Origin of the sequence: Solitalea longa, from assembly GCF_002920915.1 — a bacterium.
GTDB lineage: Bacteria > Bacteroidota > Bacteroidia > Sphingobacteriales > Sphingobacteriaceae > Solitalea > Solitalea longa.
The window spans coordinates 1-57,671 of the sequence record NZ_PQVF01000019.1; the positions used below are offsets into that span (position 1 = coordinate 1).

At 37.5% G+C, this 57,671-nt stretch carries 54 protein-coding genes and 1 rRNA gene (1 of these 55 running past the window's edge); 21 read left to right on the forward strand and 34 right to left on the reverse strand.

What is annotated here, in order from left to right; all coding sequences use genetic code 11:
- Window positions 1-685 precede the first annotated feature (685 nt).
- A complete protein-coding gene (locus C3K47_RS18505) occupies window positions 686-2,776 on the reverse strand; it encodes a M48 family metalloprotease (protein ID WP_103790655.1) in 2,091 nt (696 codons plus the stop codon).
- Window positions 2,777-3,272: 496 nt separating this feature from the next.
- A 5S ribosomal RNA gene (gene rrf, locus C3K47_RS18510) occupies window positions 3,273-3,384 on the reverse strand.
- A 356-nt stretch (window positions 3,385-3,740) separates the two neighbouring features.
- On the opposite strand from rrf, the gene C3K47_RS18515 reads away from it, so the two are divergent.
- From C3K47_RS18515 to fabV, 6 genes are all read left to right on the forward strand, one after another.
- Entirely contained in the window at window positions 3,741-4,634 is an 894-nt protein-coding gene (locus tag C3K47_RS18515) for an outer membrane protein assembly factor BamD (protein WP_103790709.1), read from the forward strand.
- A 16-nt stretch (window positions 4,635-4,650) separates the two neighbouring features.
- A complete protein-coding gene (locus tag C3K47_RS18520) occupies window positions 4,651-4,971 on the forward strand; it encodes a DNA-directed RNA polymerase subunit omega (RefSeq protein WP_103790656.1) in 321 nt (106 codons plus the stop codon).
- Window positions 4,972-5,087: 116 nt separating this feature from the next.
- Window positions 5,088-6,290, forward strand: coding sequence for a bifunctional phosphopantothenoylcysteine decarboxylase/phosphopantothenate--cysteine ligase CoaBC (gene coaBC / locus C3K47_RS18525; protein WP_103790657.1), 1,203 nt, complete (start codon window positions 5,088-5,090; stop codon window positions 6,288-6,290).
- Window positions 6,283-7,188: a type IX secretion system protein PorD gene (gene porD, locus C3K47_RS18530; RefSeq protein ID WP_103790658.1), complete on the forward strand. Its 906-nt coding sequence runs from the start codon at window positions 6,283-6,285 to the stop codon at window positions 7,186-7,188. The genes coaBC and porD overlap by 8 nt, the downstream gene beginning before the upstream one ends.
- A 50-nt stretch (window positions 7,189-7,238) precedes the next feature.
- Window positions 7,239-8,906 (forward strand): DNA repair protein RecN, encoded by a 1,668-nt coding sequence (recN, locus tag C3K47_RS18535; RefSeq protein ID WP_103790659.1) that lies wholly within the window; start codon window positions 7,239-7,241, stop codon window positions 8,904-8,906.
- 56 nt (window positions 8,907-8,962) lie between these two features.
- Window positions 8,963-10,153, forward strand: a complete 1,191-nt coding sequence (fabV, locus tag C3K47_RS18540) for an enoyl-ACP reductase FabV (protein WP_103790660.1) — start codon at window positions 8,963-8,965, stop codon at window positions 10,151-10,153.
- Window positions 10,154-10,228: 75 nt separating this feature from the next.
- On the opposite strand, the gene C3K47_RS18545 is transcribed toward fabV, so the two are convergent.
- The gene (locus C3K47_RS18545) at window positions 10,229-11,641 is read right to left on the reverse strand and encodes a DUF4403 family protein (RefSeq protein ID WP_103790661.1); all 1,413 of its coding nucleotides are present in this window, start codon (window positions 11,639-11,641) and stop codon (window positions 10,229-10,231) included.
- A 200-nt stretch (window positions 11,642-11,841) separates the two neighbouring features.
- Between C3K47_RS18545 and C3K47_RS18550 the strand changes: the two genes are divergently transcribed.
- Window positions 11,842-12,657, forward strand: a complete 816-nt coding sequence (locus C3K47_RS18550; RefSeq protein WP_103790662.1) for an enoyl-ACP reductase FabI — start codon at window positions 11,842-11,844, stop codon at window positions 12,655-12,657.
- Window positions 12,658-12,679: 22 nt separating this feature from the next.
- Here C3K47_RS18550 and C3K47_RS18555 read toward each other — a convergent pair whose 3' ends face one another.
- Window positions 12,680-13,360 carry a hypothetical protein gene (locus C3K47_RS18555; protein WP_165784739.1) on the reverse strand — a complete coding sequence of 227 codons (681 nt, stop codon included), beginning with the start codon at window positions 13,358-13,360 and terminating at the stop codon, window positions 12,680-12,682.
- A 49-nt stretch (window positions 13,361-13,409) separates the two neighbouring features.
- On the opposite strand from C3K47_RS18555, the gene C3K47_RS18560 reads away from it, so the two are divergent.
- Both C3K47_RS18560 and dtd read left to right on the forward strand, forming a co-directional pair.
- Complete coding sequence (locus C3K47_RS18560) at window positions 13,410-13,997, forward strand: TlpA family protein disulfide reductase (RefSeq protein ID WP_165784740.1); 588 nt, start codon at window positions 13,410-13,412, stop codon at window positions 13,995-13,997.
- A 36-nt stretch (window positions 13,998-14,033) separates the two neighbouring features.
- Window positions 14,034-14,486: a D-aminoacyl-tRNA deacylase gene (gene dtd, locus C3K47_RS18565; RefSeq protein ID WP_103790665.1), complete on the forward strand. Its 453-nt coding sequence runs from the start codon at window positions 14,034-14,036 to the stop codon at window positions 14,484-14,486.
- 74 nt (window positions 14,487-14,560) lie between these two features.
- Here the strand turns inward: dtd and C3K47_RS18570 are convergent, their stop codons facing one another.
- Window positions 14,561-14,935: a GxxExxY protein gene (locus C3K47_RS18570; RefSeq protein WP_103790710.1), complete on the reverse strand. Its 375-nt coding sequence runs from the start codon at window positions 14,933-14,935 to the stop codon at window positions 14,561-14,563.
- A 153-nt stretch (window positions 14,936-15,088) separates the two neighbouring features.
- On the opposite strand from C3K47_RS18570, the gene C3K47_RS18575 reads away from it, so the two are divergent.
- On the forward strand, window positions 15,089-15,415 hold the full coding sequence (locus tag C3K47_RS18575) for a nucleotide pyrophosphohydrolase (RefSeq protein WP_103790666.1): 327 nt from the start codon (window positions 15,089-15,091) through the stop codon (window positions 15,413-15,415).
- A gap of 64 nt (window positions 15,416-15,479) precedes the next feature.
- Here the strand turns inward: C3K47_RS18575 and C3K47_RS18580 are convergent, their stop codons facing one another.
- From C3K47_RS18580 to C3K47_RS18615, 8 genes are all read right to left on the reverse strand, one after another.
- Window positions 15,480-16,187: a 2-phosphosulfolactate phosphatase gene (locus C3K47_RS18580; RefSeq protein ID WP_103790667.1), complete on the reverse strand. Its 708-nt coding sequence runs from the start codon at window positions 16,185-16,187 to the stop codon at window positions 15,480-15,482.
- A gap of 110 nt (window positions 16,188-16,297) precedes the next feature.
- Entirely contained in the window at window positions 16,298-17,374 is a 1,077-nt protein-coding gene (gene gcvT / locus C3K47_RS18585; RefSeq protein WP_103790668.1) for a glycine cleavage system aminomethyltransferase GcvT, read from the reverse strand.
- A 91-nt stretch (window positions 17,375-17,465) separates the two neighbouring features.
- Window positions 17,466-17,681 (reverse strand): hypothetical protein, encoded by a 216-nt coding sequence (locus C3K47_RS18590; protein WP_103790669.1) that lies wholly within the window; start codon window positions 17,679-17,681, stop codon window positions 17,466-17,468.
- Window positions 17,682-17,826: 145 nt separating this feature from the next.
- Entirely contained in the window at window positions 17,827-18,426 is a 600-nt protein-coding gene (locus C3K47_RS18595) for a ribonuclease HII (RefSeq protein ID WP_103790670.1), read from the reverse strand.
- Between the two features lie 4 nt (window positions 18,427-18,430).
- Window positions 18,431-19,666 (reverse strand): PP2C family protein-serine/threonine phosphatase, encoded by a 1,236-nt coding sequence (locus tag C3K47_RS18600; RefSeq protein WP_103790671.1) that lies wholly within the window; start codon window positions 19,664-19,666, stop codon window positions 18,431-18,433.
- Window positions 19,667-19,738: 72 nt separating this feature from the next.
- A complete protein-coding gene (locus C3K47_RS18605; protein WP_103790672.1) occupies window positions 19,739-20,959 on the reverse strand; it encodes an ABC transporter permease in 1,221 nt (406 codons plus the stop codon).
- Window positions 20,960-21,053: 94 nt separating this feature from the next.
- On the reverse strand, window positions 21,054-22,184 hold the full coding sequence (locus C3K47_RS18610) for a glycosyltransferase family 2 protein (protein ID WP_103790673.1): 1,131 nt from the start codon (window positions 22,182-22,184) through the stop codon (window positions 21,054-21,056).
- Window positions 22,168-23,145, reverse strand: a complete 978-nt coding sequence (locus C3K47_RS18615; protein WP_103790674.1) for a lysylphosphatidylglycerol synthase domain-containing protein — start codon at window positions 23,143-23,145, stop codon at window positions 22,168-22,170. Before C3K47_RS18615 ends, C3K47_RS18610 begins: the two co-directional genes overlap by 17 nt.
- Window positions 23,146-23,297: 152 nt before the next feature.
- Between C3K47_RS18615 and ruvC the strand changes: the two genes are divergently transcribed.
- Complete coding sequence (gene ruvC / locus C3K47_RS18620; protein ID WP_103790675.1) at window positions 23,298-23,861, forward strand: crossover junction endodeoxyribonuclease RuvC; 564 nt, start codon at window positions 23,298-23,300, stop codon at window positions 23,859-23,861.
- Between the two features lie 11 nt (window positions 23,862-23,872).
- On the opposite strand, the gene C3K47_RS18625 is transcribed toward ruvC, so the two are convergent.
- The 4 genes from C3K47_RS18625 to rsmA form a co-directional block, all read right to left on the reverse strand.
- A complete protein-coding gene (locus tag C3K47_RS18625; protein ID WP_103790676.1) occupies window positions 23,873-24,262 on the reverse strand; it encodes an HIT family protein in 390 nt (129 codons plus the stop codon).
- An 80-nt stretch (window positions 24,263-24,342) separates the two neighbouring features.
- Window positions 24,343-24,816 carry a transcription elongation factor GreA gene (gene greA, locus C3K47_RS18630; RefSeq protein WP_103790677.1) on the reverse strand — a complete coding sequence of 158 codons (474 nt, stop codon included), beginning with the start codon at window positions 24,814-24,816 and terminating at the stop codon, window positions 24,343-24,345.
- A gap of 203 nt (window positions 24,817-25,019) precedes the next feature.
- A complete protein-coding gene (locus C3K47_RS18635; RefSeq protein ID WP_103790678.1) occupies window positions 25,020-25,955 on the reverse strand; it encodes an NAD(P)-dependent oxidoreductase in 936 nt (311 codons plus the stop codon).
- 59 nt (window positions 25,956-26,014) lie between these two features.
- Complete coding sequence (gene rsmA, locus C3K47_RS18640; protein WP_103790679.1) at window positions 26,015-26,785, reverse strand: 16S rRNA (adenine(1518)-N(6)/adenine(1519)-N(6))-dimethyltransferase RsmA; 771 nt, start codon at window positions 26,783-26,785, stop codon at window positions 26,015-26,017.
- A 149-nt stretch (window positions 26,786-26,934) separates the two neighbouring features.
- On the opposite strand from rsmA, the gene pdxA reads away from it, so the two are divergent.
- Together pdxA and C3K47_RS18650 are read left to right on the forward strand one after the other, a co-directional pair.
- Window positions 26,935-28,020: a 4-hydroxythreonine-4-phosphate dehydrogenase PdxA gene (pdxA, locus tag C3K47_RS18645; RefSeq protein WP_103790680.1), complete on the forward strand. Its 1,086-nt coding sequence runs from the start codon at window positions 26,935-26,937 to the stop codon at window positions 28,018-28,020.
- A 73-nt stretch (window positions 28,021-28,093) separates the two neighbouring features.
- A complete protein-coding gene (locus C3K47_RS18650) occupies window positions 28,094-28,570 on the forward strand; it encodes a nucleoside deaminase (RefSeq protein WP_103790681.1) in 477 nt (158 codons plus the stop codon).
- Window positions 28,571-28,718: 148 nt separating this feature from the next.
- On the opposite strand, the gene C3K47_RS18655 is transcribed toward C3K47_RS18650, so the two are convergent.
- The 3 genes from C3K47_RS18655 to C3K47_RS18665 form a co-directional block, all read right to left on the reverse strand.
- Entirely contained in the window at window positions 28,719-29,549 is an 831-nt protein-coding gene (locus C3K47_RS18655; RefSeq protein WP_243392581.1) for a glycerophosphodiester phosphodiesterase, read from the reverse strand.
- A gap of 147 nt (window positions 29,550-29,696) precedes the next feature.
- Window positions 29,697-30,203, reverse strand: a complete 507-nt coding sequence (locus C3K47_RS18660; RefSeq protein WP_103790683.1) for a hypothetical protein — start codon at window positions 30,201-30,203, stop codon at window positions 29,697-29,699.
- Window positions 30,204-30,380: 177 nt separating this feature from the next.
- Window positions 30,381-32,918: an ATP-dependent Clp protease ATP-binding subunit gene (locus C3K47_RS18665; RefSeq protein ID WP_103790684.1), complete on the reverse strand. Its 2,538-nt coding sequence runs from the start codon at window positions 32,916-32,918 to the stop codon at window positions 30,381-30,383.
- A gap of 300 nt (window positions 32,919-33,218) precedes the next feature.
- Here C3K47_RS18665 and ettA point away from each other — a divergent pair, with 300 nt between their 5' ends.
- Window positions 33,219-34,898 (forward strand): energy-dependent translational throttle protein EttA, encoded by a 1,680-nt coding sequence (gene ettA / locus C3K47_RS18670; RefSeq protein ID WP_103790685.1) that lies wholly within the window; start codon window positions 33,219-33,221, stop codon window positions 34,896-34,898.
- A 62-nt stretch (window positions 34,899-34,960) separates the two neighbouring features.
- On the opposite strand, the gene C3K47_RS18675 is transcribed toward ettA, so the two are convergent.
- Complete coding sequence (locus tag C3K47_RS18675) at window positions 34,961-36,730, reverse strand: sensor histidine kinase (RefSeq protein ID WP_103790686.1); 1,770 nt, start codon at window positions 36,728-36,730, stop codon at window positions 34,961-34,963.
- 377 nt (window positions 36,731-37,107) lie between these two features.
- Between C3K47_RS18675 and C3K47_RS18680 the strand changes: the two genes are divergently transcribed.
- Together C3K47_RS18680 and C3K47_RS18685 are read left to right on the forward strand one after the other, a co-directional pair.
- Window positions 37,108-37,581, forward strand: a complete 474-nt coding sequence (locus tag C3K47_RS18680; RefSeq protein ID WP_103790687.1) for a ribonuclease H-like YkuK family protein — start codon at window positions 37,108-37,110, stop codon at window positions 37,579-37,581.
- A 219-nt stretch (window positions 37,582-37,800) separates the two neighbouring features.
- The gene (locus tag C3K47_RS18685; protein WP_103790688.1) at window positions 37,801-38,505 is read left to right on the forward strand and encodes a hypothetical protein; all 705 of its coding nucleotides are present in this window, start codon (window positions 37,801-37,803) and stop codon (window positions 38,503-38,505) included.
- Between the two features lie 40 nt (window positions 38,506-38,545).
- On the opposite strand, the gene htpG is transcribed toward C3K47_RS18685, so the two are convergent.
- Window positions 38,546-40,411, reverse strand: a complete 1,866-nt coding sequence (gene htpG, locus C3K47_RS18690) for a molecular chaperone HtpG (protein ID WP_103790689.1) — start codon at window positions 40,409-40,411, stop codon at window positions 38,546-38,548.
- A 187-nt stretch (window positions 40,412-40,598) separates the two neighbouring features.
- Here htpG and C3K47_RS18695 point away from each other — a divergent pair, with 187 nt between their 5' ends.
- Entirely contained in the window at window positions 40,599-42,407 is a 1,809-nt protein-coding gene (locus C3K47_RS18695; RefSeq protein WP_103790690.1) for a hypothetical protein, read from the forward strand.
- Between the two features lie 107 nt (window positions 42,408-42,514).
- Here the strand turns inward: C3K47_RS18695 and C3K47_RS18700 are convergent, their stop codons facing one another.
- The 3 genes from C3K47_RS18700 to C3K47_RS18710 all read right to left on the reverse strand — a co-directional run bounded on the left by C3K47_RS18700 (window position 42,515) and on the right by C3K47_RS18710 (window position 45,006).
- A complete protein-coding gene (locus tag C3K47_RS18700) occupies window positions 42,515-43,471 on the reverse strand; it encodes a TIGR01212 family radical SAM protein (protein WP_103790691.1) in 957 nt (318 codons plus the stop codon).
- Between the two features lie 108 nt (window positions 43,472-43,579).
- Window positions 43,580-44,368 (reverse strand): SDR family NAD(P)-dependent oxidoreductase, encoded by a 789-nt coding sequence (locus tag C3K47_RS18705; RefSeq protein WP_103790692.1) that lies wholly within the window; start codon window positions 44,366-44,368, stop codon window positions 43,580-43,582.
- 134 nt (window positions 44,369-44,502) lie between these two features.
- Window positions 44,503-45,006 carry a DUF6992 family protein gene (locus C3K47_RS18710; RefSeq protein WP_103790693.1) on the reverse strand — a complete coding sequence of 168 codons (504 nt, stop codon included), beginning with the start codon at window positions 45,004-45,006 and terminating at the stop codon, window positions 44,503-44,505.
- 97 nt (window positions 45,007-45,103) lie between these two features.
- On the opposite strand from C3K47_RS18710, the gene C3K47_RS18715 reads away from it, so the two are divergent.
- Window positions 45,104-48,478, forward strand: coding sequence for a methylmalonyl-CoA mutase family protein (locus C3K47_RS18715; protein ID WP_103790694.1), 3,375 nt, complete (start codon window positions 45,104-45,106; stop codon window positions 48,476-48,478).
- 139 nt (window positions 48,479-48,617) lie between these two features.
- Here the strand turns inward: C3K47_RS18715 and C3K47_RS18720 are convergent, their stop codons facing one another.
- The 5 genes from C3K47_RS18720 to C3K47_RS18740 all read right to left on the reverse strand — a co-directional run bounded on the left by C3K47_RS18720 (window position 48,618) and on the right by C3K47_RS18740 (window position 52,601).
- A complete protein-coding gene (locus C3K47_RS18720) occupies window positions 48,618-50,135 on the reverse strand; it encodes a CotH kinase family protein (protein WP_103790695.1) in 1,518 nt (505 codons plus the stop codon).
- Window positions 50,136-50,316: 181 nt separating this feature from the next.
- Entirely contained in the window at window positions 50,317-50,862 is a 546-nt protein-coding gene (locus tag C3K47_RS18725; protein WP_103790696.1) for a cupin domain-containing protein, read from the reverse strand.
- 1 nt (window position 50,863) lies between these two features.
- On the reverse strand, window positions 50,864-51,724 hold the full coding sequence (locus tag C3K47_RS18730; RefSeq protein WP_103790697.1) for a c-type cytochrome: 861 nt from the start codon (window positions 51,722-51,724) through the stop codon (window positions 50,864-50,866).
- A gap of 135 nt (window positions 51,725-51,859) precedes the next feature.
- The gene (locus C3K47_RS18735; protein WP_103790698.1) at window positions 51,860-52,306 is read right to left on the reverse strand and encodes a GNAT family N-acetyltransferase; all 447 of its coding nucleotides are present in this window, start codon (window positions 52,304-52,306) and stop codon (window positions 51,860-51,862) included.
- 22 nt (window positions 52,307-52,328) lie between these two features.
- Window positions 52,329-52,601 carry a hypothetical protein gene (locus tag C3K47_RS18740; protein ID WP_103790699.1) on the reverse strand — a complete coding sequence of 91 codons (273 nt, stop codon included), beginning with the start codon at window positions 52,599-52,601 and terminating at the stop codon, window positions 52,329-52,331.
- A 197-nt stretch (window positions 52,602-52,798) separates the two neighbouring features.
- Here C3K47_RS18740 and C3K47_RS18745 point away from each other — a divergent pair, with 197 nt between their 5' ends.
- The 3 genes from C3K47_RS18745 to C3K47_RS18755 all read left to right on the forward strand — a co-directional run bounded on the left by C3K47_RS18745 (window position 52,799) and on the right by C3K47_RS18755 (window position 54,983).
- Window positions 52,799-53,098, forward strand: coding sequence for a hypothetical protein (locus tag C3K47_RS18745; RefSeq protein WP_103790700.1), 300 nt, complete (start codon window positions 52,799-52,801; stop codon window positions 53,096-53,098).
- A 282-nt stretch (window positions 53,099-53,380) separates the two neighbouring features.
- Window positions 53,381-54,019: a hypothetical protein gene (locus C3K47_RS18750; protein ID WP_103790701.1), complete on the forward strand. Its 639-nt coding sequence runs from the start codon at window positions 53,381-53,383 to the stop codon at window positions 54,017-54,019.
- A 268-nt stretch (window positions 54,020-54,287) separates the two neighbouring features.
- Window positions 54,288-54,983: a hypothetical protein gene (locus C3K47_RS18755; protein WP_103790702.1), complete on the forward strand. Its 696-nt coding sequence runs from the start codon at window positions 54,288-54,290 to the stop codon at window positions 54,981-54,983.
- 70 nt (window positions 54,984-55,053) lie between these two features.
- On the opposite strand, the gene C3K47_RS18760 is transcribed toward C3K47_RS18755, so the two are convergent.
- From C3K47_RS18760 to C3K47_RS18775, 4 genes are all read right to left on the reverse strand, one after another.
- Complete coding sequence (locus C3K47_RS18760) at window positions 55,054-55,470, reverse strand: VOC family protein (RefSeq protein WP_103790703.1); 417 nt, start codon at window positions 55,468-55,470, stop codon at window positions 55,054-55,056.
- A gap of 27 nt (window positions 55,471-55,497) precedes the next feature.
- Window positions 55,498-55,959 carry an SRPBCC domain-containing protein gene (locus tag C3K47_RS18765; protein WP_103790704.1) on the reverse strand — a complete coding sequence of 154 codons (462 nt, stop codon included), beginning with the start codon at window positions 55,957-55,959 and terminating at the stop codon, window positions 55,498-55,500.
- A gap of 262 nt (window positions 55,960-56,221) precedes the next feature.
- Window positions 56,222-57,307 (reverse strand): outer membrane beta-barrel protein, encoded by a 1,086-nt coding sequence (locus C3K47_RS18770; RefSeq protein ID WP_103790705.1) that lies wholly within the window; start codon window positions 57,305-57,307, stop codon window positions 56,222-56,224.
- 114 nt (window positions 57,308-57,421) lie between these two features.
- A protein-coding gene (locus tag C3K47_RS18775; RefSeq protein WP_103790706.1) for an ammonium transporter crosses the window boundary here: on the reverse strand, window positions 57,422-57,671 show its 3' end. It continues 1,136 nt past the right edge of the window; 250 of the gene's 1,386 nt are visible here — the last part of the coding sequence; the start codon falls outside the window, past its right edge — the gene reads right to left on this strand; it ends in the stop codon at window positions 57,422-57,424.

Here is a 57,671-nt window from a genome sequence, read left to right on the forward strand (position 1 = left end):
ACCGAAGTTTCTTCCCCGTTTCGGGAGTGCAAAGGTGAAACTTTTTATCGTCTCTGCCAAATTTATTTTAAAATAATTTTGAACCCTTTTTTCTGACCTGCTTCCCTTATCGCTTTCCCCTCTTCTACCGGTCAACCACCCTTTCAATCCTTTCCGCCCTCCTTCCGATTGCGGAGTGCAAATGTAGAAACTTTATCCCTCCGGCCAAACTCTTTTTCCCTTTTTAGCCAATACATTCCCTAAAGAGCTGATCGTGTGAGAGAAAAAGTTATAGTACGCCCCTGGTGAGGGCTCCAAATGGCTCCGTTTGCCCCAAAACTAAACCTGATTGCAGTGAAAAGCCCTTGTGCGAAAGCCCCCTGCAAGGGTAAAAGGCTTGCAACGCAAAGCAGGACCGTAAAATGTTGACTGAAATAGAACTGGCGTTTACTTACCTATTTATAGAATGAAACAATTTAACAATACAATATGCCGTGCAACTTGGTGCCCCCTGTGATTATCAAAACCTTTATCTATACAACAATTTAGCAATCTAGCCAGGTCCTAAACAAACGAACTTCTTGGCGTGAACCAATACAAGAGAGGGATATCTAAAATTGCGCCTTTCACTTTCCTTCAGATCAATAAACAACAAACCCCGCATTACTGCAGGATTCGTATAAAATTTGCAGACTCCGGCTTTATGCTATCTGTTAGCAGATTCCAACTCCGTTTCCTTAAGAACTACGAGCGCTGCCATAAAGTTTAAATAATCCTTTTTTACTTTTAACATTGTTTTTGATAACAATATCTGATAGCAATTAATTCCCTTCATCATTATATCCAACGCCTCTTCATCATATTTAGGCCTTTTAAAATAAACTAAGTCATTAGACAGATATTTGTGAATATCCTCGCCAATTGTACCATTCAACTCTAATTGAACAATAGTTGAATTACTCATTTTCTCTAGTTCTAGTTTAAAGATGGTCTCTAGCTTCTTTAAATCCAGAATTTTTTGTTCAATCTCAACAAATGAAGTTGTTTCATAAATGAAACGAGAGGCATTAACCATGTCTATATACATCTTCTCTCTTATACCGTATTCTAAATCTGTTTCATTATATAAAAGTGCATGTTTCTCAAATTCGTCAAGTCTACCAAGTTGCGCTGACCTTTGTTTAAAATAAAGATAGATGCACTTATCATTTTTAGTGATCTCAGCTTTCAAACGCTGTGCTTCCTTTTCTAGATTAGCAATAAGCTCAGAACATTCTTCGGGAGTATAACGGTTTCCGTCATAATCGAACGATTTAACTTCAACCGTTCTCTCGTAAATTTGCTTTATGAAAGCAATATCAGCTTCCAAGGAACTGCAGGTATAAATCAGGTCAATTACTTCAATGTTGAACAACTGATCAAAATAAAACTTAAGATCTTTTTCTTCTATTTTTAAATCATTTAAAGCTTTACCAGTCAACGGATTTCTATTATCATAATACCCATTAAACAAATCATTAAATGAACTTTCATTATATCGCGAGGAAAATTCAGCCATAAACTCATTAGAGTTTATAAACGTCCCCTCTTTTGAATATTCAACCGTAGAAAACACATGCTCCGTCAATTGATGCTGTAAATTGTCAGGGTCGGAAAATAAAACCCAGGCAGTATTATCATTATTCCTATTGGTATCAATTTTGAGTTTCTTCAGGGCAGCAACCCTATCGATAGTAGAGGGGTGCGATGCCCACTGGTCTTTTATGACCAATTTCGATTTATTATACCTGCTTAAATGCTGAATGTCTACTTGAGGAAGATTTTGTTTAAATGGAAGTTTATTAGCAACAGCCAAAAAATTCATTACATCAAATTGCTGATCATATAAATTTTTTGTTTGAACCGCTTCGTTAATTTTTGCATCGTAATAACCGAGTACTGTTTGATAGGAATGGTGGGCTAAATCCAGACGTAATAAAGAGGTTATTAATGGTCTAGAACCAGTAATGCGGGCTGCAACCTCATCTGCATGAAATTCCATCTCCCTCGACAAGCTCATATAGCTTAAATTAACGACAGTATATACCTTTTGAAGTATCCATTGAATTCCGACAACAATTTTTACTGCGCCATTTACAAAGATGGAAAAATAACTACTCGTATTTGCCCATTTTTGAGCAAGTTCCATATACGAATCATTATTATAGAGCATATTATAAATTACTCTGTTAACATTGTACACATAACTACCAATCTTCATAGTTCTTTGTGAAAAATGACCAAATTCATGCGCTAAAACTGCCTTAAACTCCTCCTGGCTTACAGAATTTACTAAGCCTAAACCAATTTGGAGATCCTTTTTAATTGGAAGAAACATGCTCCAAAAAGTGGAATCATAAAACACAGCAGCATTCACATCGTTAGACAAATAAATTCTCTTAGGGAACGATGTATTCGTTTCCTTAACAATCTCCTGAATAAATTCAAATAAATCAGGTTCTTGTAAAGCCGTAATTTCAATAAGATGCGAACGATCAACAGTATGTTTTTGAGCAAGAAATTTCAGTAAGAAAATAATTGTTAATAAACCCATGCTAACCAAACCCAAACCAATCATTAAAGTAAAAAAGGTAGGCTTGAATTTAATAAGCATTATACCGGCAAAACCACATAAAATGGTAAGGCCAATTGCTAAGATTATCAACAAAATATAAGTAAATCCAAAAAAGAAAATACTTGAGATAGCTCTAATTGTTTGTTTTTTAAAATTGATAGATGTAACTGCTGTTCCTTTCATATAAACAATAACGACAAAGGCCACAAGATAGACAGCGGCTGCCTTTTTTGAAACACCAAAATGAAACAAAACAGGAAATTAACTGAAAGTCAATAAGAAAGAGATACAGTTAAATTTCAGAATAAAACCGAGTAAATTCACTAAAAAGAAAACCAAAGGTAGGACGCTATTTAATTAGTTTCGTCCCGCTTTCCATTTCAAGTCCTCACCCTGGGCCACAAGCTACGGCTTCGTTCCGGGCTTTCCATTACAATCGGGTTTAGGGTGGACAGGTAGTATGCCATTTATTAGATGTTGGAAATTGCTAAATTGTTCTATTGTCATATTGTTAAAAACTAAACCACAGCGTTGCCCAAAGTACTTTACCCTGTGAAAGCCTTTACGCCTCTGCACCTCTGCGGTTATCCTTTTATAACCATACAACAATTTAGCACTTTGACCATTTAGCCAAGGCTATAAACAACAAAACCCCGCATTGCTGCGGGGTTCCTATAAAAATCGGCACCGACCTACTCTCCCACCTGTTACGGCAGTACCATCGGCTCTGGCGGGCTTAACTTCTCTGTTCGGAATGGGAAGAGGTGGACACCGCCGATATAGGCACCTGAATATTTNTCTATATATTATATTATATAAATAAAGTGCACTGGTTAAAAGAAAAGCTTGCTACGAAAAGCAGGACCACAGGATGTAAACAGAAATGGAATGAGCGTTTACTTATTATTAATGAATTTGAGCTTGAATAATAATACACCCTATGTATATAATAATAGGTATAAACTTATCTATATCTATTGCTCATCTATATATTATATTGCGTATAAATAAATTCAGCTATATTAATAAGAAAGAAGCGCATGCTTCGTTTAAGTTATGCTGTATAGAAATAAATTAAACTGATACAGTAAACTATTTAACCAATTGATATAAATAAAATTAAATCTATCTTTGCAGGATGTTCAAAATGGAGTCAATAAAGCGCATATACATATTTGGAGCTATTTCTTTGATTGCTCTGGCAAGTTGCAAGAGTAATTATGAGAAATTGAAAGAGAGCGGCGATAATTTACAGAAGTACGAAAAAGCTGTTGAATACTTTAATAAAGGCCGTGACGCAATAAAAAACAAAAAAGGTGGAAGTTTTGCTGCTTTCCAAAAAGCGCATGATCTATATGAGTCATTGTTGATCCCTTATAAAGGAACGGCTAAAGCAGAAGATGTAGCTTACGGAATGGCCTATAGTACTTATTATTTAGGTGCAGATTTAATGGAGGCCCGTTTTCAGTTTAAAACACTTGCTGATGAGTATCCGAATGGTAAGTATGCAGAAGAGGCGCGTTTTATGGCGGCTAAATGTTTGTATGAAGAGTCTCCATCGGCATTCTCATTGGACCAGGCAAATACCTATAAAGCATTAGAAGCAATTCAGCTGTTTGTAGAGTTGTATCCGGAAAGCAAAAAGCTTTCGGAATGTAACCGGATGATTGACGCATTGAGAAATAAGTTAGAAAACAAGTCTTTTCAAAATGCTAAATTATATTTAACAATTGGTGAGTATAAATCGGCAGTGATTGCTTTCAGAAATTCATTAAGAGATTACCCTGATACGCCTTATCGCGAGGAGATCGAATACCTAATTATAAAAAGTAACTATTTATACGCTAAAAACAGTATTGAAATGCGTCAGGAAGAACGTTATAATATTACTGTTGATTCGTACAATTCATTTATAGAAACTTTTCCGGAAAGCCGATTCCTTAAAGAAGCAAAACAATATTATACTGCTGCATCAAAAGAGCTGGAATCTATTGCCAAAGCTCAGCAAGCATCAGAAAACAAACAAGTAAATAATCAATAACTTAGAATATACGCATATGTCTAATTTAAAAAGCAATGTTCCTAATTCAACCGTTACCCGTGACGTGAGAATGCTTGATAAAGATACTGAGAACATTTACGAAAGTGTTGTTGTGATTTCAAAGAGAGCAAACCAGATCGCTTCGTCATTGAAAGAAGAGCTTGGTAACAAGCTTTCGGAATTTGCAACATCAAATGATAATTTGGAAGAAGTATTTGAAAACAGAGAGCAAATTGAGATCTCTAAATACTACGAACGCCTTCCAAAACCTACCCTGATTGCAACTCAGGAATTTCTGGAAGACAGAGTGTACTTTAGAAATCCTACCAAAGAATAATAAAAAAAGGGGCAATAGTAACTATTGCCCCTTTTTTATTCCTCCTTTCCCATCTACTTGCGATAATCTTATTTCTATTCCTTTGTATTAATGCAATTTTCCCGCATTTTTGATAAATGCTAACATCGAAAAAAATATTAATTGGTATTTGTGGAAGTATTGCGGCTTATAAATCGGCTGAACTTGTGCGTTTATTTATAAAAGCAGGGGCCGAGGTAAAAGTGATCATGACCCCAGGTGCTGTTGAATTTATAACTCCATTAACATTATCAACACTTTCAAAAAATCCGGTAAATATTGATTTTGTAAAGAACAGCTCCGGCGAATGGACCAACCATGTAGAACTAGGTATGTGGGCTGATGCTTTTATAATAGCTCCCGCCAGCGCCAATTCGATGGCAAAATTTGCTAATGGTATTTGCGACAATTTGTTATCGGCAGTTTATCTGTCAGCCAAATGCCCTGTATATTTTGCTCCTGCCATGGATTTGGACATGTGGAGACATCCTTCAACCCAAAAGAACATTGGTAAACTTCATGCCTACGGTAATACCTTAATTAAACCGGCTCATGGAGAACTTGCAAGTGGCTTGATTGGTGAAGGACGAATGGCTGAACCTGAAGACATTTTCAGTTTTATTGAAACTGAGCTCATGGTCAACAAATGCCTACAACAGAAAAATGTACTTGTTAGCGCAGGACCTACTTTTGAGGCAATAGACCCGGTTCGATTTATTGGCAATCATTCGAGTGGAAAAATGGGTTATGCTTTAGCAGAAGAACTGGCTCTACAGGGAGCACATGTTACTTTGGTTAGCGGCCCCACTCATTTACAGGCGCAGCATAAAAATATCAGAACCATTAAGATTACCTCAGCTAAAGAGATGCTGAATGAATGCACTCAACTATTTCCTGCTGTTGATATAGCCATAATGAGCGCTGCCATTGCCGATTATACCCCCGTTGAAGTTGCTGATAAGAAGATTAAAAAAACTGAAAGTGAGTTTTCAATTGCTTTAACAAAAACAAAGGATGTTTTAGCCGAACTCGGCAAACTGAAAAAAGAAAACCAGCTTTTGGTTGGCTTTGCTCTTGAAACTAATAATGAAGTGGAGAATGCCAAAGCGAAGCTGGATAAGAAAAACCTCGACTTTATTGTTTTAAACTCTTTGAATGATAAAGGTGCCGGCTTTCAGAACGACACCAATAAGATTACTATCTTAGATAAAAAAGGCGGCATTGAAGAGTTTGATTTAAAATCGAAAACTGAAGTAGCCAAAGATATTGTTCATAAAATTGTATCCCTTCTGCATGCTTAAACGAATTATCATTCCATTTTTAGGAGCTATTCTCTTATCGGCTAGCTGTTTTGCCCAAGATCTAAACTGCAGAGTTTCGGTAGTTTTTGCTAAAGTTTCTACTCAAGACACCCGTATATTTCAAACCCTCGAAACCCAGATCACCAATTTTATAAACGGCAAGAAATGGGCAAATGATAATATTCAGCCTCAGGAAAAAATTGAAGCGAGTATAATAATTACCGTCAACAATTGGGATGGAAGCTCTCAGTTTGATGCCAGTGCCCAAATTCAATCCTCGCGGCCGGTTTATGGAACTTCATACAACACACCTGTATTAAATATCCAGGACAGGGATTGGAAGTTCACTTATTCTGAGCTGGAGTCTCTTGAATACAACGAAAACTCTCCTAACAACAGCAATCTGGCTATGCTGCTTGCGTTTTATGCCAATATAATTGTTGGAATGGACTACGACACCTTTTCGTTAGAAGGAGGAACTCCCTATTTCACTAAGGCCCAAAATGTAATTAACCAGGCGCAAAACTCTCCGTTCCCCGGATGGAAAGCTTTTGAAAACAATACCAATCGTTATTGGCTATCCGAAAATTTATCGAATACCATTTTTAAACCAGTTAGAGATGTTAGCTATATCTACCACCGTAAAGGACTGGATACTTTCAATGGCAATGTAGATAAGGCACGAGTGGACCTTTTGAATGCACTTTTACTATTAGAACGCCCTTATCGAGATAAGCCTACTGCTTTTATCTTTCTGATATTTTTTACAGCCAAGAACGAAGAGATAGCTGAAATTTTGCAAAAAGCTGATCCAACACTGAAAACTAAAATATTGGCTTTGCTCAAAAATGTTGATCCATCGAATTATAGTAAATACGAGCAAGGGTCTAAAAATTAAACGATCTATTTTTATACCTTAGCAGGTCAAATTTTAGTGCTGTATTTATTGTGATAAACCGCATTTCCATACGCAATTACGCCATTATTGATCAACTCGACATTGAGTTTTCCAATCATCTTTCCATTATTACCGGAGAAACCGGTGCCGGAAAATCGATTATACTTGGTGCTTTAGGCTTAATATTGGGCGAACGCGCCGATTCAAAATCATTATTTAAAGACGATAGCAAATGTGTTATTGAAGGTTCGTTTGAAATTGAGAAATACGGCCTGAAGGACTTCTTTGCTGATAATGACATTGACTATGATGTTAATACCATTATCCGTAGAGAGATAACTGTTGATGGTCGTTCGCGGGCTTTTGTAAATGATTCACCAGTTAACCTTACTTTACTTAAAGAACTGGGGGAACAATTAATTGATATTCACTCACAGCATCAAACGCTACAGATCAATTCCGCGGCATTTCAATTACAAGTTGTTGACGGCTTTGCCCAACATAAAAACGAGGTTGAAATCTTTAGAAACGATTTTAAAGCGTACAAGAAGAATCAGCTTAAATTAGAAAAACTGATTACCCAAAGTAATGAAGGCAAAACAGAGATCGATTATCTTCAGTTTCAATTTAATGAATTAGAAGCTGTGAAATTGATTGATGGCGAGCAGCTGGAACTCGAAAACGAGCAACAATTGCTGAGCCATGCCTCTGAAATTAAAAGCAGTTTGGGCAATACCGTTTATATACTAGACGAAAGTGAAACACCTGTATTAGGCCAACTGAAAGAAGCTATTCATCATATTTCGACCTTAGAAAAATATAACCCTTCAATTGTTAATATTGCGAACCGTTTACGCAGTGTTCAGATTGAGCTGAAAGATGTAAGCACTGAAATCGCTGCTTTAAGTGATCGCACGCTAATTGATCCGGAGAGGCTCGATTTTGTAAATGAACGCCTGGATCTTATTTATCGCCTTCAACAAAAACATCGCTTAGCTTCCATAAAGGAGTTACTAGAACTTCAGCAGTCATTGAATGACAAGATCAATAGTTTTAATAATGCTGATGAAGAAATTGAGCGCCTGAAAAAACAACTGGAGCAAGAGTTCAAGCAAATTATTGTAAAGGCCGAGAAAATTTCTTTACAGAGAAACAAAGCCCTTAAAGATGTAGAACAACAGGTAACTACCCTATTAAAAGAATTAGGGCTTGTAAATGCTGTTTTCAAAATAGAAAATACACCGCTTGAAAATCATCAGGTAACCGTTAATGGTCTTGATCAGATCAAATTTTTATTTTCGGCTAACCAGGGTTTTAATCCTCAAGAGCTAAACAAGGTTGCCTCAGGGGGAGAGCTTTCGCGATTAATGCTGGCTATTAAAGGCCTTTCCGCTAAATACAATGCCTTACCAACCATCGTTTTTGATGAGATTGACACGGGTGTTTCTGGTGAAGTGGCCAGAAAGGTTGGAAACGTAATGCATAAATACGCCGAAAACATGCAGGTAATTACTATTACTCACCTACCACAAATTGCCAGTAAGGGCCAAACCCATTTCTTTGTTTATAAGGAAAATAAAAACGGACATACTTCAACAGGTATAAGGAAACTTAGCCATGATGAACGCATAAAAGAAATTGCCGTAATGCTTAGCGGAGAAAATCCGGGTGAAAATGCATTACTAAATGCTAAAGAATTATTAACCCAAGTCAATTAAACCAAAAATGCTGAAAAGACCCGTTCTTTTCAACTGAAAACAAAACAGACAGTAACATGATAATTGAACCTAAAATGCGTGGATTTATTTGTTTGACTGCACATCCTAAAGGTTGTGAGCAGAACGTAATAAATCAGATCAACTATGTAAAATCAAAAGGCCAAATTGAAGGCGCTAAGAAAGTGTTAGTAATTGGTGCTTCTACAGGATTTGGACTCGCATCTAGAATAACAGCTGCTTTTGGCTCAAACGCTGCCACTATTGGTGTATACTTCGAAAAACCTCCTCAGGAAGGAAAAACTGCTTCTCCGGGCTGGTATAATACTGCCGCATTTGAAGATCAGGCTCATAATGCCGGTTTATATGCAAAAAGCATTAATGGTGACGCTTTTTCAAATGAAATAAAACAGCAAACTATTGATCTTATTAAAGCTGATCTAGGCCAAGTTGATTTAATTATCTACAGTCTTGCATCGCCGGTACGTACGAATCCTAAAACAGGAGTTACCCACCGTTCGGTATTAAAACCTATCGGTCAGCCATTCAGCAATAAAACCGTTGACTTCCATACGGGTGTTGTTTCTGACATTACCATTCAACCATGTAATGAAGATGATATTGAAAACACCGTTGCTGTAATGGGTGGTGAAGATTGGGGAATGTGGATTGATGACATGAAAGCTGCTGGTGTTCTTGCTCCTGGAGCCACCACTGTTGCTTATTCATACATTGGCCCAGGCCTAACAGAAGCCGTTTACCGGAAAGGTACTATTGGCCGTGCAAAAGATCATTTAGAGGCTACAGCATTTGCTATTTCTGATAAATTGAAAGATTTAAACGGAAAAGCGTACGTTTCGGTGAATAAAGCATTGGTAACTCAGGCGAGCTCGGCTATTCCTGTTATTCCATTATACATTTCATTACTTTACAAAGTGATGAAAGAGGAGAATATTCATGAAGGTTGTATTGAGCAGATCCAGCGTTTATTCCAACAACGCTTATACAATGGAACAAACGTTCCTTTAGATGAAAAGGGCCGCATTCGTATTGACGACTGGGAAATGCGCGATGACGTTCAGGCGAAAGTTTCAGATCTATGGAAACAAGCCACTACTGAAAGCCTTTCGGAGTTAGGTGATTTACCAGGATACAAAACCGATTTCCTTAACTTATTTGGCTTTGATGTTGATAAAGTAAATTATCAGGCCGATGTAAACGAAATGGTGGAAATTTCAGGTTTGGTATAAGTATCAAAATATATTAAAAAGAAGAAGGGTTCGTATAATTATACGAACCCTTCTTCTTTTATCAATCTGGTAAAATTACATGCCTTCAATTTTAATGGCCATATTTCCTTTGGCCACTACTGTAGCCACTATAGCATTTTCAGTTAAATACGTTTTATCAGGACTTAAATCAGAAATTTTCCCTTTAACAAAAACACCTTTAGAGATCTGATAATTATTTAAATACGATTGGGCCTTAGCCATTGATTCTTTCATCTGATCGGCAATGGAGAATTTAGCCTGACTTTCGATCATTTTAGCAAATGAGCCATGCGCAAGCCAATTTGCCGCTTTAGCCAATTTGTTCTTCGTATCCAATTCAAAGTCGACCTGCTGCAAACTAATTTGTTGCGTTTTAGGATCGTAAACCGGCACACCTGTTAAATAAACAGTCGCATTTAAAGAGCCGGATAAAGTTAAAGCTGTAATGAGCTTCCCATTATTTCCCCAAAGATCAATTTTCTCAACTTTCACCTTTTTTTTACCATCCTGAAACTCATAAACCTTGCCTCCTATTGATTGCTGGAGCAGTTTAGCGGCATTATCATACCTTACAAATGAAACCACATTAATATTGAAGTCATCTGTAATTTTTGGAACATTATACATTTGGGGCTCGAACTTAGTGGCGCTTGTTACCGGCTTTTGTCCAATTGCTGTTTCAATATATGTTTTCAAACCCAACCCTAATTTCAGTTGTTTATTTACAACACTCGGCGGTGTAGCATAAAAAGACTGTGGTTCGAAATTGATCCAGGTGTTATATTCTTTTGAAACTTCCATTGGGGTGGTCAGCTTTTTAAGCGCATCCACAATTTGTGGTTTAAAATCGATGTTTTTCTCTACCTGCTCATCAACCATTTTAGCTATTCGAGTTTTAAACATGCTGATAGCCGGATTTGCCAAATAAGTAACCGGAATGTCTTTCCCCATCACCTTAACAGTAGGTGACTCTAACCAGTCGATTGAGTTAATAGTAGTTACACTCGACATCTTCCAGTTATTTACATTTAGTTTTGAAGTCAGGTTAATTTTTGCCGTAAGTTGAACTTCCCTGAAATCAGAAAGTTTAACGCCGAACTTCTCTACCTCCCAGCCTACATTGGCCCAAACCTTAATGGGCAAAACAATAGTAAACTCATTCCCGTTACCATCCACCTGAATGTCGCCCACTTTCCAAACTTTGAGCATAACATTGTCCTTGCTATTGTTCTCAAGTGAATTATCCTCATACAATAAGCCGGTTAATTGCTTATTAATTTGAGTTTGAATTTCCTTAAGTGACATTTCAACCGGTAATTGAATAGTTGAAAGCTCTTTGGTATAAATTACATTGGTTTTAGAATAATCGGCGGCTGGCTTAACTGGTTTTAATGCAGTTGTAGCACATGAATTAAAAAAAAGAGCAACCGAAACAAGAAGAAGGCTGCGACGAAAGTGATGAATCATAGAAGATCTATTAATACTTTGAGCTGTTAGTTAACAGGAGTTAAAACTTGGCGCAAACTTAAAACAAATCGATCGGCTAAGAAAATAAATCGGCAACATTGTCCCCTGATCCTCATAGATGGAATGTAAGTCTTTTGTAAGGGGGAGATAAATCAAATAATAAAACTATTTTTGGCCCTCAAATTAAAACTATTTATCTCATGGCTTACAATTTATTAAAAGGTAAACGCGGTATTATTACCGGTGCATTAGATCAAAATTCTATTGCATGGAAGGTGGCCGAAAAGGCACATGAAGAGGGAGCTACCTTTGTTTTAACTAACGCCCCTATTGCAATGCGCATGGGCGAGATCAACACCTTAGCTGAAAAAACAGGTTCTAAAATAATTCCTGCTGATGCCACCAATGTTGAAGAATTGACTACTTTGTTTACAGAGTCGCAAGAGATCCTGGGAGGTAAGATTGACTTTGTCCTGCATTCTATTGGCATGAGTGTGAACATTCGCAAAAACATTCCCTACACCGAATCGAACTATGACTATTTTATGAAAGGAATAGATGTTTCGGCCATGTCATTACATAAAATGTTAAGTGTAGCTAAAAAACTCGATGCCATCAATGAATGGGGTAGTGTTGTTGCCTTAACATATATGGCCGCTCAGCGAACCTATCCTTTTTATACCGACATGGCTGATATTAAAGCTATGTTAGAATCCATTGCCCGTAGTTTCGGCTATCATTATGGAATGGAAAAGAAAGTACGGATCAATACTGTTTCTCAATCACCAACAAAAACCACTGCCGGTAGCGGGATTAAAGGTTTTGGTGATTTCTATGATTTTGCCGATTCCATTGCTCCTTTAGGTAACGCTGATGCAGAATCATGTGCAGATTATTGCATTACCTTATTTTCTGACTTAACTCGTATGGTTACCATGCAGAATCTGTTTCATGATGGAGGTTACTCCTCAACCGGAGTGAGCACTGAAATTATGACCAAATTAGGTATTCAATAAAACAATATAATTAAAGGCTCCACTACGGAGCCTTTGTTATTTTTTGCACCTCATTGAGCCATTGTCTCACTTGTTGTTGCCATCGCTGCTGTTCCGATTCAATCAAGCCATGCCTCGTTTCATTATCATACTTTTCCTGTAAACGGTTCATCTCTCTATAAGCCTGAATGTATTGATATTGAATAATGCTATCATAATCGGCATCGAGTTCCGTTTCAAGTAAGCGCTGTTTAAATCGTTCGGTAATCAGGTAAGTAATATCGAAATGACGTTGTTCATGCTGCAGGGCGTAAGTAGTTTGCGAGTAACTGTGGACCCATGAAAATGGTTTAACAAAATAAACCTCCAGCCTGACAAAAATAACAGCTGTATCGCTGCTGTACTTTATTTTACCGGTATAGCCGAAACCAGTAAATGCGGCAGCAGAATAAGAGCTTGTTGTTCTTGGTTGGGCCTTAAAATCAGTCCAAACCAATGGCCGGTTAGCACTATAAAATAGCGTATCGGCAAGGTCACCGGTTCTGTTTTCAAAAGCCAATTTATAGAACCTTATATCTCTCTGTTTTTTAACATTTTGCGCAAAACCACACAATGAATACAGAAAAAGTAAAGAAAAAAAGACAAGTCTGGCTTTTTTTAGCTGCCCTGCTATACGAAAAATGCTTACTGATCTTAATGAAATGCTTAAAAGGCGTTTATGCATAATTACGGCAAACTATTTGTTGATCATTGCAAAATTTTTACCACAAAAAATGAAACTGCTCTCCAAAATTTTCAAAGTTACCTTCCCCCTATTTATCATTGTTGCCTGTGGTTTTGCGGTTTATCTTTCGATCTCTTTAAAATATACGGATTCTAACGATATAAAATTCATCCGACCAAATCAAAAATTAACTTCATTTAATGACATTAAAAATTTACCGCAACTAAAAAACAAGGTGGTAGTAGTTGATATCTGGTCGGTGAACTGTGCACCCTGTTTAAAGCAACTGAAAACCGCGTACGATTTCAAGAAAAAGATCGCAAGCAATGACGTGGTATTTTTATATATCTCTTATAATAACCGGTTCAGGCTCGATCGCCATCTAAAATGGAAACAACTAATTGGCGAAAACAAGTTATTTGGCTACCATTTGGAGGTTGAATCCAAACTTTATGATAAGATCTGGACAGACATCAATTCATCTACTTTAAACTCTGTTGCTGTTCCTCGTTATTTGATCATTAACAAACAAGGTTTAATTATAAATAATAATGCGGCCGGCCTAAGTGCACCCCAGCAGTTTTTACAACAAATTTTAGCGGCTGTTAACTCCGCTGAACAAATAGTATCCAGGTAAAATCAATAATTCTTATTTTTTATCTTCGCAGGCATTATGAGAGCAATAATTCAACGCGTTTCAGAAGCTTCGGTAAAAATCAACGGCCATAAAAATGGTTCTATTGGAATTGGTTTTATGGTTTTATTGGGAATTGAAGATGCCGACACAAAGGAAGATGTTGATTGGCTATCACAGAAAATTGCCAATATGCGTGTTTTCAGCGATGAAAACGGTTTGATGAACAAATCATTAGCTGATGTAGATGGAAATATATTGCTGATAAGTCAGTTTACTTTGTTTGCCTCAACAAAAAAAGGGAATCGCCCAGGATTTACCCGATCAGCCAAGCCCGAAAAAGCCATTCCATTGTATGAAGCCTTTATTAAGGCATTAGAAACATTGTTAAATAAGAGGATTGAAACCGGAGAGTTCGGCGCCGATATGAAAGTCAGTTTAGTCAACGACGGCCCTGTTACGATTATGATGGATACGAAGGATAAGGAATAGGGCACGAATTATTTCAAATTAATCGAATTACACGAATTGAGGTATTAAAGTTCTTCCAAGGATACTTGCATTAACTAAAAAACAACTCGTTGAAATTCCAAAGAAGAAGTGTCAAAGTTAACTACCAGTCCCAATTTCAAATTTGAGGCTTTTAAATAATTTACAGTTTGTAGGACGAATGAATCGATTATAGCCGAAGCTGTTTTAATTTCTAAAATTATCCTTTCGTTAACAACAAAATCGGCATAATAACGATGTTTAAGGATAATCTCTTTATAACTAATTGAAAATTCTTTCTCTCTTTCAAAAAGCAATCCCTTCTTCTGGAGCTCGTATTCAAGGGCATCTTTATAAACAATCTCTTTAAATCCATGACCTAGCGTACGGTGTATATCCATACAGATACCAACAAGTATGTAAGACTCCTGCTTAAACAATAGTTCTGGCATAAATAAACTTGATAGATGTAGATTTAATATAGCCATTTAAAAATATGATTCAAACTTACAACTACAGCTTTCAAATGAATTTAAAAAATTAGTGTAATTCGTTCAATTCACAATAAATTCGTGTTCTTAAAACAATTTGATTTTATTCGTGATATGACAATTAAAGAAGCCCAAAATGTAGTTGACCAATGGATAAAGACTACAGGTGTACGTTATTTTAGTGAGTTGACCAATATGGCCATTTTAACAGAGGAGGTTGGTGAAGTGGCCCGTTTAATGAGCCGTTTGTATGGCGATCAGTCCTTTAAAGAAAGTGACAAACACAAAGAGTTAGCCGATGAACTGGCAGACGTTCTATGGGTTTTAATTTGCATAGCCAACCAAACTAATGTTGACCTGACCGCTGCACTTGAAAAGAATTTGGAGAAAAAAAATATTCGCGACGCGGAGCGCCATAAGAATAATGAGAAGTTGAAATAGTAGATAGTCCATAGGCCATAGTCAATAGTACTGCAGGCACGAACCCTGGGCCATTGACCGTGGGCTATTCGCTCTTTACAATCTTTCCCTCTTTGATAACCGGAACTGAATGGATCAGATCAACATTTAAACAAAACGCTATATCCTTTTCAATTCCTAATTTTTTAAGACGTTCGCTGTGCGATGTTTTTTTCATGTACTCATGCAAATCTGATTGAGCAGCTAAATACAAGTCCTCAGCTAAAACCGAAGAATCGCACAATGCATCAAATTTATCTTTAAGCTTATTTACAACTGCACCTGCAAAAAGCGTGTCTTCTAAATTAACCTTGTTTTTCCAACCCGAGCAAAGCAGAAATATATTTTTATTTTGTTTAACAAGATATTCACAAACTGCCGAAAGATTAAGGAATGATCCTATAACGATCTCATCAGCATTTTTTGACACATTAATGGCATGGGTACCATTAGTAGTGGTAAGCACCAAGGTTTTACCTTCTACCAGTTCCCTGGTGTAGCTGAAAGGAGAATTCCCGAAATCGAAACCATTAACCACTTCTCCGTTACGTTCAGCACCTAACAAGTAACCATTACCCTGATACGACAAGCATTCTTCAACGCTGGCCACTGGAATGATTGCGTCGGCTCCATTATCAATTCCATATGAGATAGATGAAGTGGCTCTAAAAATATCGATCACCACCACAACACTACCTTTTAAATCGTACAATGGTAATAACGCAGGTGTTAAACAAACTTCGATGTGTTTCATAAATATGTGATTGTATTGATTATTTATAATTACACCGATAAAAACTGCACCGATCTACTTAAGAATAAATCGGTGCAATCATTTTAAAAATCAGTGTAATCAGTGATCTATTATAAAAAAGGGTATTTAACCACTTTTGCTTTCACTTTATTATCCCGGATACCGATAAAGATATCCGTATCAATTGCCGCATTTTCCAAGGTAACATAACCCAAGCCAATTGCTTTCTGCAAGCTCGGAGATTGTGTTCCCGAGGTTACACGGCCAATCTTGTTTCCTTCTGCATCAAAAATTTCATAATCATGACGAGGAATACCGCGTTCAATCATTTCAAAGCCCACCAATTTATTCTTCAATCCAGCTTCTTTTTCAGCTTTTAAAGCGGCCGAGTTGGTAAATTCTTTGGTAAACTTAGTGATCCATCCTAAACCGGCTTCTAAAGGAGAAGTGTTATCATCGATATCATTACCGTATAAAGCAAAACCTTTTTCTAAACGTAATGTATCACGAGCTCCTAAGCCTATTGGTTTAATTCCAAATTCTGCACCTGCTTCAAAAATCGCTTTCCAAATTTGGTCGGCATGCTCGTTATCGAAATAGATCTCAAAGCCTCCTGCACCGGTATATCCTGTAGCCGAAACCACTACATTATCTACTCCCGCAAACTTGCCTTTCTTGAAACTGTAATATTCCATTCCAGCCAGATCAAACTCCGTTAATTTTTGAAGAGCCGCTGTGGCTTTAGGGCCCTGCACCGCCAATAAACTGGTTTTATCAGAAATATTGTGCATTTCAACACCGTTTGTATTACGGTCGGAGATCCAATTCCAATCTTTTTCAATGTTAGAAGCATTTACCACCAACATGTATGTCTTTTCATCAATACGATAAACCAGTAAATCATCGACAATACCACCGTTTTCATTTGGTAAACAAGAGTATTGAACTTTACCATCAACCAATTTAGATGCATCGTTTGATGTAACACGTTGAATCAATTCCAAGGCATTTTCACCCTTCAGAATAAACTCACCCATGTGCGATACGTCAAAAACGCCTACACTGTTACGAACCGTCGCGTGTTCATCATTAATTCCCGTGTACTGTACGGGCATATTATAACCTGCAAAAGGCACCATCTTGGCCCCTAACGCAATATGTACATTTGTTAAAGCTGTAGATTTCATGAAGATTATTGATTGTCTGCAAAGGTAACATTCAATGAGAAATTTGAATGTCATTTTTTGATTTTCAGGCCACTATTCAATAATAAAACACCTAACCTTCTAACTTTCCTTTTAACTTGCCTAAAGCATCAGCTAAAGTTGTAGTTGGTGAGCTGCTTTCAATAAGTTGATTGATATCCTTCTCATTTTCTTTGAGCAGTTTAATCACATCATCAATCTTTAAATTCAGGCGTTTCAAATCTTTAAAGTTGATGAGTATTCCTTCTTGCTCGCCTTTGGTATTTGTTATATAGGAAAAACTTTGCATAGCTATATATTTTTCTCAAAGATAACAGTTTGCAAAGATTCAATTTCACCTGTTTCTCTTTACGATGGAAATGCAGAGGATAACCATGAAAACTACTCAGGATTTCTTTGATTAGGGATCAGCTATAGAATCAATTAATATTTAATTAGAAGTTTAACTCTAGTTGAGATGGTAATAAAGTAAACGACATCCGGTGATATTTGGTGGGACCAAATTTTTTAATTCCGTTACGATGTTTTGTGGTAGGGTAGCCTTTATTGCTTGACCAATCATAATGTGGAAATTCCTCATGAATTTGGCTCATAAAATCGTCACGATAGGTTTTGGCCAATATTGATGCAGCAGCTATTGAATAGAATTTGGCGTCGCCTTTTACTACACAGGCATGTGACAAGTCTTTATATTTTTTAAATCGATTTCCGTCAATGATCAAAAAACCGGGTTGCTTGCTTAACTGTTCAACCGCCCGATGCATTGCTAAAAACGATGCGTTTAAAATATTGATCGCATCAATTTCTACATTATCAACCACGCCAACTGCCCAGGCCAAAGCGTGCTGTTCAATAAAGCTTCGCAAATCATAACGTTTTGCTTCGGTAAGCTGTTTGGAGTCATTAAGTTCAGGATGTTCAAAATCGTTTGGTAAAATAACTGCTGCAGCGAAAACCGGCCCTGCCAAACAACCTCTGCCCGCCTCGTCACAACCGGCCTCTACAAACTCCTCCTGATAAAATGCTTTTAACATCTGCTTAATAAATTTTAAAACTCAGCAACGTGATATCGTCATCCTGACTTTCCACTCCCATTAAATTATTTATTTTTTCCATTAAGGCCTTATTAATGAGTTCTGGCTTTAAATGCTGATGTTCAAATAAAAAGCTGACCAAATCCTTTTCACTAAATAAGTCGGCATGGTCGTGATCGAGCTCAACCAAACCATCGGTATAGTTAAACAAAAATGAATCATTATCTAATACTTCGGTGCCAACATTAATAAATGGAAGCTCATCAAAAACGCCGATCATGGTGGTGCCGGCTTTTAGCTCTTTAACTTCTTTAGAAGAAATTAACAGTGTAGGATTATGGCCGGCATTTACATAGGTTAGTTTACGGGTTTTAAAATTGTACAAACCTAAGAACAACGTAATATGCCTATCGCCACTGGTTAAGTTATAAATGGCCTTGTTTGCAGTAGACAGCAGACTATCTAAGGGCATTTTCTGAAAAGCCAGGGCTCTTAAGCTGGCCTGAAAATTAGCCATCAACAGTGCGGCACTCATTCCTTTCCCCGATACATCAGCAATGCAGAATATAAATTCTTCATCATTTAGCTCGAGAAAATCATAATAATCGCCGCCAATATTTTGTTGAGGTATATACCGGGCCGACATACTTATCAAGTCATTATCGGGCAGTCTTTTAGGAAAAAGCATGCTTTGCACCTCAACGGCAAGCGCCATATCGCGCTGGAAACGTTCATTTTGAATGCGCTCTTCAAGCAAACGCCTGTTTTCAGTAGCAACAATAATTATGTTAATAATTGTTTGGATGAGCTTAACATCAATGTTAACCTGCTCCACATTGGAGGCATCATAATCTCCGATTAAAACATAACCAAAGATCTGTGAGTTATATTCCACAGGGATCAATAGCTTAAACTCTTCAAGTATTTTTGAATCAATACTATTTAAAAAAGTTACCTGCTGATATTCTGAAAGGATGTTTACAAATTCTGTTTCTTGTTCGGCACCGACAGGATGAACACCGAAAGATGTAGGTTGATCCCACTGACCAGCAGTACCACGAGAAAAGACACGTAATTTACCGACCCTAAGCTGATTTTTAAGGATCAACTCCGTCATTTGGAAGAGCGCTTCAATTGAATAATTGTTATTAATGGCTCTTGTGATCTCAAGTAAAGAGTTCAACTCTACCTGGCGACGAATTAGCAGTTCTAAAATCTCTTGGTTTGCTTCGTGGTTCACTTACTTAGTTATAACGGAAATTTCGGTTTAGCCAAAACCTAAAATAATAAAATTAAATTGTAAAGAACATTATTAAGAAGAAGTTTGCCCTTTTACATTAAATGCATCCGTTAATCCTACCGAAACAAGATTAAATGCATATACCATAAGCATAATTGCCAAACCAGGTAAAACTGCCAAATAAGCAGCATCAATAATTATATACCCATAATGCTCTTTGATCATTCCACCCCATGAAGGAAATGGAGGTTGCACCCCAAACCCCAAAAAGCTCAAGCCAGCTTCGAGCAAAATAGCTGAAGCAAAGTTTGCTGACGCTACCACTAAAATAGGCCCTGATATATTAGGCAGAATATGGCGAACAATAATTCGGGCATTACTAAATCCCATTGCTCTTCCGGCTTCAACATATTCAACTTCTCTGATCCCCATAATTTGTCCTCGAACCATACGGGCAACATCAACCCAGGTTGTTAAACCTATGGCCACAAAAACCTGAAAAAAACCTTTGCCCAGAGCAAATGAAATGGCAATAACAATAAGTAATGACGGTAAAGACCAAACAACATTTATCAACCATGAAATAAACTGATCGATCCAGCCTCCATAATAACCAGCTAAGGCGCCCAACGCTATACCAATGATCAAGGAGATTAACACCGACATGAAACCAACCGACAAGGAAACTCTGGACCCCAAAATTAACCGGCTTAACATATCACGACCATACAGATCTGTTCCTAACCAATACTTACGTTTAATAATGTGTTCTTCGGCCACTTTTTTCTGTAAATCCGCTAGCGAAATCGCTTCCTGTTGACCATAAATAGTTTTGAAATCAAACTTTTCATTGGAAAATATCACCTTTTCATTTTCAGCTAATGGATAAGCCACATCAGCCAATGAAAATGATCGCTCGAGTTTGTCATCATTATTTACTCCTGTGTACTCGTTTACAACAATACTATCGCCTTTAAATTGATAAGAATTGATTGGAACGAAATCAAAAAAATCAGGCTGACCATACAAAATCTTAGTGAAGAAATTAACAGTATCAACTTGTTGATTTTTCCTGATCGCTAAAAATTGCACTGAAGAACCGGGATGTTTAGTGCTTAATTGAATAGCCATACGATTAGCCATAGGCGCATGGTCGGGCATAATCAGGTATCCCAACATTGAAATGAAGATAAACACCAGGATTATTGCCAGTCCAAATACCGATAATTTATTACGAAGAAAGCGCTTTTTAGTGCGCTGCCATGGAGTTTCAGGAGAATTAGCCGAAGACATAGGCTCAAATATAGAATCTCATTAACTTAATTTAGAATTATATAAAACAGTATAAGTAAGATATTTTGGCAGATGCATGAATAAATTCACCAAATTACTGTACCATTCTTCCCTTCCATTCATATTGCTTCGACTGTCCAGCTAAACCAATATAAACTATATAAAACAAATGAATGAACACCAAAACCGGCAACCATTTCATCAAATTTGTTTTATTTAAAAACCGGGCAACCGGTATTACCCAAAGGAAATCAATAAGACATTTACACAAATACACAACAATAAATACCCACGCAAAATGAACATTGAAAACAGCTATGAATAAATTAAGCAGCATAACTGCATAAAAAGAAAAGACGGTGATTCCCATCCACACCATATTCTTGTTTTGGTATTTGGTACTTTTTGATGCCCAACGTTTACGCTGAGCGATAAATTCTTTTAGAGTGGGCTTTGCGTGAGTATAAACTATAGCCTCTCTGGCCTTCAAGAAACTCACCTTACCTTCAAAGCTTGAAAGCATTTTGTGCAATAACAACTCATCATCTCCTGAAGCGATATGATCAATACCGGTGAACCCACCTACTTCAAAAAACGCTTTTTTCTCATAAGCAAGGTTAGCCCCATTACAGCTTCCTGCAATTTTATTAGCAATAGACGCCGCTCCCAAACTGATCAAACTCATAAACTCAAGTCCTTGCAGCTCTTCAAAGGCTGTTTGTTCTTCAAAATAAGCTACCGGAGCCGAAAGCATTTTATTACCGGTGGCCTCGTATTCATTAACAATGCTACGAATCCAATTTGGACCCATCCGACAATCACCGTCAGTAGTAACAATTAAATCGCCGGATGCAATGGTTATGGCATCGGCTATTGCTTTCTTTTTGTAAGAGTTTAAAGCCGGGTCGGCCTGTAATTTTATCAGTTTTAGATTTGGAAAATTGATTGACTGAACCACCTCTGCAGTACTGTCGGTTGAGTGATCATCAATAACAATGATTTCCAACAGTTCAACTGGATAATTTTGTGCGGCAATATCCCCCACACATTTACCGATCATTTTCTCCTCGTTTCGTGCAGGAATAATTACCGTAACTTTTGTAGTATGTGGAGTTTTATCAAGGAGCGGTTTTCTTATTTTTCTCCATCCGATAATAAAACTTCCTGCTATAAGAAAGTAAGCGAGCGCTAATAAAACGGTTAAAATATCAATCAGTAGTTGCACTAAAAAAATTCGCTTTTAAAACAAAATAAACACCCAATAAAGAAGGAATGATGAGATTAAGTAACCAAACGCCGAAAGCTGCTGCCAATACATTCACAGCTTCTGCATCTCCTACTAAAAAACCGAAGAAATACGTTGCTGCTGCTCCTCTCACCCCTATATCAAAGAATGCGAAGGTAGGCAAAATTGATTGAACCATGTAAATCACACTTATCAACATCATGCTCATCGGATAGGTAACCTGCGGAATAAATAGGTTAATCAGCAGGTAATACTGCATTGAAAACACGAGGTATCGTAAGAGACTAATTCCAAAAACATTCAAAAGCTCTGCTTTATTATATCTTAGCAATACCCTGAAGTTTTTTTTGAATTTATGTAAAAACGAGAAGGAGTCGAGAATGATATAAAACCACCGGATATTTAACATCAATAATATAAACCCGGCAGAGATCAAAACTGCGGCAAAAGCAATGGCAATCATTACCACTGTATTTACCGGAACAAAAATCTTAATAAAAAACACCAACCCAATTACTCCGGCAACGTTTGTTACCATCATTTGACTCAATGATCCAACTCCCATGGATAAAACTCCTTGAACCCTGTTCTCTGGATTGAGGTACAACACGCGACCTCCAAACTCTCCAATACGGCTGGGAGTGAATACCGCCAGGGTTAAACCGGCCAGTATTGATTCAATGGTTCGTTTCCACGGCATCACTTCTACTTTCTGCACCAGGTATCGCCATTTAAGTGTTTCGAGCAGAAGATTTAAATAAGCCAAATAAATTACAATAATAAAATATGAGATTACACGGGGAGTAAATCGTGTTTTAGTAAAGGCTTCAATCTTATGAATCGAATCAGGTTGAGTTAGTTTGCTATAAACAAACCAACAAGTAAGTACCAAAATCAATATTTTAATGAAGATCACCAGGATCTTTTTGGAAATAGGCATATGTATCAGGTTAAAAGCTTTGATTAAATAGCCTTAATCTTTAATAGTATCATTTAAAATGGCGAATATCTTTATAATTTTTAATTAAATACGCATTGGCTTTGAGTGTAACAAAAATTTCTAGTACTTCGTGTTTTTAAAATCAGCAATAGGTGTCAGACAAAAAAGAGCGTATTATTTTAGGAATTGACCCGGGTACGGCGGTATTAGGTTATGGATTAGTTTTAGAAACCCGCAATAAACTTCAATTACTTACCCTGGGTGTCATTCATCTTAAGAAGTATGAAAATCATGCCTTAAAGTTGCGTCGTATTTTTGAACGCACCTCCATGCTAATTGAAGAATACAAGCCAGATTGTATGGCTCTGGAAGATCCGTTTTACGGCAAAAACGTACAGGTAATGCTTAAGCTAGGCAGAGCACAGGGAGTAGCCATGGCCGCAGCCCTAAGCCGTGATCTTCCCATTTTCGAATATTCTCCAAAAAAAATCAAGCAATCTATTACCGGAAACGGAAATGCAACCAAAGAACAGGTTGCTGGTATGCTCAAACAGTTACTCAACTTTAGCGAAACGCCCGAGTTTTTAGATGCCACCGACGGTTTAGCTGTAGCCGTTTGCCACTCATTCCAAAAAATTGGATTAGATGGCAATGCAAAGAAAACATATTCGGGCTGGGAGTCTTTTGTTAAGGATAATCAAAAGCGGCTTAAATAAACTTAGCCTTGCTATTGGGCTAAAATTTTATCCAAGGTAGCTTTTAATTTATCCATTGATGGCGGAGAAGGCTTTTTACTGAAGTTCATATCTCCAATGTGATTAATAGGGATAAGATGAATGTGCGCATGCGGAACCTCTAAACCTATAACTGTGACCCCAATTCTTAAGCACGGAATCGCTTTTTCAATTTTCTTCGCAACCTGCTTCGAAAAAATCATCATGCGGCCTAATAATTCATCATCTACATCGAAAAGATAATCAACCTCTTTTTTAGGAACAACCAGGGTATGACCCTCTGCTAAAGGTTCAATATCCAAAAACGCCAGAAACTCATCGTTTTCTGCCACTTTAAAGGCGGGAATTTCTCCAGCTATAATTTTTGAGAAGATAGAAGCCATTTCAGGTTATGTATTAAATAATTGCGGGTTACGAGTTTTGGCATTATACCACTCGTAACCCGCAATTTATAATTTAAAGATTATCTACTAATTTCAAGAATTTCAAACTGCATAGTGCCGTTAGGAACGGTTACATCAGCAATTTCACCTACCGATTTACCCAGTAATCCCTTTGCAATTGGCGATTGAACTGAGATTTTACCGGTTTTCAAGTCCGCTTCTTTTTCAGCAACCAATTGATAGTTCATTACCGTGCCATTCTTCATATTTTTGATCTTCACTTTCGAAAGCACTAACACTTTCGATGTATCCAATTTTGATTCATCGATTATACGTGAATTCGACAAAACCTCTTCCAGTTTGGCAATCTTCAGCTCATGCAAGCCTTGGGCCTCTTTAGCAGCGTCATATTCAGCATTTTCAGAAAGGTCTCCTTTATCACGAGCTTCCGCAATTTGCCTTGAGATCTCTGCTCTGCCTTGAGTTTTAAGATAGGTTAACTCTTGCTTAAGTTTCTCTAATCCCTCCGGAGTTAAGTATGTTATCTCTGCCATAACGCAACAATTATTTTTATTAACTGATATATAAAAAAGAAACAAGACTACTCGCCGCTTACGACGCATAGTCTTGTTATACAATGCTACAAAATTAAAACTTATTTTCCGAATTTTCTATTAACTATTTATAAACACTTGATTAACAATGATAAGCAGTATTTGTTCTATGTAATTTATAATAGCTTTTTAAGTAAAATGGCCTAATAAATGACTTTAAAATGATGTGCTATTTTTTCCGCAAGTACTTCCGAAATCTTTTGGTATGATTCAACACTCCATCCTCCAACATGCGGACTCAACAATACATTTTCCCTCCTTCTCAGGTCATCAAACCAAATCTTATCATTATCCCTTAGCGGGAATTTTTCCGTTTGTAAAACATCCAAGCCGGCACCTATTACTTTACCTGTATCCAACGCTTTCAACAAACCAGGAATTTTGACAATTTCACCTCTAGCCGTATTTACCAACCATATATTCTTCCTAAACCGATTAAAAAACGACTCATCTACCATAAACCTTGTTTCTTCAGTTAAGGGGATGTGCAAACTTAAAACATCAGCCTGTTCAAATAAATCTTCCAAAGAGCTTTCATTAACCCAATCATCACCAAATCCGGTTTTATATTTATCATAAGCTAGTACCTGCACATCAAAACCTTTCAGCTTTTTAGCAAAAGCAGGGCCCATGTAGCCATACCCTATAATACCGACAGTAAGTCCATCCAGTTCCCATCCACGGTTCCCTTCTCTATCCCAAATGCCCTCCCGAACTTCCTTGTTGCCTTTGGGAAACTTATTCATTACGGACAGCAGCATTCCCAAAGTATGCTCGCCAACCGCATTAGCGTTTCCTTCAGGTGCATTAAACAACTCAACGTTTTTAATCACGGCATACTCCACATCAATATTGTCCATTCCGGCACCGGCACGGGCAATAAACTTTAATCCAATGGCTTTATCGAATAATTCTTTTTCTACTCTGAATTTGGTTCGAACAACCATTCCTTCGTACCTATGAATACAATCCAGAACCTGTTGGTAAGTAATTTGAGGTTGGTAATCGCAAACGAAGCCTTTTTCAGTTAAACGCTCCATTAATATTGGATGAGTTTCATCAACGATAAGAACTTGCATCTAAAAAGATATGTGTTAGAAATAGAATAATGATGAATACTTGAATTAAAACAAGAAGCCTACTGCTCCAGCAATTGCGTAATTTTAATAAAATCCTCAACCGAAAGTTTTTCAGCACGAAGCTCTAAAGTAACATCATCTATTTTCCCTTTAGGCTGAAACTGGCTCAAGGCGTTCCTTAATTGTTTTCTCCGTTGATTAAAGGCTGCTTTAACTACTTGAAAAAACAGTTTTTCATTACAGTTTAAGCTCGTAGACTCCTTCCTGGTTAAGCGGATAACTCCTGAATTTACCTTCGGAGGAGGATTAAAAACACCCGGTTTTACAGTAAATAAATATTCAATTTTATAATAGGCTTGAGTAAGCACACTCAAAATGCCATATTCTTTTCCTCCAGGTTTGGCTGCAACTCGCTCACCCACCTCTTTTTGAAACATTCCAACCATTTCCGGAACCATAGCTCGGTTTTCAATGATCTTAAAAATTATCTGGGAAGAGATATTGTAGGGGAAGTTGCCAATAATGGCGAACTGTTCTTTAAATACAGAAGAAAAATCCATCGCCAAAAAATCACCATGAACAATTCTATCTTTAAGCTCAGGGTATTTTTTATGAAGATATTCTATCGATTCACCATCTATATCAATTAAATGAGTTTTATAGGCTTCTTTCTTTACCAGAAAATCCGTTAAAACGCCCATCCCCGGACCAACTTCTAAAACATCAGTATAGCCAAGCGATGGTCGTAAACCCTCCACAATTTTTTGTGCTATATTTTTATCAGTTAAAAAATGCTGACCGAGATGTTTTTTAGCTCTTACTAATGACATATATAATGGTAAATTAGGCAGTTACTGATAATAGTTGTTATTTTTCTGGTTATAATATGTAGCTAAGCTAAATTCAGAACTTAATACTAATAACAGATTCCTTTTATCTTATAACTTTGTAGTTTATTAAAATTCAAAAATCGTAATAAATGTCGAACGTACCGCAGAAAAAAATAAAAGTCGGCATCTCTATCGGTGACATCAATGGAATTGGCATCGAAGTGATTCTGAAATCCCTACTAGATAATCGCATTTTAGAACATTGTATTCCTATTGTGTACGGTTCGGTGAAAATTACTTCTTTCCACCGTAAGGCTCTAAATATTCAAGACTTCAGTTTTAATATCATCCAAAGTACAGATCAGGCCAACCCTAAACGTGCTAATCTGATTAACTGTTGGGATGAAGAAGTTAAAATTGATATTGGCCAGCAAACTGAAAATGGTGGAAAATATGCGTTTAGATCATTAGAAGCGGCCACAAACGATTTGTTAGAAGGCAAATTAGATGCACTTGTTACGGCACCTATTAACAAGCACAATATCCAGCAAGAGGGCTTCGATTTCCCAGGGCATACCGAATACCTGCAACAAAAAGCTGGCAATGATGAATCGTTGATGTTTTTAGTGAGTGACGACCTTCGTGTGGGAGTAGTTACCGGCCATATTCCGGTTAAAGATGTAGCCGGTGCCATTACGGTTGAAAAGATTTTGGCTAAGCTTCGCTTAATGGATAAAAGCTTAAGAAAAGACTTTTGGATCGAGAAACCGAAAATCGCTGTTTTAGGATTGAATCCTCATGCCGGTGATGACGGATTAATTGGTGATGAAGAAATTAACACCATTATTCCGGCCATTGAAGAAGCACGAAAAGAAAAGATTTTAGCTTTAGGCCCATATCCTGCCGATGGTTTCTTCGGCAAAGGCCTGCATAACCAATTTGATGCTGTTTTAGCCATGTATCACGACCAAGGTTTGGTGGCATTTAAAGCCCTTTCATTTGGAACTGGAGTGAACTTTACCGCCGGATTGCCATTTGTTCGCACGTCTCCGGATCACGGCACAGGTTACGATATTGCCGGAAAAAATCAGGCAAATGAAACCTCTTTCCGCAAAGCAATTTATACGGCCATTGATGTGGTTCGCAAACGTAGGGAAACTGCCGAGTTGCTTGAAAACCCTTTAAAAGTTGGCCAGCTTAAAATGAAAGTTACCCAGGAAGATAGCGAGGAATAGTCTTCTTTAAGTTTAACGATAACCTTAAAAACTTCCTTAGTAACCCTAAGGAAGTTTTTTGTTATATTACCTTATGAGTGATTTGCGAAATGAATTTATGACAGAAGCTATCCGTCTTTCCATGGATGGCCCGTTAAAAGGAGAAGGTGGCCCTTTTGGCTGTGTTATTGTAAAAGATGGCAAAATTGTTGGCAGGGGAAACAACCAGGTTTTACTAAGCAATGACCCAACAGCACATGCAGAAGTGGTAGCGATAAGAGATGCTTGTAAAAATCTTGGAACGTTTCAGTTAGACGGGTGCGAAGTCTATACTACATGTGAACCATGTCCGATGTGCCTTGGAGCAATTTATTGGGCCCGGCCCGACATAGTGTATTATGCGAATACGCGTGAAGATGCCGCCAGTATAGGTTTTGATGATGATTTCATTTATCGCCAAATACCCTTGAATTTAACAGAACGCCAAATCCCCATGTTTCCTTTAGGCCGCGAACAGGCGCTAAAAGCGTTTAAATGTTGGGAAGAAAAACCAGACAAACATCTTTATTAAAATTTTTTTAGAAACCTGATAAATATCATATTGTAAGGCCATTTGGCACACTACATTTGCAGTGCAACAGGAAACTAACTCTCGTTAGGTTCATAAATTTTAAGTATCGACAACAAAGGCGCTGGTCTAGGATTGGCGCCTTTCCTTTTTAATGCTTTTGGTAATTCCCAAACAACTGAATCGCTCTATCAGGGTAATCAGAGATGATTCCATCAACTCCTAATTCAACCATTCGTTTTAATTCCTTTTCTTCATTTACGGTCCATGGTATGAGCTCCATCTTTTTCTCATGCACTTCTTTTACCAGGATCTTGTCCACTAATTCAAAATCAGGGCTGTAAATGCTTGGTATAAAACCAAGAATTTTCAAATTATCTTCAAAGCTGAGTTTATTTTCAACTAATAACGCTGTTTTAATCTCTGGATATTTTTGATGGACTAACTGCAGGGTTCGCACATCAAATGACTGAATAATCACCCGCTTTTCAATCCCTTTTGATTTAATTACACTGATCAATAATTCCACAAACTCTTCCGGCTCAGGATGGAATATATTGTCGCCTTCAGGAGTTAGCTTTGTTTCGATATTATAAAAAACAGGCTTAAGCTTATTTTTCTTAACATGATTTTCTACACTATCAATTAGAGCGGAAAGCAAGGGTTTTTCAACTTTAAACTTTTGTTGATCTGAAAATCGAGGATGAACTTTACTGCCGGCATCGTATTGCTTGATGCTATCATAATCCAGTTGATAAATATTGAAAGATTGTTCCTCTTTCTCTTCAATAGGTTTTCCATCAGGCTGCAATACGAACTCATGCGACATATAATTATCATGAGAAACAACAACCATTTTATCTTTAGAGATCACACAATCCATTTCCAGCGTTTTCACGCCTAGATCAATCGCTTTGATCATTGCAGGGATGGTATTTTCCGGCATCAAGCCTCTGCAACCCCTATGTCCTTGTATATCCAACTTTAATCTATTTTGTGCCAAAACATTAGTATATAAGCAAATGAAAGATATCAATAAAAGAAATTGCCTCATAATATATAAAGTTATGAGGCAAAGTAACATTCCAATTATTAACTGAATGTTAAATATTTACTTTAAGACGTTCCGTTAGTTTACAGGAACATATTTTTCAGTTGTTCCCAACGCTTTTTGAACCGCCTTAATATCTTTAAGATCGATTCCTTTTTCTTTCAACATAGATATGTCTTCGGCATCGATCAACACCACCTTCACTTGCATAAACTCAGGACGGCTCATTGTTTTTACCGGTATGGTTTGCACATCAATTCTTATAGCTCCGGGAGTTGTTGAAAAACTGTAGGCAAAATTATCGTAAGTCATTGGCAATGCTTCATAAACGCCAACTGCTCTTGAAATGTAAACCAATACTCCACCTATATCATTAAAAGAAGAGGTTAACTCAGGGACATTCAACGCAGTGTAAAACGCGGTACTATTATCATAAGGAGTCCATTTGCTGCTGTTAAGGTCAAAGATAATGGTACGGGCTGGCGTTGTATAAACTTCGGTTACTTCGGTAACATGTTCCTGGCATGAGGTAGTTGCTCCTAAAATCACTAAAAGTGAACAAATAATAAGGGTAATTCTTTTCATATATAATAAGATTAAAATGGAGAGCCTAATAAAGATTTATGCATGCTCTTTTATTAGAAGATGCCATGGATACCGAACTGGTTGCCTCAAGTTTTGCAACAAAAACATCGACATTTCACAATCAGGAGCAATAAAAAGGATATCAAAAAGAAACGCCCCTAAGCGGGGCGTTTTTATTTAACTTAAATTATCTTCTTCTTTCTTTTTACGCTTACGCGCTTCTTTTAAGATGTTGACATTAATTTCGTTGGTTTCCTTATTTACACCAACTTCCATTATATCGCCGTCCTGAATTTCTCCCTTTAGAATTTCCTCAGCAATTGGATCTTCAAGGTATTTTTGGATGGCCCTGTTTAATGGACGAGCCCCGAAATTAGGATCAAAGCCACGTTCCGCAATGAATTCTTTCGCTTCGTTTGTTAACTGAACGCTGTAGCCCAAACTTAAAATACGATCCAAAAGTGATTTAAGTTCAATATCAATAATTTGGAAGATATCTTCTTTAGTTAATGAATTGAATACGATCACATCGTCAACACGATTTAAAAATTCAGGAGCAAAAGCACGTTTCAATGCTGTTTCAATCACACCTCTTGAATGCGTATCAGCATTTGCAATTTTTGTTGAAGTTGTAAATCCAACGCCTTGTCCAAAATCTTTCAACTGACGAGCTCCAATATTTGAGGTCATGATGATTACTGTGTTACGGAAATCAACCTTGCGACCCAAGCTATCAGTAAGAACGCCTTCATCTAAAACTTGCAACAAGATGTTAAATACATCAGGATGCGCCTTTTCAATTTCATCCAGCAATACTACTGAATAAGGTTTACGACGAACTTTTTCGGTTAATTGTCCACCTTCTTCATAACCAACATATCCCGGAGGAGCACCCACCAAACGTGATACAGCAAATTTTTCCATGTATTCGCTCATATCAATTTGGATCAATGAATCATCGGTATCAAACATGAAGCGAGCTAATGCTTTAGCCAATTCTGTTTTACCAACCCCTGTAGGACCCAGGAATATAAATGAACCAATTGGTTTCTTTGGATCTTTTAATCCTGCGCGAGTACGCTGAATGGCTTTAGTAAGCTTTTTAATTGCTTCATCCTGCCCAATTACTTTGCCTTTTAGCTCACCGCTCATGTTCAGCAATTTCTGACTATCAGCCTGACCAACACGTTGAACAGGAATTCCGGTCATCATTGCCACAACTTCAGCAACATTATCTTCCGAAACTATATAACGTTTAGTTTTAGTTTCAGCTTCCCACTCCGCTTTTGCACGTTCCAGTTCTTCTAACAAATGTTTTTCGGTATCGCGCAATTTTGCAGCTTCCTCATATTTCTGACTGCGAACAACCCTGTTTTTCTCTACCTTAATATCCTCAATACGTTGTTCGACCTCAATTATGTTTTGAGGAACATGGATATTGGTAAGGTGAACACGAGAACCCGCTTCATCTAAAGCATCGATAGCTTTATCAGGTAAGAAACGATCGGTAATGTAGCGGTTAGTTAAATTAACACAAGCATTAATTGCTTCAGGAGTATAATTCACACCATGGTGCTCTTCATATTTCTCTTTAATGCGATTTAATATCTCGATGGTTTCATCAACAGTAGCCGGCTCAACCATTACCTTTTGGAAACGACGATCCAAAGCACCATCTTTTTCAATATACTGACGGTATTCATCTAAAGTTGTAGCACCAATACATTGAATTTCTCCACGTGCCAAAGCAGGCTTAAACATGTTAGAAGCATCCAGTGAACCAGATGCACCACCTGCTCCCACAATGGTATGAATCTCATCAATGAACAAAATCACATCTGGTGATTTTTCCAATTCGTTCATTACTGCTTTCATACGTTCTTCAAACTGTCCACGATATTTGGTTCCGGCAACTAATGAAGCCAGATCCAGCGTCACCACACGTTTGTTGAACAATACGCGAGAAACTTTACGTTGAACAATTCTTAACGCCAAACCTTCGGCAATGGCAGATTTACCAACACCAGGCTCTCCAATTAAGATTGGATTATTTTTCTTACGACGTGAAAGAATCTGAGAAACACGTTCAATTTCTTTTTCACGTCCCACAATGGGGTCTAGTTTACCTTCTTCGGCAGCTTTAGTTAAATCACGTCCGAAGTTATCTAATACAGGAGTTTTCGATTTTGAATCACTGGTTTTCTTAGTGTTACCAAAGCTTTCTTCCTCTCTATAATTTTCTTCGTCAGAGGAGCTTTGAGGAGCCTCACTTCTGATGCCGCTAACATTAGCTTCAAGTTCGGCCTTAAACACTTCGTAATTAACATTAAACTGATTTAATACCTGCGATGCAATATTATCTTCGTCTCGTAATAATGATAAAAGCAGATGCTCCGTTCCTATTACTTCACTCTTAAAAATTTTTGCTTCCAGATAAGTAATCTTAAGTACCTTTTCGGCCTGTTTGGTCAATGGAATATTTCCAAGATTAACAGTTGTACCCGAAGTACCTTTTACTGCGTCTTCAATGGTTTTACGCAACTTATAGGTGTCAATCCCCATTCCTTTCAGCAACTTGATGGCAATTCCATCTCCCTCACGGATCAGTCCCAAAAGCAAATGTTCTGTCCCTATATAGTCGTGCCCTAATCGTAAAGCTTCCTCTCGGCTATACGATATGACGTCTTTAACTCTCGGTGAAAATTTTGCTTCCATATAGTAAGGAATATAGTTATTTATTACTTAAAACGCTTAAATGTATTAAAATGTTTATATATGTCAAGGGCTAATTTAAATTGCAGTTGTGGATGGACGAGTGGTCTAATTCAACCTTTGAACAATGTATGAACTATCTGAATAAATCGAAGCTATTTTTTATTAAGTTATCAACAATTACGCCAAATGCCAAACTATGCATTAAATACGATAAAACATAGAATAAGATTGCTTCAGCTATTATTTTTTTGAGGGCACAAGGCTAATAACGATATTTGCCAGCCTAATTCACAAGCAATAATGTCAGACGAAAAAATAATATTTTCAATGGCAGGGGTAAACAAGATTTACCCGCCACAAAAACAAGTTTTAAAAAACATTTATCTCTCCTTTTTTTACGGAGCTAAAATTGGTGTCATCGGTTTAAATGGTTCCGGAAAATCATCTTTATTAAAAATCATCGCCGGATTAGACAAATCATATCAAGGCGAAGTAGTGTTTTCTCCCGGATATACGGTTGGCTATTTGGCCCAGGAACCTCAATTAGATCCTGAAAAAACGGTAAAAGAGGTTGTTCAGGAAGGAGCCCAGCATATCATTGATATCTTGAAAGAGTACGAAGAAATCAATGAACGCTTTGGTTTGCCTGAGGTTTATGAAAACCCGGATGAGATGGATAAACTAATGAACCGTCAGGGAGAACTTCAGGATAAGATCGATGCAGTGGGTGCATGGGAACTCGACAATAAACTGGAGCGAGCCATGGACGCACTTCGTTGTCCGGAGCCGGATACAAAAATTGCCGTTTTGTCAGGTGGTGAACGCCGTAGGGTAGCATTATGTCGTTTATTGATCCAGGAACCGGATGTATTACTATTAGATGAGCCTACCAACCACTTAGATGCAGAGTCAATTGATTGGCTAGAAGTACACTTACAACAATATAAAGGAACTGTAATTGCCGTAACCCACGACCGTTATTTCCTTGATAATGTTGCCGGTTGGATATTAGAATTAGATAGAGGAGAAGGAATTCCATGGAAAGGAAACTATTCATCATGGTTAGATCAGAAAGCAAAACGTTTAGCACAGGAAGAGAAAACTGAAACAAAACGCCAAAAAACATTAGAGCGTGAGCTGGAATGGGTACGGATGGCCCCAAAAGCACGCCATGCCAAATCAAAAGCTCGTCTGTCTGCTTATGATAAGTTAGCCAGTGAAGAAACAGGCGAACGTGAAGCAAAACTTGAGCTGTTTATTCCACCTGGACCAAGATTAGGCAATGTCGTAATAGAGGCGCAAAATGTTACTAAAGCCTATGGCGATAGGATTCTTTTTGAAAATCTGAATTTTAGCCTGCCCCCTGCAGGAATTGTAGGAATCATCGGGCCAAATGGGGCCGGTAAAACCACTTTATTCAGATTAATTACCGAACAAGTAAAGGCGGATGCTGGAACATTTAAAGTTGGTGAAACGGTAAAACTAGGTTACGTTGACCAATCCCATAATGATTTGGACCCGGAAAAAACGGTATTTGAAAACATTACCGGAGGAACTGAAAACATCATGTTGGGCAATAAGTCGATGAATGGCCGAGCCTATGTTTCTAAATTCAACTTTAATGGTGCAGACCAACAGAAGAAAGTTGGTGTACTTTCGGGGGGAGAAAGAAACAGAGCTCACCTTGCCATCACGCTAAAAGAAGGCGCCAATGTGCTGTTGCTCGATGAGCCAACCAATGATATTGACGTGAACACTTTACGTTCGTTAGAGGAAGCTTTAGAAAACTTTGGAGGCTGTGCAGTGATCATCTCCCACGACCGTTGGTTCCTTGACCGTATTTGTACCCATATTTTAGCTTTTGAAGGAAATTCGCAGGTTTATTACTTCGAAGGCAACTATAGCGAGTACGAAGAAAATCGTAAAAAACGCTTAGGCAATGATACTCCACATCGCATTAAGTATAAGAACTTAGCATAAAAAGATAAGAGCCTTCCAAAACTGGGAGGCTCTTATCTTTTTATTTATAATCATAAAAATCGTCAATGCATCTCCCTGTTAATTGGCAGTGTAAAACTAAATACACTTCCTTCAAGAGACTTGCTTTCAATATTCAGCTCACCGCCATTTTTGCGTACAAATTCACGGCACAGAAGTAAGCCCAAACCCGATCCCTTTTCATCTTGTGTGCCCCTTGTGGTAAATGTTTCTTCATTGCGCAGCTTTTGTAGTTCATCAAGTTTCATACCTATGCCGGTATCTAAAACACAAATCCGAATCATTTTACTGTTAAGTAGCTCAGTATATACTAAAACATTATTTCCCTTACCACAAAATTTAATGGCATTACTTAATAGATTCCGGATAACAAGACGAATCATCTGAAGGTCGGCAAATGCATAGACTGCATCATTGATCTCCTCCTTTAAACTTACCCCCTTTTCACGGGCAACAAGCTGAAAATAATTCAATTCGGTATGTACGAGGCTTTTTAACTGAAATGCTTTAGGAGCAATTATAGCCCCTTCGAGTTGGTTACGCGACCAATACAACAGGTTCTCTAACAAATTAAATGTATAGGCAATATTTTTAGAGAGTTGTGGAAGCATCTGCCTGAACTCTGCATCGGTTAGTAAATCCTCTTCCGCTAAATTTAAAACATCTACTAAGCTTACCAATGGACTTCTTAAATCATGTGAAATAATTGAAAACAATTGATTTTTCAATTGATTAAGTTCCATTAACTCATCTGATTGTCGCTGCAGTTTTAATGCATCACTTTTTTGCGAGGTGATATCTTTAAATAATAAAACCTCTCCAGTATAATTTTTATTCTGATCGAACAGTGGGGCTATATCAACCGAAAACACCTGCTGCTCTCCACGAAAATTTGAAGTTAACTCCTCAGTATTGTTTACATTATCGATGGCTGCAACAGGGTATTCTTTTAACCGAATCTGTGGATACCAATCATTTAAATTTGAACCGATAACGGTATGATAATCCTGATTAAGGTTTTCAACCATTTTTCGATTTACATCCACTATACGCTTTTGCGAATCAAGAACCAATACACCTTCGCCCATCGCGTCGAGCACTTTCTCACGTGCAATAGGAATTATATCGAATAACCTGAACTGCACCAGGCTCAATCCGATTACAATAACCGTAATAATAAATGCATAGGGAGTTAAATCAAGATGATTATATGGACGAATACCCGCCATATAAAAACCATTAATGAACCAGGGAATTAATGAGCCAATAAGTAAGCTCCTGTATTGTTTTTTATAAATTGAATTCGACTTTTGATACTTGTACAAGAGTAATACTTCACCCCAGGCAAGACCAAAGTAGAAATAAGCCATAAATATTTTATACCATATACCCTTACTTAGTGCCAATAATGGGAATGGCCCACTTTTACTATCTAAAGTTACGGCAGTATAATGAAGGTGATGATATTCATTAGTTAAAACTAAGAGAAAGGTTAGAACCGGAATAGTAAAGATCAGGCACAAGTTGAGTGGCGTTAACCAATTATCGCGCCCGGTAAATAATATGATAAAAGTGATCCAAAATCCTGGTAAAACCGAAATACCAATATATTCGATCTTAAGCCAAAAAAGCATTTGCTCCAGCGTTTGACTCGAAAGTTCAAAACTATAACCCACAGCCCAAACACCCACAAAAAACATGAGCGTACCAAAACATTGGGCAATTTGACCACTTCTGTTAAATATCTTAACTGAAAGAAATACAGTTGCTAAGCTGAAAAGACATAAAACAAAAGCATAAATATTTATAATCATATCCTAAACATGAATGAACTGACTTACGCCATCGTTCAATGGTTTATTAAATAGATAGAAAAATTAACTACATGAACAGTATCCAATAAATAAGTTTCAACTTATTTAGTTTGAACAAAGAACATTAAAAAATATTAATTATTAAACATGCTTTAATTTTATACTTAAATATTTACAATGGTCAAATTGTAGTTATAAGCATAAGGTAGCTTGATCCCTTTAAAGCACCAATTAACACACAAATCAATAATCCCTTGCTAACATGTGTTAATAAAACTTTAACATAACTTATTGGTTTATAATAGATAAATTGATATATCTTTATAAGACCTCTAGCCACTCAGGCATCACAGGTCAGTACTTAAAACAAAAAAGTTATGGCTTGGAGAAAATTTAACGGAGAAATCATCCATTTCCCAATTTTAGAAGAAGTAGAAAAAGCCATTGAGCGCGAATCAGCGCTGGGCTATAAATTAAAGGTTTGCGTAGGAACTGATTCGCAGGTAAAAGCCGAAGCTACTGACTTTGCTACAGTGATCGTGTTTTTAAGAGAGCACCACGGTGGTTTTATGTACATCCACCAGGAAAAATCTACCAAGAAAATGGGAATCCGGGAACGCATGTTATCCGAAGTTCAAAAATCAATTGATATTGCCTATGCCCTTTGTCCATTACTTGATCTTTACGAAGTTGATATGGAAGTACATGCTGATATTAACACCAATCCTCATTTTAAATCGAATATAGCATTACATGAGGCCATGGGATATATTTTAAGCATGGGCTTTGTTTTTAAAGCTAAACCAGAAGCTTTTGCCAGCAGTAACTGTGCTAATAAAATAGTGCAATAAGACGCCTCCCGCCAAAGCCATTCTACCATTCATTAACGATTATCCTGTCGTTAGAATTCTTATTCAACCATCTTACCCTACCTTATTATTTAGTTGCTGTTTTATTTAATGATCCAATTCAGAATAATATATTTACGCCCACATCAATTCAGCTGCCATATGAAATCACTTCAACTACCTTTCGTGATAGCCTTGTGTACTATTTGCTCCTCTTGCTCTATGACAAAATACTTTCCAACGCCTGTACAAACACCATTATTATCAGAAAAGAATGAATTAAAAATAACTGCATCAGTTCCCGGAGATATTTCTGTTGCTTATGCTCCAGGCCAAAACATCGGTATTTTTACCAGCGTTAGCTTTTACAATGAGATTCAAGAATCATCATCATCTCTGAAAGGCACTTTAGATGAATACAAAAAAACCGGGAATCATTTGGTATTTGAAGCAGGTGTGGGGTATTTTAAAAAATTGGAGCCCAATTTTCTTTTTGAAATATATGGCGGTTTTGGATTAGGCCGATTCAACATTGAATCAGAATACAATAATGACCCTGTTAATTATGAATACAAAATACCTACATCTAAATTCTTTGTTAACCCGAGCTTCGGAATAAAAAGAAAACATGTAGAAATAGCCTTTAGCATGCGACTAACGGCACTTAACTTTGGAAAAAGCTCTACCAATTTCAATACGGAGATGATCGATACCGACGAGCTTGAAAACCTGGATACTCGAACATACTTTTTCTACGAACCTTCATTTACCATTCGTGCTGGTTTTGAACCCATTAAATTTCATTACCAGGTTGGATATTCACATAAATTTGGCAGTTCTTATTTAAATTACCTGCCTTTTTTCAATACAGTTGGCATAACTGTTGACATTACTCCTAAACTTTTTAAAAAAAACAAAGGCAACTAATAAATAGCTGCCTTTGGATGTATCGTTATAAACTTAGTTGTTAATCAACCAATTCAATTGAACGCTGAATAAAGCCGGTTAAGGCTTCGCCTTTCAACATTCCTTGTGCTAATAGGGCTAAATCATAAGCCTGACGAGCTAGTTGAGATTGTTTTTCTTCATCAGCCGCCAATAGTTTTTGAACCAAAGCATGATTTCCGTTTACCATTACTTTTTCGGTTCCAAAACCGTTAAAGCCAAACATTCCGCCATTTCCACCCGACATTTCCTGCATTTCCATCATACGGCGCATAAACTCAGGACGAACAATGGTAACCGGCATTTCATCTCCACTCATTGCAGCAACTTCCAGATCCAACTTATCATTTCCGGTAGCTTTTTTAAATATCTCTGCAACCTGTTTTTTCTGATCTTCGGTTAAAGCCACATCCAACTGAGTATCTGTTTCAACCAGTTTATCTACTGTATCAGCATCAACACGTTTCATTCTAACCTTTTCAAGTTTATATTCCACATTGCTGATAAAGTGATTATCAATCAAAGCATCCATCTTCAATACATCAAAACCACGGTTTCTAGCTGCGCGGATAAAGATGTCTTGTTGTGCCGGATTTGACGTGTAGATCAATGTATAATTTCCGTTTTTATCAATTTGATTATCCTTGATTCTTTCTTTGTATTCTTCCAAAGTTGAAAGTTTACCATCAAGGCTTTCATACAAACAGAACTTTTGCGCCTTTTCAAAGAACTTCTCATCGGTAACCATTCCGTATTTAACAAACAAACCAATGCTTTCCCATTTCTGCTCAAATAAAACACGGTCGGTTTTAAACAATTCTTCTAAACGGTCAGCCACTTTACGGGTGATGTAATTGCTGATCTTTTTCACATTAGCATCCGACTGCAAATACGAACGAGATACGTTAAGCGGAATATCAGGAGAATCAATAACTCCATGCATTAAGCGTAAAAACTCCGGAACAATATTCTCAACATTATCGGTAATAAACACCTGACGAGAGTAAAGCTGAATTTTATCTTTATGCAGGGTAATGTCATTTTTAACCTTAGGGAAGTATAAAATACCGGTAAGATTAAACGGATAGTCTACATTAAGATGGATCCAAAACAATGGATCCTCGGCCATTGGATACAATTCTCGGTAAAAGTTCAGGTAATCCTCATCCTTTAATGATTGCGGATCGCGAGTATATAAGGGTTGAACTGCATTTACAACATGATCTTTTTCAACTGTTGTTTCTTCCTCTCCTTCCTTAACCTTCTCCGTGTCTTTACCAAACAAAATTGAGATTGGCATAAAGCGACAGTAACGATTTAAAATCTCGTTAATGCGATGATCTTCTAAAAATTCTTCCGATTCACTATTCAGATAAAGAATAACATCAGTTCCGCGCTCAGCCTTCTCCACTTCCTCGGTACTGAACTCTGTTGAGCCATCGCAAGTCCATTTTACAGCCGGTACATCTTTATAAGATTTAGTGATCAGTTCAACTTTCTCGGCCACCATAAATGCCGAGTAAAAGCCCAAACCAAATTTCCCTATGATAGAAGTAGTATCGATGTCTTTAAATTTCTCAACAAACTCGGTTGCTCCTGAAAAAGCCACTTGGTTGATGTATTTCATTACTTCTTCTTCCGACATACCTAAACCCTTGTCGGAGATGGTAAGGGTTTTATTTTCTTTATCAATACTTATGCGGATAGCTAAATCGCCCAGTTCGCCTTTAAAATCACCAATCCCTGCAAGTTTTTGGAGCTTTTGAGTAGCGTCAGTAGCGTTGGCAACCAACTCACGCAAAAAGATATCGTGATCAGAATAAAGAAATTTTTTAATAATTGGAAAGATGTTTTCGGTATTAACCGAGATGGAACCCTTTTGTGCCATATAATGAGTTGTTTTATAATTACGAAAAATGTACAACCCCTAACAACAAGGAATATACCAGTAAAAAAAAGATGAAATTTTGTCAGCCGATATAATAAAACCAATAAAAAAACATGACTTTAATCAGTTTTTTTTTCTGATTTTTTCAGTCTCTTCGTGCTAAATATTAATTGCTAAAATATTAATAATGAGGCAGAAACAAATTCATTCATTTCACATTCCGGTTATGGGCCTGGCATATACCATTGACAGTCCGGCGAAAGTTGGACGCTATGGTATCTCATCCGTAGTTTCAGTTGTGGAAGACCGGTTAATTGAAATGATGCGCGGCTATTACTATGCCGAGCTGAATGAAAAATACCAACCAATTAGTGACAGGGAACCTGATTATCGTGTTAAAAGAATAAAAGATTACCTCAACCTTTTAAACCGTGTTGTAAAGAAACAATTTGAAGAATTAAAAAATTCGGCTTTTGAAAAAGGATCAGAATTGGTTAAATATTTCGAATTATTACCTGAAAACCATAGCATTAAGCTGCTTTACAATAAAATGATGGCAGCTAAAAGTGAATTCGAAAAGCTTGAACTTCAAACAACACTTCGTCAGCTTATCACTCCTGGAGGAATTGATGTTAACATCATGACCAAGGTTGACAGAGAGAATTATGATAAAGAAGGAAACAGCATAGCTAATGGTTCGGATGCCTTAACAGCATTAAAAGGATATGCCGAAAGTGATCTTGAAAATTCATCAATCATTTTTTCAGCAGGCTTAAACCCTCGGTTGTTTAACTATTTAGAGCAGTTCGATACCTTTAAGCTAAATGAAGATGGGTCATGCAGTAAACGAATTGTTATTAAAGTAAGTGATTACCGCTCAGCTTTAATTCAGGGAAAATACCTGGCAAAAAAAGGAATTTGGGTAAGTGAGTTCCGGATTGAATCAGGCTTAAACTGCGGTGGACATGCTTTTGCTACCGATGGATATTTGATCGGCCCAATTCTTCAGGAATTTAAATCGAAAAGAGAAGAGCTTGTTCAAAGTTTATTTGAAGTTTATCAGAAAGCTTTTGAATTAAAAGGCGCAACCGTTCCAAACGCAATCCCGCAATTAAGAGTTACTTATCAGGGTGGTGTTGGTACAGCGGCCGAGCATGATTTCTTATCTGAGTATTATCAATTAGATTCAATTGGCTGGGGATCACCATTTTTACTGGTACCTGAAGCTACTACTGTTGATACGAAAACGTTAGAATTATTGGCTAAATCAACGGAAGAAGACGTGGTGCTGAGCCATAATTCACCACTGGGTGTTCGCTTTAACTATTTAAACAGAACAACTTCTGATTATGAAAAGCATGAGCGAATTGCAAATGCCAAACCGGGCAGTCCTTGTACCGAAAAATATTTGCAAAACAATACCGAGTTTACTGAAAAGCCAATTTGTACGGCTTCAATTGAATATCAAAAATTAAAAATTGCAGATATTCAAAAACAAGATATTTCGATTTTAGAGAAGAAGAAACAAATTACTGCGGTTTTATCAAAAGAGTGTTTATGTATCGGATTGAGCAACTCTGCTTCAATAGATTATAAAATTCCTTTCCTTAAAAACCTGAATGCGGTAACCATTTGCCCGGGACCGAACATTTCTTATTTCAACCGAACAACCTCTTTGAAAGAAATGGTAGGCCATATTTACGGCAGAGAAAACGTATTAGGTAATATTACCAGGCCCGATGTTTTCACCAAAGAACTTCAGCTGTACATCAGTTATTTAAAAGAACAGGTGGATGAATTGACCGACAGTTTCAATCAAAAGAAAGAAAAATACGTTCTGGATTTTAAATCGAATTTAGAAGAAGGTATTAATTATTACCGCAAGATTGTTAACAATTTATCGGAATATAAAGTTGGAGCTCGTTTCGAGGAAGGTTTAGCCAACTTAGAGAATGAGATTCAGGTATTGTTTAAAAACAAACTGCACACAGCATAATAGATCAGTATAATTGTCAATTAAAGCAAAGCGGTATACCTTAAAAGGTTGCCGCTTTTTTTTATATCTAAACTATCTGATTAAAAAGATTTCTTAGGAGATGAACATTAAATCAGCGTTCCAACAGGTTCGTACTTACTACCCTGCACCACTCCTTTTTTCTCTAAATAGTTTTCGAAATAAGTTTGAATACCTGATTTATTCATACCCCAATCAGGAGCAATTAGGAATTGACGATCTGATATACCGAACAGTCGTTGAATAACAATATCAGGGCGTAAAAGTGGGATAAATTCACATAAAAATTCCGCATATTCTTCCATCGTAAACAATTTAAACGGTTGGCGTTTGTATTTCACCCCCATTATAGAGCCTTCTACGATGTATAAATGATGAAGTTTTACATGATTGATTCGAGGATGGCGATTGATCTCAGCAGCATAGGCCAGCATCATATCGTGCGTTTCGCCAGGCAAACCAAAAATAGAGTGCACACACACATCCAGTTTTGATTTATCAAGCATACCCAAAACTTTAACCAATTCAGCATGACTGCAACCACGGTTCAATTGTGCTAAGGTTTCTTCATAAATAGACTCCATGCCCATTTCCAGGTCAACATCAAAACGGTCGGTGTAACTTTCGAGCAGGGAAATCTTTTCGGCATCAATGCAATCGGCACGTGTACCAACAGAAAGACCAACTATATCATTGGTATTTACCGACAATGCTTCGTCATACATGGCCTTTAAATAATGAGCAGGCGCATAAGTATTGGTATTAGGCTGAAAATAAACGATGAATTTATCGGCCCTGTACATTTGACGGGCACGCTCCATGCCTATAGAAAGCTGGTCGCGCATTTCAGGCAATGAACGGGTAACCTCTGGGGTAAAGGAATCGACATTGCAATAAGTACATCCTCCGTAACCTTTGCTACCATCCCTATTCGGACAAGTAAACCCACCATCCACTATGACTTTGAACACACGCTGCCCATCATATTTCTCCCGAAGCCACGCCCCGTAATTATTATACGTTGTTATCCCTGAAACCGTTGACATGGCGCAAAGGTAAAGAAAAATCCCCGAACCATTTTACCGGCGGGGATCTGATGGCTAAGTATTGACTGAAATTATTTCAATTGAAAATCAATAACTTACTGTTTAAACTCATTCATTATTGGATACGGGATATTTCGCATAAGGATGACCTGGGGTTGATTTTCTAAAAAGGCGCATGGTATTCAGCAGCAAGCGGTTCATGAAACCATTTACGGCCACTGTTTTACCCTCAATCATTGAGTGGAACCCAAATTCAGCCACTTCCCAATCTTTGGGCAGCTTCCGCATTTTAAGCAGTTTATTAACTTCTATTTCGGCAAGGTGCTGTAAACCCGATTGCTTCGGATCCGGACAAAGGGCAGTTACAGTTATTCCGCTATTTTTAAGCTCGTTAGCTATGGCTTCGGAAAATGATAAAACAAAGGCTTTGGTGGCATGATAAACAGCCATATTGGGACCCGGCTGAAAAGCTGCAGTAGAGGCGACATTCAGTACCCGACCCTTACCCAGCTTTACCATGTCATTTAAAATCAGTTTAGTTAACTGTACTAAACAAACTACATTCAAATTGATCATTTCCCGTTCTTTTTCCCAATCAATTTCATGAAAGTAGCCGCCATCGCCTACCCCTGCGTTATTGATCAGGTAATCAATATGAAAGCCATCTTTTATGATATCGTTATATACCACAAAAGGGGCATTGTTTTTACTCATATCAAAAGGGATAAATTTCACCCGAACACCATAACGTTGGTACAAATCCAATGCAAGCTCAAGCAGATGGTCTTCATTTTTGTCAATCAGCACCAAATCAACCTTATTACGGGCCATTATACGCGAGAAATAATAACCTATTCCTTGTGTAGCCCCGGTTATGAGGGCTGTCCGTTTATTCATATAGAGAGCGTTAAATACCAAGATGAAGTTACAAAATTCCGACCGCATTGTAACTTTTTGATTATAAGCAAAAAAGAATCCAACTCATAAAAAATGAGCTCAAATAAAAGAAGAGAAAAAGAAGTGAAAAGCGCTTAAAATCTGGCTGTAAATTGTGTCAATTTTTCAGTATAGATACGGGCTCTTCGTTCGGCAATCTGATCAAACACAAACAAAATCAACCCTTGAAGCAAAAGGCCCAAACCTATTCCTAACCAGAAATTCTGCTTTGAATAATTCAACCAAACCAATACTAAACTAAGCAGCAGCAAACCAATTTCAACATACATGATCACTTTAAAATTGCTGTTAACTTTTTGAATTCGAGGAAGCTCTTTATTTTTCAGGTAATCAGGATTCATATCAAAACTATAGATCACATCACTGGTCTGTTTATCCGTTTGGGCATAAACTGTATACCCAATTGCTACTTCTATGGCTCCGAAAACCAATAATGGAATTGCCGTACCTACAAACAGCTTTGTTTTTAGAAAAAAGAAAACAATCGCTGTAATTACTGCCAGTAACCCAATAATCATAATAATAAAGGTAGCCGACTTTTCAGCTTCAAAATATGAACGGATATCCTGATGATTCATAGATGGTTTTTAATTTGAAGATACTAATTCCTCAACATTCATTCTATCCTTTATTATAGGTTGAAATGTATAAATTTGACGCTTCAATAACCTGATGATGGAAACTGTAGAAGTTTATAAACCTAAGAACAAAGTACGATTTGTTACGGCCGCCTCCCTTTTCGACGGGCACGATGCATCCATAAATATCATGCGTCGTATCCTTCAGTCGTCAGGAGCGGAAGTAATTCACCTTGGCCATAACCGCTCTGTTGAAGAAGTGGTAAACTGTGCCATTCAGGAAGATGTGCAGGGGATTGCTATGACAAGCTACCAGGGAGGACACGTTGAGTATTTCAAATACATGTTCGACCTGCTAAAAGAACGTGGTGCGGGACATATTAAACTATTTGGTGGTGGTGGAGGAGTAATCCTTCCTGAAGAAATTGACGAGCTCCATCAATATGGCATTACTCGTATTTTTTCTCCGGATGACGGTCGTACCATGGGATTACAAGGTATGATAAACTACCTAATGAAAGAATGTGATTTTCCGGTTAAAACTCAACTTAACGGAGAAATTAAAAATATAGGAAAGAAGGAAGTAACCGCTATAGCTCATGCCATTTCGGTTGCCGAAAACTTTCCGGATGAGGCAGATAAGTTTTTAGATGAGGTAAAAACCCTAATTGGTCAACGCAAAATTCCTGTGTTGGGTATTACCGGAACCGGTGGAGCGGGCAAATCTTCGCTAGTGGATGAGTTGGTTCGTCGTTACCTGCTCGAAACTGATAAAACCATCGCGATTATTTCTGTCGATCCATCCAAACGCAAAACAGGAGGAGCGTTACTGGGTGACCGTATTCGTATGAATGCGATCAATAACCCGAGAGTATATATGCGTTCTTTGGCGACTCGTCAGGCAAATCTTGCTCTTTCAAAATACGTTCAGGAGGCAATTGACATATGCAAAGCCGCTTCTTATGACCTGATCATTGTAGAAACTTCAGGTATCGGCCAGTCTGACACTGAGATCACAGAGCATTGCGATGTTTCGTTATATGTAATGACACCTGAGTTTGGTGCCGCTACACAGTTGGAAAAAATTGACATGCTTGATTTTGCTGACCTTGTTGCTATTAACAAATTTGATAAGCGCGGAGCATTAGACGCTATTCGTGACGTTAAAAAACAATACAAGCGTAATCACAACCTTTGGGATGCTAACGATGACAGTCTGCCAATCTTTGGAACCATTGCTTCGCAGTTCAATGATCCGGGAATGAACAATTTGTTCGCAGCCTTAATGAGTAAGATCAAAGAAAAAACCGGAATTGATTTTCAGGCACATTATGAGTTGACTCCAGAAGTTTCTGAAAAAGTTTTCATCATCCCACCTGATCGCAACCGTTATTTGGCGGAGATTGTTGAAAACAACCATGAATACAAGAAATGGGTAAATGAGCAGAGTAATACTGCCCAAAAGATGTTTCAGTTAAAAGGGACAATTGATTTATTGAAAGCTCAAACTGAGCCTCAAACTGAAACGATCAGTCAGCTTGAACAACTGTACATTCATCTGGAAGAGAATCTTTCCGGCGAATGCAAACGATTATTACGTGAATGGCCTGAAACTGTAAAGAAGTACTCAGAAGACTTTTTCGTTTATAAGGTTCGAGACAAAGAAATAAAGCAGCCTTTGTTTTATGAATCATTATCAAGGCTGAAAGTTCCAAAAATCGCTTTACCTAAATATGAAGCCTGGGGCGACATTTTGCGTTGGTTATTAACCGAAAATGTTCCGGGAGAATTCCCTTATGCAGCAGGAGTATTTCCTTTAAAACGCGAAGGTGAAGACCCTACTCGTATGTTTGCAGGAGAAGGTGGACCTGAACGTACCAATAAACGTTTCCATTATGTTTCTTTAGGTCAGCCTGCTCATCGTTTGTCAACCGCATTCGACTCAGTGACTTTATATGGTGAAGATCCTCATACCCGTCCGGACATTTACGGAAAAATTGGTAATTCGGGTGTATCTATTGCCACGCTTGATGATTGCAAGAAATTGTATTCAGGTTTTGACCTTTGTCACGCCACCACTTCTGTTTCGATGACCATTAATGGCCCGGCTCCAATGTTATTGGGCTTTTTCATGAATGCGGCCATTGATCAGCAATGTGAAAAATACATTCATCAGCATGGCTTGGTGAAAGAGGTGAAAGCTAAAATTGAGGAGATCTATAAGCAGAAAGGTATTGAAAGGCCTAGCTACAATGGAGAACTACCTGAAGGCAATAATGGCTTAGGCTTAATGCTTTTAGGTGTTACAGGCGACCAGGTTTTACCGGCAGATGTATATGAAAAGATCAAGGCCTATGCTATTGCCACCGTTCGCGGTACTGTGCAGGCCGATATCTTAAAAGAGGATCAGGCTCAAAACACTTGTATCTTCTCTACCGAGTTTGCCTTACGTATGATGGGTGATATTCAGCAGTATTTCATCGATCAGAAAGTACGCAACTTCTACTCGGTATCTATTTCGGGTTATCACATCGCTGAAGCTGGTGCCAACCCGATTTCACAGCTGGCATTTACGCTTGCTAACGGATTTACTTTTGTTGAGTACTATCTGAGCAGAGGAATGCATATTGATGAGTTTGCACCAAACCTTTCGTTCTTCTTCTCCAACGGTATCGATCCTGAATACGCAGTTATTGGCCGTGTGGCAAGAAGAATTTGGGCAAAAGCTATTAAAAACAAATACAAAGGAAATGACCGTTCACAAAAACTGAAGTATCACATTCAAACTTCGGGTCGCTCATTGCATGCCCAGGAAATCGACTTTAACGATATCCGCACCACTTTACAGGCACTTTACGCTATTTACGACAACTGTAATTCATTGCATACCAATGCCTATGACGAAGCCATTACCACTCCTACCGAAGAATCGGTACGCAGAGCCATGGCCATTCAGTTGATCATTAACCGTGAATTAGGTTTAGCGAAAAACGAAAACCCAATACAAGGTTCATTTATTATTGAAGAGCTTACTGATTTGGTTGAAGAAGCTGTACTAGCCGAATTTAAACGCATTAATGATCGTGGTGGTGTTTTAGGAGCTATGGAAACCATGTATCAACGCAGTAAGATCCAGGAAGAATCGTTGTATTACGAAACGTTGAAACACAACGGCGATTATCCTATTATCGGTGTTAACACGTTCCTGAATAGTAAAGGTTCACCAACGGTTATTCCACAGGAAGTAATTCGTGCAACTGAAGAAGAAAAGCAATATCAAATTGCAGCTTTACAAGCTTTCCAAAAACGTAACGAAGACCAGTCTGCGCAGTCGCTAAAAGAGCTTCAACAGGCAGCCATTCATAATCAAAACATTTTCGAAAAACTAATGGAAGTTACCAAGTACTGTTCGATAGGCCAGATTTCTGGTGCTCTATACCAAGTTGGAGGACAATATAGAAGGAATATGTAAAGGGAAGTTAGATTGTAGAAGTACGATTTTAGAATTTTAAAATTCACACGCCTTGCTGTTTTCAGCAAGGCGTTTATGTTTTATTTCAGAGTTTTTCCGGTCTCCGTTTTGTACTATAAGAAACTGTCAAAACAACGCATTACATCTTAGCAAAAGCCCCATCCAACCAAACCATACGGGCGTTTATCCATCTTTTCAATTCTCCTACTTCATTATCATAAGAGCCATAAACAGCATAATTTGGCCAGGTATAATTATACAAAGTATTCCAAATCTTATCGTTTTCGGTAGCTGTCCATTTAAGTTTTACTGCTCCTGAATTAATATTATCAATTATTTGAGATTTATGATCTTTGAAATAAAGAAAACGTTGTTTTACCTGCTTAACAAATGCCGGGTCTTGAAAAAGTCTATTCATCCATGATGCTCGCTGCACCCAAAAACCCTCAACTTCGTGGTTATTATCGTAATTCACATTACCAAAACCGATGTCAAAATCCCAAATAGGCCCCATTTTTAATTTTCCATTGGGAACCATATTCATATAACAACTTGAGAAAAAATTAGCATCCTGGTTTTTGGCAATTTCGTTAATTAAATACCAATCAATAAAACTTGGAACGTCAATGTATTTAGCATAACCTGTTTGAGGATTAGCAAAATCAGCACTAAACAATACTCTCTCCATCTCATTTACATAGTTTTTTATGTAAGTATATCGCTCATCATCAACTTGCACTACTGGTTCTTTAATATTGACCAGTAGAGTAGATGTATAAAAATAAGCATCACCAGGGTCGAGCCTGTCGAGCTGGTCAATTTCCAGCAGGTAGCCATTGTCTGTAACGTTAACGCGTGAGGGAGCCACTTTTATAGCTTCACATAACTGATAAGAGCCCTGATAGGTATTGTTTAGATAAACCTCAACATATTGCGCTTTGGGAGTCCATTCTAAACCACTCATTTGCCCCATAAGCAAACCTGTTGCATTTCTTAACTGGGATTTATCAGTATAGTTGGCCAACAACACCCACTCTTTATCTTGCGGCATTCCTAATAACGATTGTTTTTTATCGAATTTGATCTTATATGGTTTCTTGGGTAACCACCAGGTAGAGTTACCTCTTCCTTTGATCTTCAAGTCACCGTCAAAATCACTAAAACCGCCCAAGCCATTAATGGTAACATGACCATTAAGATATTCCTCTTTTGAAGTAATCGCTGCCCCACCTTCTGTTGTTATATTCACAATAGGCAAACCCGTAAAATTCACCAGCTTAATAACGAATTCGCTGCTTTTACCTTTAGCGTCAGTTAATTTATAACGAACAGGTTTAGAAAAGTCCAATGCATTAACACCACTTTTCTGCACTACATTGTTAACTGTTACAGATGTTGCCCCTGTTTCAAATGTTGGAACAAGCGAACTTACGGTAGTCAAATACGGGACTCTTCCTGTTAAAACTGAGTCCTTTATTTCAAATTCGATTGAAGTATATAGATATGGGCTATTCTGTGATGATGACAATGAAAACTTATTAAACTTTACAGCTACTTCAGGTTCATCGTCGTTCTTCTTACACGAATTGCAAACTGTTATTAATAGCAGCAATAATAGGGGGGTAATTGCCTTGTATTTCTTTACTAAACAATTCATAAAACTGTGGTTAATTAAATAAACAATTAGTAATATTTTTTGGGCAAATCTAATGTAATTAATTGAAATTAACCGATTTGGCAGTTTAAAAAGTCTACAAAAAAAATAAGTCAAAAGCCTTGTCATCCTACATATGTTGGAATAACAAGGCTTTTGACCTCATGAAAAAACTGAATTTATCCTACATGCAATATTCCTCTAATAATTGGGCTTCAATCCCTTTCTTTCTAGCTTTTTGAGCAAACCATTGCATTACCGGAAGGATCAATTGATAAATACCTGGCAAATTTGTATCACTCCAAACCAATAAAAGACTTAAATGATAAAAGCTTTTGGGCATACCTTTCTTATTTGTTCTTCCATCTCTGCATAATCCGTAAGATACCATAAGGGTTTGTTCAAATCCAGCATGTCCGGGCTCAAGTAGTACATTAAACGTTACCGGTGTACTATCAGAGGGATTAAAAAACCGATGCATGATATTTTCGCTTACCTTATAACTCTCGCCTTTTTTTATAATGATTTTTTCTCCATCAGCCTCCACTCCTAATTCACCCTCAACCACTTCAAAGGTTTCGGAAAAAACTTTATGATAATGAAGATCATTACCTCCTCCAGGAGACAGTTCAACTTCAACAAAGGTGTGTTTCCCTGCTGTTTCATTTGCTGTTTCTAAAAACGTCACTTTATCCTTAATTAAAGGATTCTCAATTGTCCTCGTTTTCATCTTATAGCGTATTTAAAAATTTATACAAAGCTTTTATTTCCACCTCACTATACTCTTTGGTCATTTGCCAAGGCATATCTTCGGGTTTCATTTGCGTACCGTTGGGTCTTTTTCCTGTTCGTAAAACAGATGTAAATTGTGCTTCTGTCCATTTCCCTACAGCACCGGTTTTGGTTAGATCGGGAACATGAATCCCTCCGGGAATTGCATTGTCTCCACCTTTAAAATTTGGCTTGTGGCAACCTGCACAAGTTTGAGCCATGTATTTTCCGAATTCAACTGAAACCTCTGGCTTAACCTCAGCAGACATCTCCTGGCTGTGATCGATTGTTTCTACCGGATATAAAGTAACCTTTCCGAACGCATCAAGCACCTTAGCCAATGGCCCAATTGAAAGCGGAGGAAGGTTATTAGGCTCATTCGGAAGGCTTTTACAATAGGCAATGAGTGCAGCCAAGTCCTTTTCAGTAAGAGTTGCATATTCGTTTGAAGGCATAATGGTCAAAGGAGTACCATTCTTTCTTATCCCATGTCGAATTGCTCTTACCCAATCCTGATTCGTGTAATTATCTAAGGCGGTAAGATTAGCAGAGGTTAAGGTGCCTAATAAGGGATCCTCAAAAAAAACTTTCCCATTCAACTTTTCACCATGACAATCGCGACAGCCCTTAATCATTGAAACATGTTCTCCTAGCTTAAGAGAACTAGAATCTTGAGGAATGCTTATATTCTTTGCATCTACAGCGTAAACTTTGTTACCTCGTTTATAAACATTAAATGCTATTATTCCATATGCCAATACTAAAACACCTACCAGTAAGCCCAGACTGATTCCTGTGATTTTTAAGATTTTCTTAATCATGATAATGTTGTTGTTAGTTTTCAAATACCTGGCGGTAACCGATCCGTTTCAAGTATTTCGAATAACTAAAATTACAACAGCTTAATTTGCTACAAATCAGTATTTTAACTCGATTTCGCAATTAAGTACTTCTACTTAGGTTAAGACATAGGTAATTATTTGCTTGGCAGGTTCAAAGCCAAGTTTGGCATAAATTGGTTCTCCGGCTGCCGAAGCATGAAGCACACACCAATCCTTACCATCTTCAATGCACACCTGTAATAAGTAATTGGTCATTAGCGTAGCCAGTCCCTGACCTCTTAACTGTGGAGGAGTACCGATCATATGCAAACCGCCATATCCATTTTTGTCATGAAACACAAGTCCACAACATGATGGCTGCTGACGGATATATCCAACAAACAACTTTACATTTTCGTCATGATTAATAATGCTGGCAATCATTTTACTATCCACCCTATAATTAAAGGATTGTGAAGCAATAGAAGCAAACAGCTCTGCATCTGAGAGGGATTGAACGAGAAGAAATTGCGGATCACTTGTTTTTTGAGAAGGCTTAAAATCAGCTAGTTTTATTATCATTCCTAATTGACTGAACCTTGGATTAAAACCTATATTTTTCGCTTACCGATTCTGATAATGTTATCAATCCGGGCAAATCCCCTGCTCTAATCCGTTCCGAAAGTCGCTTGAATTCAACCTCACTCATTAATTCAGGAGAATTTAATCCGAAGATCCGTTTAGGCCAATCCGAATCCTGAAGTATGATCGCCTGATAATTAAACGTGGTTAAAAGCGTACCTGATTTGATTCCAACAAAGCGCCAAAATTCATAAAGGTTATCTATTATCACTTGTTCGTATAGGAGAATGTTCATGTAGCTGTTTTAATATTAGGTATTAAGTGGTCAACAGAATAATAAATTATTTTGTTCTGAAAATTTGAAAACAATAAGGCTTATCACACAAATTACAATGGTTCAGTTTTTGGTTTTATTTAAGGCCAACTAATCAACATAAGTAGAACCTTACCGAATGAAAAAACTTTTACTCCTCTATTTTTAATCTTAAGGTTATGAAAAAACTCTTATTGTTAATAATAACTTGTGCATTTGCTCAGGGAGTTTATGCGCAAGAAGCACCTGCAGCTACTGCCAAAACTACATCACATAAACATGCGGATAGCCCAGCAAAGTATCGTTGTCCGAAATGTGAATATTCAGCAACAGAACGAGGTGATTGTCCTACAGATCATGTAGCCCTCATTAAAGATGGCAGCTATTACTGCACTGAACACAATAATGAAGTAAGCGCACAACCTGGTAAATGCAGCAAGTGTCATAAAAAATTAACTAAAATGGCTCCAAAAGCTTAAGGAGAAAGAAATTGATGATCAATTATTAAAAGCCTAACCTTATGTTGGGCTTTTTAATTATCTGAAAGCTGATCTTTCGATCAATTATTCATACAACTCTTAAAGAGTTGTTCAAATTTCTCTTTCTATATTTTGAAACCTATTTTTTTAACGGATATAAGTCCATTTAGGCTAAAAATATTAATAAAGCTTACAAAAAAGTAAGTTTTGCCAATGCAGCTTGGCCAGTGAAAAATTAAGTACTTATCTTTCGGTCACATCTATTATTCATTTTAAAGTACCATGGAAAATCCTATTTTGAAAAAGATACGGACACAAGTACAACCACATCACACCAGTTTCGAGTTTATTCAAACACTTAAATCGGTATGTACTGCCTGGAAAAATAGTCCAAACTATATCGTTTTTCGAACTTCATCATATGAATTCGAAAAAGAAATTGCTCGTTATGAGCATGTTCACAACAACGAAAATGAACTGGTGAAAATTGGTAGTCGCATAAAAACATTGGAGAATGAAATTCATGGAGCACTCTCTCATGTAAAAAGATATGTTAGAGAACTTTACGGAGCTGATAATATTCAATCACGTTTCAACGAGTTTGGAATAATTAAATCGGAAAATCGTTATATACTTCCCCGCAATCGGGAGGGAAGAATTTTATCACTCATTTCTCTTATTGAAGCATTGGAGAAACATCAGCTTCAAAATAAAAAACATGGAATTCATTTTTGGGAAACCCTTCTTGCCGAATATGATGTTCTCTTACGCCGATTTGCGGTATTATCTTATCGATTTTCTGTTGAGAAAAAGACCAGCCGGTCACGATTGCTTCAAACCCTTACTAATTTAATTTATCTTATCAGGGCCCAACATCCGGAAAACTATTATTCTATTTTAAAAATCTGGGGCCTTAAATAACAATTGCCAATTTTCTATAGTTAATCGCTCTATATGCAAGAAAACGGTCGAATAATATCGGCCGTTTTTATCTGATGTATTTGTATTTAAAACTTTCTTTTGATATCGCTTTCAAAATGAATGGAAAGAAAGTCATTCGTTTCAATCTGCCTTCAGTACATCTACGCAATTCAAAAAAATTAACACATTAACATTCAGTCATTTACTATATTTAATCTAGCCTAATATCTCGCTGTTACAGTAATCAATCTTATCTAAATTTTTCTCTATGAAAACTTCTCTCTACCTCAAAAGTATCATAATAACAATTATGGTATTTTTTTATTCAACAAGTTGTCAAAAACAAGAAATTACTCCCACACCAAAAACTAGCGATCAGGGAGAATTATCTAATGATGACGAAGTACTTTATCAAAAAACAGTTGAATCAATTACCCGATGCGGAGGTTCTGACACCAGGGACATTGGTTTTCTAACACCTCCTATAGATGATCCTACTAGTTTGGCATGGGATTGGACTTCGGTCGGATATTCCGAGGTATTTAATGATGCATCCAATCTTTATATTCATATAAGAAGTAACGCTGCAGCAGGGTGGCGTTTAAAATCAGTTAGAGTATATGCAGGATCCACCCAGCGCTACTTTGATCTTGCAGAAACACTTGGTTGGGGCATTATTGATCATTTTAAATACAGTAAATATTCAACAGGGTGCTATAATACCTGTTTCTTTTTCTGCATACCAATTTCGCGCTTAGGGTTAGATCCTGCCCCTAATAACACGGCGGCGGTTGCTGTTAGTTTACAAGCGGTTAAAGTTCAAAAAGTTAGTGGTGTATGCAAAGTACTAGAAACCCAGCATTCTATGCATTTTGATGGCAATGGGGGCGGTATTGCTGATAATGCAATAGTTTATAACCCTACATTTTCTGATATACGGTCTTGTGGCGGGACTACTCCATAATATAATGTAGTGAGATTTAGGAAAAACAGGCTGTCCCTTTCGAGACAGCCTGTTTTTATGACTATTGAAGTTATCCTTTAGGCATTTTAGTCATGTCCATATGCAAAACATTCCACCGATGACCATCAAGATCTGTAAAACCACAACCATACATCCAACCCTGTACCAGTGAGGGTTTTCCAAAAACAACACCTCCGGCTCGCTCCGCTTTTAATGCTATTTCATCCACTTCAGTAGGCGATTGAGCATCAATAGAAAAAAGCACTTCAGTAGATTGCTTGGTATCAGTAACCGAATTGCTCGAAAAGATCGAAAATGTTTGCTCCTGAAAAAGCATTATGATTACATTTTGATCGCCGATCAAAAGCGAAGCCGAATCATTTCCATTTCCATGCTGAGTATTTAACCTGAAGCCGATCTGCGTAAAAAACGCTCGCGATTTGTCCACATCCTTCACTGGAAGATTGATCCAAAATTGATTTGTCATAATTGTTTTTTTAGGTATTAAGATTGATTAGTTCATTTCGGCAAGATCTTTAACTCGTTGCAGAGCCTTAGGATACACTACGTTTCCATATTCTTCCCAATCACTTTTAGGTCCAACCATTTCAACCGTTAAAGTTGTTATTCCATTTTTCTCATGGAGCAGATAACTTTCAGTCACTTCTGTCCATCGCATCACCTTTCCATTTATCGTTACCTCATAATCTAAAGGCAACTCTTTCCAATCTCCTACCCATCCTAAATGTTTAAATGACATAAACTCATTCGGTGTATTCTCAATAATCTGAGCAAAAGCGCCATTACCTTTATTATCCACAAACAATATTCTACCACCCACCTCCCAATCGCTAACAATATGATTTTCGGGATGAAAAACACCTGACCAATCCCTGTAGGTTTTATCTTCCCACAATACACTCCATACTTTCTCTGTAGGAGCATTGATTTCGGTTTTATAACTTACTTTATTCATGGTAAAATGATTTATATGCAAGAACAATCAGCTAAACTTTTAATGAACTATGATTCCATTAAAACCTGCATCAACCCTGGTTATTCTGATGAGATATAAAACATTAAGATAACAAACATGCAGCCTATATCTTAGGGGCTGATTGCACCATTTGAGGGGGTAACCGCGACATTTTGATCGAGATGTTCTATAAAAAACAAAATCCGGACTTGCGCCCGGACATTTGTTGTGCAACTAACAGATTATTTTGGTATTAAAATTCTTAAAACTGATATACAGCCGACAATAAGAAACTGGTGTTGTTTTTAAAACCTTCCCCATTTAAGTCAGAATAAATCTCTTCACTCGCAGACTCGTATCTGATTTCGGGCATAATCATTAATGAGCTAACTTTTAAGTTAAGTGTTACGGTATTAGCCCACACATGGCCCCCAGCTGCAGCACTTGCAAACACATTCGATTGGTCCTTATCATCATAGTATTCCGACCGTAGTGTGACTCCCCAAACTTTTGGTGCATCATAATTAACATATAAAGCAGCGCCCCACCAGCTTTTCTTTCCTGTTTGAGTAAAGCTATCTTTATAATCAAAATTGGCAACGGTACCATTAGCTCCCAGCGAAAAGCTATTATTTATTTTTTGCGTTAAAACAACATCAAACTGAGATACCATAGCAGAATCAGTACCACGCTTCCCTGCTAATGCGTTAAAGTATCCTTTAAAGTTCCCACTTGAAGATCCATAGCTCAATTGTCCTATGAACGTTTTATATTTAGTTCCTTCTTGTAACATTGCGGTTTTAAAATCGGTAGGATCAACTACTCCAACCATTACACCCACACGGTCAAATACCAGATCAGCCTTTAAACCTGTATGAAAAAAGGGGCCGTATGAAAACATGTACGACATACTATAATTACGGTTCAAATACGGATCAACCAACTCATAGCCAATATGAGTTGTCCAGCTACCCATTGAAAACTTTACCCATTCTGCCGGTGCATAGGTAATAAACAACTGTTTCAACATAATTTGGCTGTTCACATCGTTATATGCAAACTGATCGGCTCTTGAACCAAAACCTAAATCACCTACAAAACTCACTTTATCTCCCTGATGTTCAACCTTTGCCGAAAGCATACCTAATTCAAATGAGTTGTGAGTATTGGTAAAACTTGTATAGGTATTTGCGGGGTTCTTTCTGAAATCGTATTTAAAATAAACATCTGCAGAACCTGAGAATTTAAAGAAGGGCTTTTTTTCAGTCGCTGTAGTTGTATCGGTTTGAGCGTAGGAGTAACTTCCGCTCGCCAGCATGATGGCAATTGCGTAAAATTTTCTTATCATTGTATAGCAGATTTTGTTTGTTAATAGGTACGGTATTGAAACTATGGTCAGATAGTTTTATTAATACCGTACCTTTTTTTATTTATTTCTCTTTCTCAACCAATTAACATTGCTTTAAAGAACTACCGTCTCAGCAGAATCTTTATCAATTAAGGCTCCGTTATTATCAATTAACAGCGTGCCTTGCACATATTTTTCTCCGTGTTGAGTTTCATCCAGCCCTTTTTCTTCTTCCCCTTGCGATACTCTGATCGGATTCAATAAGTCGATTACTTTGAAAATAATCAAAGAAACTGTGAAGCTATAGGCTACAACAATGGCAAGACCTTTTAACTGAGAGATGAATAACGCTGTTTCACCATAC

Excerpts from the sequence above, each read along its gene's own strand:
- C3K47_RS18505 (WP_103790655.1), bottom strand. The coding sequence starts at position 2,776 with ATGAAAGGAACAGCAGTTACATCTATCAATTTTAAAAAACAAACAATT.
- C3K47_RS18515 (WP_103790709.1), top strand. The coding sequence starts at position 3,741 with ATGGAGTCAATAAAGCGCATATACATATTTGGAGCTATTTCTTTGATT.
- C3K47_RS18520 (WP_103790656.1), top strand. The coding sequence starts at position 4,651 with ATGTCTAATTTAAAAAGCAATGTTCCTAATTCAACCGTTACCCGTGAC.
- coaBC (WP_103790657.1), top strand. The coding sequence starts at position 5,088 with ATGCTAACATCGAAAAAAATATTAATTGGTATTTGTGGAAGTATTGCG.
- porD (WP_103790658.1), top strand. The coding sequence starts at position 6,283 with ATGCTTAAACGAATTATCATTCCATTTTTAGGAGCTATTCTCTTATCG.
- fabV (WP_103790660.1), top strand. The coding sequence starts at position 8,963 with ATGATAATTGAACCTAAAATGCGTGGATTTATTTGTTTGACTGCACAT.
- C3K47_RS18545 (WP_103790661.1), bottom strand. The coding sequence starts at position 11,641 with ATGATTCATCACTTTCGTCGCAGCCTTCTTCTTGTTTCGGTTGCTCTT.
- C3K47_RS18550 (WP_103790662.1), top strand. The coding sequence starts at position 11,842 with ATGGCTTACAATTTATTAAAAGGTAAACGCGGTATTATTACCGGTGCA.
- C3K47_RS18555 (WP_165784739.1), bottom strand. The coding sequence starts at position 13,360 with ATGCATAAACGCCTTTTAAGCATTTCATTAAGATCAGTAAGCATTTTT.
- C3K47_RS18560 (WP_165784740.1), top strand. The coding sequence starts at position 13,410 with ATGAAACTGCTCTCCAAAATTTTCAAAGTTACCTTCCCCCTATTTATC.
- dtd (WP_103790665.1), top strand. The coding sequence starts at position 14,034 with ATGAGAGCAATAATTCAACGCGTTTCAGAAGCTTCGGTAAAAATCAAC.
- C3K47_RS18570 (WP_103790710.1), bottom strand. The coding sequence starts at position 14,935 with ATGCCAGAACTATTGTTTAAGCAGGAGTCTTACATACTTGTTGGTATC.
- C3K47_RS18575 (WP_103790666.1), top strand. The coding sequence starts at position 15,089 with ATGACAATTAAAGAAGCCCAAAATGTAGTTGACCAATGGATAAAGACT.
- C3K47_RS18580 (WP_103790667.1), bottom strand. The coding sequence starts at position 16,187 with ATGAAACACATCGAAGTTTGTTTAACACCTGCGTTATTACCATTGTAC.
- gcvT (WP_103790668.1), bottom strand. The coding sequence starts at position 17,374 with ATGAAATCTACAGCTTTAACAAATGTACATATTGCGTTAGGGGCCAAG.
- C3K47_RS18590 (WP_103790669.1), bottom strand. The coding sequence starts at position 17,681 with ATGCAAAGTTTTTCCTATATAACAAATACCAAAGGCGAGCAAGAAGGA.
- C3K47_RS18595 (WP_103790670.1), bottom strand. The coding sequence starts at position 18,426 with ATGTTAAAAGCATTTTATCAGGAGGAGTTTGTAGAGGCCGGTTGTGAC.
- C3K47_RS18605 (WP_103790672.1), bottom strand. The coding sequence starts at position 20,959 with ATGTCTTCGGCTAATTCTCCTGAAACTCCATGGCAGCGCACTAAAAAG.
- C3K47_RS18615 (WP_103790674.1), bottom strand. The coding sequence starts at position 23,145 with ATGCCTATTTCCAAAAAGATCCTGGTGATCTTCATTAAAATATTGATT.
- C3K47_RS18625 (WP_103790676.1), bottom strand. The coding sequence starts at position 24,262 with ATGGCTTCTATCTTCTCAAAAATTATAGCTGGAGAAATTCCCGCCTTT.
- greA (WP_103790677.1), bottom strand. The coding sequence starts at position 24,816 with ATGGCAGAGATAACATACTTAACTCCGGAGGGATTAGAGAAACTTAAG.
- C3K47_RS18635 (WP_103790678.1), bottom strand. The coding sequence starts at position 25,955 with ATGCAAGTTCTTATCGTTGATGAAACTCATCCAATATTAATGGAGCGT.
- rsmA (WP_103790679.1), bottom strand. The coding sequence starts at position 26,785 with ATGTCATTAGTAAGAGCTAAAAAACATCTCGGTCAGCATTTTTTAACT.
- pdxA (WP_103790680.1), top strand. The coding sequence starts at position 26,935 with ATGTCGAACGTACCGCAGAAAAAAATAAAAGTCGGCATCTCTATCGGT.
- C3K47_RS18650 (WP_103790681.1), top strand. The coding sequence starts at position 28,094 with ATGAGTGATTTGCGAAATGAATTTATGACAGAAGCTATCCGTCTTTCC.
- C3K47_RS18660 (WP_103790683.1), bottom strand. The coding sequence starts at position 30,203 with ATGAAAAGAATTACCCTTATTATTTGTTCACTTTTAGTGATTTTAGGA.
- C3K47_RS18665 (WP_103790684.1), bottom strand. The coding sequence starts at position 32,918 with ATGGAAGCAAAATTTTCACCGAGAGTTAAAGACGTCATATCGTATAGC.
- ettA (WP_103790685.1), top strand. The coding sequence starts at position 33,219 with ATGTCAGACGAAAAAATAATATTTTCAATGGCAGGGGTAAACAAGATT.
- C3K47_RS18675 (WP_103790686.1), bottom strand. The coding sequence starts at position 36,730 with ATGATTATAAATATTTATGCTTTTGTTTTATGTCTTTTCAGCTTAGCA.
- C3K47_RS18680 (WP_103790687.1), top strand. The coding sequence starts at position 37,108 with ATGGCTTGGAGAAAATTTAACGGAGAAATCATCCATTTCCCAATTTTA.
- C3K47_RS18685 (WP_103790688.1), top strand. The coding sequence starts at position 37,801 with ATGACAAAATACTTTCCAACGCCTGTACAAACACCATTATTATCAGAA.
- htpG (WP_103790689.1), bottom strand. The coding sequence starts at position 40,411 with ATGGCACAAAAGGGTTCCATCTCGGTTAATACCGAAAACATCTTTCCA.
- C3K47_RS18695 (WP_103790690.1), top strand. The coding sequence starts at position 40,599 with ATGAGGCAGAAACAAATTCATTCATTTCACATTCCGGTTATGGGCCTG.
- C3K47_RS18700 (WP_103790691.1), bottom strand. The coding sequence starts at position 43,471 with ATGTCAACGGTTTCAGGGATAACAACGTATAATAATTACGGGGCGTGG.
- C3K47_RS18705 (WP_103790692.1), bottom strand. The coding sequence starts at position 44,368 with ATGAATAAACGGACAGCCCTCATAACCGGGGCTACACAAGGAATAGGT.
- C3K47_RS18710 (WP_103790693.1), bottom strand. The coding sequence starts at position 45,006 with ATGAATCATCAGGATATCCGTTCATATTTTGAAGCTGAAAAGTCGGCT.
- C3K47_RS18715 (WP_103790694.1), top strand. The coding sequence starts at position 45,104 with ATGGAAACTGTAGAAGTTTATAAACCTAAGAACAAAGTACGATTTGTT.
- C3K47_RS18720 (WP_103790695.1), bottom strand. The coding sequence starts at position 50,135 with ATGAATTGTTTAGTAAAGAAATACAAGGCAATTACCCCCCTATTATTG.
- C3K47_RS18725 (WP_103790696.1), bottom strand. The coding sequence starts at position 50,862 with ATGAAAACGAGGACAATTGAGAATCCTTTAATTAAGGATAAAGTGACG.
- C3K47_RS18730 (WP_103790697.1), bottom strand. The coding sequence starts at position 51,724 with ATGATTAAGAAAATCTTAAAAATCACAGGAATCAGTCTGGGCTTACTG.
- C3K47_RS18735 (WP_103790698.1), bottom strand. The coding sequence starts at position 52,306 with ATGATAATAAAACTAGCTGATTTTAAGCCTTCTCAAAAAACAAGTGAT.
- C3K47_RS18740 (WP_103790699.1), bottom strand. The coding sequence starts at position 52,601 with ATGAACATTCTCCTATACGAACAAGTGATAATAGATAACCTTTATGAA.
- C3K47_RS18745 (WP_103790700.1), top strand. The coding sequence starts at position 52,799 with ATGAAAAAACTCTTATTGTTAATAATAACTTGTGCATTTGCTCAGGGA.
- C3K47_RS18750 (WP_103790701.1), top strand. The coding sequence starts at position 53,381 with ATGGAAAATCCTATTTTGAAAAAGATACGGACACAAGTACAACCACAT.
- C3K47_RS18755 (WP_103790702.1), top strand. The coding sequence starts at position 54,288 with ATGAAAACTTCTCTCTACCTCAAAAGTATCATAATAACAATTATGGTA.
- C3K47_RS18760 (WP_103790703.1), bottom strand. The coding sequence starts at position 55,470 with ATGACAAATCAATTTTGGATCAATCTTCCAGTGAAGGATGTGGACAAA.
- C3K47_RS18765 (WP_103790704.1), bottom strand. The coding sequence starts at position 55,959 with ATGAATAAAGTAAGTTATAAAACCGAAATCAATGCTCCTACAGAGAAA.
- C3K47_RS18770 (WP_103790705.1), bottom strand. The coding sequence starts at position 57,307 with ATGATAAGAAAATTTTACGCAATTGCCATCATGCTGGCGAGCGGAAGT.